Below are 57,671 nucleotides of genomic sequence, written 5' to 3' on the forward strand. Positions count from 1 at the left end.
GACAAATTCCGATTCACGATTATCAATATGGCGTTGGCACAACCCAGGCAGGCAAAACGATAGATGTGCGTTTCGATCCCACGACGCGCGAATTTATTTTCAGTGATGCACAGACTGCTCAAGAAGTGAAACGTCGTCCGGCGCGTGGACTCGATGTATCCACCATCACTGGACTAGACACACCGATTCGCATCGAGTATCAACCTATCCAACTTTCCTTCGCCTTTTAGGGGGTACGGTTATCGCTGGACTGTTGGGGGTTGAACCTTAATGGACTTTACAGTCGGTAATAAACCTTATCGATTTCTTCATCTTCACTGTCTTTTCTTATTCGTGAAATGTATAAAGCTACATATCTCGTGTCAGAGCGAAAGGCAGTGCTTGGGTTTGATTCCAAGTTCTGTATGGCAAGAGTAATCTCCTCGATTGGATCATCGGCTGTAAATCTTAATGATCTTGCAGTGTCGATCTCAAACTGGATTTTTACAAAAGACTCCAAACCAGGAAAACTTTTGTATCCCTTTTTAAAATACGAATATACTTTATTTGCTAACCCGTTATCCTCTGAGTGAAAAATGAATATGAACTTCACTGGTTGATCGGGCGCTTCGAGGGGACCATTTTCTTTCAAACCAACGTACGGGATGAAATTTTTTTGATTTTTGCCAAATAGCAGAAGATTGCTATCTTGTGAGGTGTGATTTACTTTTTTCTCGTATGGCTTATAAAAGCCCGAACCGAATATTCTGATGCAATCACCGATTACTACATCTTTTAAATAATCATCATAAAATTCGTGAACGAGATCATAATATTTCCTGTATTTGTTTTCAGAATAGTTTCTTTCAAACGGAATTTTCAAAGCGAACTTGATGTCTCTGTTAAGCAACGGATAAATGTTATTCGTGTCTGCACGTTCGTTATCACCAAGTAATTTGAATTTTGCAATCTTACCATGGTATCTTACCTTTCCCAATACGGAATTGTTTAATTGTGCCGCCCTAACACTTTTACCGAGGATAAAAGAATCGCCTTCATAAGTAACCAGCAAGCTTGTCCCTTCGATTAGACTGTTGTTGTCAAAGCGAAGTGAGAAACAGTGGTATTTTTTGTACTCGTTATTATGAAACGCCTGATCTTCCAAATACACTTCGGTATCATTAATGAAATTCCGGTTCGTGATAATATTTAGATTGTAAAAATGGCCGAACAAAATTTTATTGAAATAATACTTCGCGAATCGCTCATTCTCAGTTAGACTTACAGGTACAATCGTGTCGCCATTCTGCGAGGTTGTCGTCCACCAAGCAAACTTATCCAATGCCTCTCTTATTTCAGCAGGGAAATTCTTTGGCAAGTTATTTTTGTGGATACGAAAATATCCCTCTTTCTCGTTTTGAGAAAAAGATACTTCGACTTGCTCGTTCAGGATATTAAACGGAAGGATGTTTATTTCAAATTCACCCACATGTTCTCCATTCGTCCCCAATCGATCTATTGTGTCAAAGTTCGTAATAATATCTCAGCTAGGCATGGCATGGATCACACTCGTTACGCCATCCTAGGAGGAGTATAGGGCAAAACCTGTTTTAGGTCAATTATTTTCCCATCCCATTTTTCAAAAGTAGCGGACACAGCTGCGTCCCCGCAGACAGCTTCAATGTTTCCGCCGCGGTCACTTCCACAATCCGACCTTGGTGGATTCTGAAAATCACATCGCCATAGTTGAGCGCGTTAATCGTCGTGCGATTGATCTCGACAAGTCGAACAATCTCGTCGGCGAGTTTATTCGTGGGCTGACTCATAGCACGCGCTCCCGCAACTGGGTCAATTGATTCTCGAAATACCAGGAACCCAGGATCGCAATCGTTCCACCAATCATCAATAGTGCTTGACGCGAGATGGACGACGAATAAAAGTCCCACCAGAACGACGCGATCACGGCAAGTGCCATCACTGCTCCATTTGCCGCTTGCAGGAAACGAACCGTTCCGCTCACGAGCGCAAGCGCGACTCGCGAACGATCCTTCAAGCGTTTCCGTTGATCGAGGCGGTTGGACAATTCGCGCAACGTATTCAGGATTTCCTTTTGATTCGATTCTGACGTGTGTCGCAAAATGAATACAAACTGGGACAGATACGGATTCTGCACTTCGCGATCCAGTTGTTCCAAGACCTCTTCCCCTGTCTTGCCAGTCCCAAACGCATTGAGCGCACGTTGGACGGCATTCTGAAGAAATGGATGCGCTTGCGTCTTGACCGCTTCAGAGAGCGCACCGAAAACCGTCGGGATGACCAAATACGCCGAATAGTAGGCGGCAATGAGTTCGCCAACGGCATCTGTGATTTGTTCGCGGGCAAGCGACGACGAACGCGTCTCGACATACCAGTACAGCGCGATTCCAACGACACTGAGAAATATCGCCACAAGAATACCGCCAGTGATCGCAGCTTTGAAGGCGAGTCCCAGCGCAAAACCCAGGATGACCAGGCGACCCAGGTTATTCTGTTTCGCCGCGAATTTTGGGAGTGCGGACTGTTGCTTTTCAAGTTGGCGCACCCAATTTGGACGCCGTCGCCGATACAACCACTGCGCGAAGTTCACCATCGAAGATAACACGACGTAACCGCCGAGACCAGCGGTGACCGCACTCGCACCGATGAATAACCATTGCAACACGAGTTCAAACATAGGTTTACTCTGCTCCAATCGGCGTGAGAATGTAGCGTTCCGCATCACCGCTGACCGTAACGATTTCCGTCACCTTGCGCTTCCAGGTTTGGTCGCCGGCGGCTTGCACGAATTCCACATGCACGCCAATTCCAACCCCACGCGCGATGCGTTCGCGAATTGCACCCAGCGGCACATCTTTTTCGCGCGCCAAAGTTTCCAAGCGAAGCAGCGCATCGAGAACTGAGTTGCCATGAATCGTCGTATGCGCGACGACACCCAGGTTAATCGCCTGCAAATACTCGCGCGCTTCTTCGCTCACGACCTCGCCGATGATAAGAACGTCGGGGCGCATACGTGTATAGAGCACGTTAACCACATCCGCCATCGAAACGCGCCCCGCCTCGGTATCGTTTCGCACGACGGCGCGCGCCTCAAACGGATTCGTCGTCTCGATTTCCTCAAACGTTTCTGCGCCGCACAATTGAGAATACTGAGGCAATTGCGCCAATAATGAGTTGAGGAGCGTCGTCTTACCCGCCGCGGGGCGTCCTGAGATCAGAATGCTCTTGCGACGTTCCAGGACTGTCTGTTTCAAGAAATCGGCTTGCGATTGCGTGAGCGTGCCGGCTTCCACAATCGCGTCGAGCCGCAAAACGCGATGGGTGAAGACACGGATATTGATCGCCGTGCCGCGTTTGGAAAGTGGCGGTACCATAGCCGTAAAGCGCGAGCCGTCGGGCAGATCAACCAGCACGAATGGATTCGCCGCACGCAACGGTTTACCGCCCATCTCGGCGACACGCTGGGCTAGCGCGTAAAAGTACGTTTCTGGCGCGCGAATTTGAGTGTCGGCGATATGACCGTTTTGCCAAGCGAGTACTGCGCCCTGTCGCACAATTATTTCTTCGACGCCTGGCTCACGCAAAAACGGTTCGAGGATTCCCAGTCCCATCATGCGATTCGCGAGATCGCTTGCCACAGTGCGCGCATCGCCAGACGGCAACAGTCTTTCTTCGGCGAGCACACGTGCGACGGCGAACGCGAAATCGCTGCGCTCTTTAGCGGTGGCGCGCCAAGGTGGAATCGTAACGCCTTTGCGAATCAACGCATCTTGGAGTCGAGGAAGAATAGTGTCGTAGTTCATCATTCCATCGTCACATCTTCAGCAACAATATCGCTGCGCGCCTCAATGCTGATATGTACGGGACCCAGCGATTCAAGCGAACCAATTTGAAGCTCCGCCTCTTCGGCGATGATCTCGGCAACCTCCAGAGCATCCGAGAACGATTTCGCGACAATGTGATCCGCGCACTGAGCTTCAGGCGAACAACCCAGTTCGGCTCGCAGAGTCAGTCGGAATAGTTCGACGGTGGGTGCAAATGTGTCGTCAACGGTCAAGTGTAACATGTGTGTCTCCCCTTTATTTGATCTGGGCACGCTGCGCAGGGAATGCCCGTTGCTGTAATGGATTTTCGAGTATGCGCGCACTCGGACGCAGATCGCCGCCGCCCACGTGAATGATGCGCGACCGCAAGCTATCGCTAAAACGCGAGGCAATCGGATCGAGGTCGCCCTTGTCAGGATTGCGATTCGTCGCGACGAGCGTCAAACGTTCGTCCCAATGAATGTACCGTTCCTCGACGATTTGAAAGATTTTCTCTTCCGCCCAACTGTGCGATCCTTCGGATTTGTCTTCACCCTCCTGGGTGTGGCGTGCGTTGTTGTGCCAACGATGAAACTCGTCGAGCGCGAGCACCGGGATTTGTTTCAATTCGTTCATCAAGGTGTCGTAATCGCCATCCGCGTACGATGCACGCAAACGATCCAGCATCGCAGGCACGGATTGATAGAGGGCTGGGATGTTGGCTTGCCAACATGCTTGGATCATGGATACCAAGATGCCGGTCTTGCCGGTGCCAAACGCTTGCGACCAAAAGACCCAGATGCCATATTTTTGCGCGAGCGCTTCCTTCGCGGCTTTCAAGGTTTCGGGATCGCCGGGAAAATTCTCCAACGTCCAAACCTGGGTCGAATTGCCCAAACCCGACCAACGCTGGAGCGCGGGCAACGTCTCTTGCTTTTTGCAACTGCAGGGTACGGCTCGACCGAATTCTGGGTGGCTGACTGGCAGATCGCGCCGTAGAAAACCGGCTCCACCACAAATCGGACAACTCATCGTCTTACTCCTAGTTCTCTGTTTGATTGGAAATTTCTTGCGCGCGCGCAGCGAGGCGCAACCGTGCTTGGATCGTCTCCAACGTTTCGATAGGACGCTGTTGGGACATCCCATTGGTCGTCGGCGCAGGATTGCCATTCTTGGAAATCTCGCGACGCTTGAACCATTCGAGCGGACCCGTCACATTCATCGGGTTATACCCGCGTCCGACCCAGGCTTTCAGCGCATCTCGCCAGAACCCCAGCGCGGCTTCATCCGTGCCGACCGTTTGCGCAATCGTGTCCCACAATTCTTGCGCGGGATAACGCCGACGCACTTGCCGGTAGACCTGAACGGCAAGAGGAATCTCGCGTTTAGGCGGACAAACTTTCTGGCGCGCCGTTTTCGCGTTTTCCTTTGCCCAACGCGCGAGAATGATACGCGCCATCTTCGGCGCACAGAAACCTTGCTTTGCACTCCCGGCATCCAACGCCTCCTCGACCGCCTGACGAACGAGCGCCAAGGAAGTGACGCCGCGTTGGGTTGCGAATTCCCGAAACTCGTCAGCCAATGCTTTCCAGCGTTTCACGAGCGCTTTCGATTGAGGTTGCCCGGAGTGTTCTTCGATCAACGCGATCAGACCGACCATCTCTTCACGCGCGGACTCCGTCAAACCCAGTTCTTCGAATAACGCGATTCCCGAATCAGAAACGACAGGTACGATTTGGGCGGACGATTTACCGTTTTCGGTTACGATTTCGCCTGACGATTTACTGCGATCGGATTCAGACTCGCGATTCGATTCTTCCGGATGACGCACGAAACGCGCGCAAAAACTCAAATGGGCAGTCCGATTTTTCTCGCGCGCATACGCGACCGCACGCGTGATACCGTTTTCGATTTGCTCAATCGAAAAACCTTCTCTCAAAAGCGCGTCAAGTAGCCGCGTTTCCTTTTCTGTTGGAGCGTACTGCTTGATGCCAATGGCACGCGCGAAAAATTCGACAATCTGTGAAATATCAGTGCTCTCATTGAGAGTTGTGGTTGTAGTACAATCTTTATTCTTTAGGGTGCAGTTTTCGGAATGCCGTAAACTGCTCTCCGTGTCCTCGACGGGAAGCAGTTTTTGCTCTCCGTCAGTTGCCCCGAATTTGCCGATGAAACTTTCGGGGTAAATGATATAGAAATTCGACCCAAACAATCCACGTGTGATGCGCGGTTGGGCGGGCGTGATTCGTTTGACGAGTTTGCTGTCGGCGAGTTCGTCCAATGCCGCATCCACGGTATGAACACTCCCCATCCCCGTATCTTGCATCAATCGTTCGCGTGACGGAAAGCAGAAGAGATGCCCCTTGTCTTCTTTGGACACGATGCCCAAACGAACCAGTTCTGCGAACTCGTCTTCGGCGCCTAGACGTCTTGGATCGCCCAGGATGCGGGCGCGCAATGCGAGCGCATGGAGTATCTTGTATGCCGCGTTGCTCATGCGCGCCATCAAGCCCGACTCGATCATGCCGACGTACTCGCGGATGTAGGTTTCGTATCCTCGGACGGCAGTTCCATCGGCGGCAAGATCGATCCGCTGATCGTGCTCGATAGAAAGAACCAGTGCAGTCGTTTTGGTCGATCGGGCGCGCGAAGCGATTGTGTCTGTCATGACGAATTCTTTTCCAAATGTTATTTGCTCTTGACGATAGGCGCGAGCGAGAGCCACAAGAGATAGCGCGAAGCGACCTGGGATTCGCCTGCCAATCGCAAAACATCCTTCGCGACATCGGGTGCGACCGCGACGGTGATGATCGTCAGCGGACGATTCGTATTCGACGAACTGGTATCGGCGGTTTCGTACGTCGTCACTTCCGAAGTCTTGGACTGCACTTTCGGCGGCGATGCCATCGGCGAACCCTGGGTCGAGCGTACGTCTACGACCAGCACATCCGATTCCAAGAGTTCAATGCCAGCGCCTTGAGCCGCGAGCCACACTTTGGGATCGGGTGAAGTAACGACCGCTTGATTCGGCGTCGCTTGCAGAACAATGCGATAGAGATTGATTCGCTGTCCGACTTTGATCTGTCCGCCGACTGCCTGTTCAGGTTTGATCGGAAATGAGATAATCTCCAAGCGTTCGTCGTCGGTGTAGCGGAATTGTTTTAACGGAACCAGTTGATCGCGATAGACCAATTGATCGGGCTTGAGTGTGATCGTCGAAATCTTGCCGCTCAGTTCGGAGGCGTCACGATAAACAGATTCGCGCGCCATCGGCGCTGGGAACGAACGCACTTTGAACATGCTGGGTGAGACGACCGTGTACGGTGGAATCTCGACCGCGGGCACAACAAGTTCGGTCGTGGCGACGAGTTGTTGGTACTGGGTCTCGGCAAACCAACCCACACCCAGCGCGACGATCAATGAAACGAATGCGATTAAAAGGGCAAGACGATTCCGCATCAACTCCTCCAGTACGGGTAGATGGCTCTCAACAACTGTGTGCCGAGTCGTCCGTCGAATCGTTCAGGATTCTTGATGCGCGGCAAATCGAGCGCGCGTTCCAAACCGAGTTGCGTCAGACGATCTCCCCAACCGTCCACCATATTGAAGACAACCTGAGGTTGGGCATACGTCTCTGGGACGCGTTGCATCCATTGCTTGAGCACCGCCGCATTATTCCACGCATCGGCGCGCGGCGCGGCGACGATGAGGAAATGCCCGATTTGGCGCGCGACGGCTTCAAGCCAGGAGTGTGGAAATTCCGAGTCCACCAGCGTGAGAATGTGCGCGGCTTGAATACGCGCAAAAGCCTGCGCGATCTCTTCCGGTTTAAGCAATCCGCCCACGTCGTGATAATCCACGGTGACTAGCGTCACGCCTCGCCACGTGGGAAATCTGGGTTGCGAATTATGCACCGCATCGACAAATCCTGCGCCTTCGCCGACACCCGCAATGACGCGCAAAGGGCTGGGACCGTACGGCAATTCGACCACGGCCGTCGGTAATTTGGTGCGCGCGGCGAAAGCCACGGCGGTATCCAATGAGAGCGTGGTCTTGCCTACGCCGCCGCTGTAGGATGTGAGTGCAGCCGTCGCCGGCGGAAAACTCTGAAAGTTTCCCGAAGCCGCGAGCGCGTGAGCGCGCCACGTCGTCGGATCGGCGAGAAAGTCATCTGGAGTCGTCCAAGGCACGTGAGACCGATTCAAAATTTCGACGAGCGTTCCGCGCGGAACCTCTTCTTCGATCAAACTATCCAATTCGACAATCGCCAATTGCGCTTTGGGCAAGGCGTGATAGACGCCGCGCGTCGTCACCGCCTCAATCGCTTGATAGGGGGCAATAGTTTCGAGCGCAGTGTGGACTTGCACTTGGGATGTCGCGATCAGAACACGAACGGTAGGTTTGTTGATTGGCATAGATTCCTCTTTTTCAGTTCGATAGTGCGATAGTTGCCTCACCAGCGAGAGAACTATTTAACTATCGAACTATGCAACTATTGCACTAATCATGGATTTCCGATGACGCCCTGCACTTCGATCACGGGCACAGGAAGAACGTCCATTGTGCGACCGTCAGGCGTGCGAATCAGCGTGCTGTCCGCGTAGAAATGCGGCGCGCCATAATTTCTCAAATCTGCCGTGCCATCATCACTCTCGCCGCGCCACTCGACGTGCTGCACGGTTTCGTACCCTTGCTGCCCATCGCACCAGTCGTTGTTATCGCGCGTGCGACGGCAATCGCTCCAGCGAAACGCGTGTTCCCAGGTCATCCGCCAATCGATTACCCAGTACGAATGGGCTTGCACCTGATACGCCGGGAGATTACCCGTTCCATTTTCTGGTTTCTGCGCAGATGAGGTCACGTAAATGTGTTCGGTCACTTGCTGGCGCGACGCATCTTCTTGTGGTTGTCCCCACGCCCGCTCATCCCACACGTATCGAATCCACGCCGGCGCTGGGTCGGGCGATGGATTGGGCCACGCGATTTGACGCCATCGAATACAGAAATATAGGTTGCGATAATCTTCGTCGTAGCCCCAGGTTCGTGGATTCCAGTTGTCCACCTGGGGTGACGTGCATGCCCAATCTTGAATGATCAACCCAGGAGCAGTGAATTCCATTTTGTCATTCACGATCCCTCGCGGGTACGGTTTGTAGGTGATCGGCACCGGCGGGATACGCGCTTCAGCTCGGCGTGTCCATCCGATCAAGCACCACACGCCCGTTTGCGTAAAGCCAGCCGGACACGGCAGCGGATTGACCTTAATCGTCGTCGGCGTCGGTGTGCCACAGTTGTAGGCGGCGATCACCGAAATCGCGCTGGGATAACACTGCCCGGTCGTTTGGTCACACACGTACTTGACGTGCCAATATCCGGTTGGCGACACAGAATCTGGAACGCAATAACGCCAGCGATAAAAAGTACCAGGTGGCGGTGTTTCAGTTGGCGGTCGCGTCGGTCTGGGTTGCGTCGGTCGCGGCGTCCCCGGTGGAACGGTAATGATACGCGTCGGCACGGCTGTTGCGACTGCTGTTCCCTGACAAATGAGACTGCCGCTCGGATCGATCCGGCATCCTGGCGGTGGATCATCGGCGCGAATGAGTGATACGCCACCGAAGCACAACAGGCAGAGCAGCAACAACGAAGCGCACAGGATAAGCAAGACGCGACCGAACTTGATTGGCGTGATCATCGAATCGTCCGAAAAAGTTCATCCACGTAAATGGTCTTGTCGTCGTCCAAGTCGTACTTGATCGTCAAGCGGGCGATCTTCCAGCGTTTATCTTTTGGATCGTACTCAAGAGTATAGCCCCAGGTTCCCTTATGCGCCTTGACGTTGATCTGCTTGCGCGTTCGCGTGTCAAATAATTTCCAGTCGGTTCCGCTGAAATCGGAAAGATTCATCTGCATGCCATCTTCCGAGAAAGCGTTGAACAGGGGTTTGTCCATCGGCGATGGCAAACGCGATTGAAAGGCGAGTGGCGCGGAAATCACTTTGAGCGATCCGTCGAAACTATCCTGAATGTCGAGCCGTTCTTTCGTGAGCGCTTTGTCGGTAAAGTATTCGGACAGATGCGCCAACAAATAATCGCGCTCAAAGAGGTGATCCATTTTCCATTTTTGCGCGGCTTGATAATCGCGCATCACCCACACCTTGATCTCCTGTGGTCCATCGTAGATCGTTTGACCAAGCGGATTCTTCGTTTGCCAGACCGTCCACGTGATGACCTGGGACGTGCGGATCGTCGGCGTCACCGTCATTGAGCTAGCGACGACCGTGATGTTTCCGGCAATCTGCGTTGGACTCGTCACTGGCGCAGGTAACAGAGGCGACACATTGCGAGTGACGACGAGGTATGCGCCTATCAAACATGCCAGCGCGAACAGGATGGCGATGAAGATGATGATCCAAGCGAGCGGACCGAGTCGCTTGCGATTGCGCAACGTATCTTCTTGAATGAATTTGTCTTGGAGTGTCATTGTCCCTCACTGTTAATTCCGAATGCCGGATAAGCTCGTCCTTCGACGCGCATTGAAAGCGAAGAGATGCCGGCGAGTCGAAAGAAAATCGTTTGCACCTGTGCGTTCGCGTTCACGATCACTTGATTGTTGCCGATATGAATACCAGCCACTTGCATTTGTCCGCGTTGGTTGATGTTCACAAAGCCGCTGGCTGCGCTCCACGCTTCGCCAGAATCGAGCCGCACTTGGTTGGTCTCGCGAAAATACTCAACGTCAATCGCGTGGCTCGCGGCTTGCGCGGCGGCATTCACTGCAATTTCGGCGCGGCGATACTGCCAGTACATCCACCCGCCGTCGAGCACCAAGCCCACGACAATCATCATCATCGGAAGCAAGATGACGGCTTGGACGAGATATTGCCCAGATTGATTATTGAGAAAATGGCGTAACAACTTGATCATTGAAAAATTCCTCCTGTACGCGCGTGCATAGATTTGCTTGCGTTCACGATGCAGCTTGCGAGTTCCAGTCCTCACACGATCCGTCTCCCAAGTAACTGCCATTGCACGCGTGTACGGGAAGTGAAAGATATTTCCTATCTGGACTCGGGAATAGATTTGCTGGGTCAAAGGTCAAGTGGGTATTTGTTTGGCTAATCATGGCTCTACCCGAGAGCGCCTCGATCTTTGAGCATCGTTATCGACAAGTCTTCAGGGAACACGTTGGTTCCCGGCTTGCCAGACCTGATTTTTCGTCACCTCCAATCTGAACGCCACAGCTCCACGCGTGACCAGGTTGTGGATTGCAGCGGAACACCCGAACCATTTGCAAAATCGGACACACCTGGGATGTCGCCGACGAACAGGTCATACGTCGCGATACATTGCACGGGCGTCCCACGTGCCCATCCGCCCGCCGGCGCAATCGTGATGTTTGCCCCGGCTGGATTCAGGTAAAACCCTTTGAGAGTTTCTCGTCCCGCAACCAAGCCTTGAGCGATTCCGTCGCCGGGTTGCAAGGCTTCCACCGCTGCGCGACATCCATCGTAGCTCGCCATGTCGAGTGCGATTTTCACGTAGAGCACTCGCCCAAAGAAAATCAGCGCCGCAATGATGATCAGAAAGAGCGGCAGCACCATCACAAGCTCGATGTATGCCTGTCCTGGCGAAGGATGAAGGATGAAAGATGAAAGATGAAAAACTCTATTCGATTTTCTCAGCTCTTGCTTCTTATTCATCCTTCATCCTTCATCTTTCATCCTTTCCATTACCACCATCCCCGCGGCGGTCCACCATAGAACTGCTCCAACCGCTGGAAACTTTGGGCTTGGATGTTGAGCGGTAGCGCACCCAGGTACGGCAAACTGAAGAGACTGTTGTTGCGTACTGATCCACTCACACTCCGTCGGCTGGTATCTGCGCCGAGCGCGATTGAGTACGATCTTGCGAATCCCCCAACCGCCGACTGCAACATGCGCTGTGTTCGCGCATACCCAGCCCCAGTATCACCGCCACGCATCGCGGCAAGATACGTGCCATCATGCACCGCTGCGGCTGCCGCGACCTGGTTCCACCACATCCAGGCGTAGAAAACGATTCCTGCACAGAGGATTAGGAAGACCGGCAGACCCACTGTCCACTCAACTAGGTCTTGGCCGCGTTCATCACGGTGCCATTTATCAATTCTCGATTTCGAGTTTGCGATTCTTGATCGAAAATCAGAAATCGAAAATCGAAAATGTTTATCGGATGCCTTGCAGTTGTGAATTCGCATTGCGCAGAACATCCTTGATGGTGTTGTAGAGCAGGGCAAGCACGGCAATCACGGTCACAGCAAACGCCACAATAATGGCGTATTCCATGATATCTTGGCCGGATTCCGAGCGATGGAATTGTTGTAGCGTGTTCAAGAGCTTGGTCATTTATCCACTCCTTTGAATTGAGAGGCCTTGTGGTGGGGAGCCATAGTGCCTCTCCGTTCTCACAAAACGTTTCCCGATTTATGCCGGGAGAAGTGTCCCCGCCATTCCCCCTTTCGCCCAGTCGCCCGCCTACCTTCGGATAACCCGGTCAGTAATTGTTCTCCAGTGGCGGACCGACTGGCACATCTATCGCAAGAAAAAATATTGCGCGGCTAGATAAACCCCAGGTCCCATCACGACGATGCCAATCGCCGGCAAGATCAGACAACCCACGGGCAAGACCATTTGCACCGATGCCGCCATGCCTCGCGCTTCGATGTCTTGTTGCACGCGATCCTGCATGATCCGTCCCATGCTCGTCAGTGCCTCGGCAATCGGACTGCCTAACTGCTGAGCGCGTTCGAGCAAATCGACAAAGCGTCGCACTTCATCAATGCCAGCGGCTCGCTGCGCAAATCCATTCAGCGCTTCGGTGAGCGTGTGCCCGGTCGAGATGTCGGTCGAGACCTGGCGCAATTCCTGAACGAACGGGCCGCCTGGCTTGAGCGCGATTTGTTCGAGGGCTTGCGGTAAGGCCTGCCCTGCCGCGACTTGAATCGCGAGCCGATGGAGTACGAACGCCATCTCCGTACGAATTATCTCGCGTCTTTTCTGAACGAGTTGGCGCAGGTGAAAATCCGGCAGATACAATCCCAGGATTCCCAAGCCGAGCGCCACCGGCAGAAACCCAGGTCCAATCGCAATGGCATTGAAGAGTCCGACGAGGAAAAGCATCGTCGCGATAAAAACCTTCCAGGCGTAAAAGTTGTAAACCGTGCGATAACGGGATGGATAGCCCGCGGCGATGATGAGTTCGCGATCCTTGTCTTCGCGCCGTAATAGAACGGCAAGCGTGTGACTCGCGCTGTCGAGCAAGGGACCGAGCGCACGATCCAGCAGCGGCGACAACTGAATCCGTTCACCTTCTTCGGCGCGGAGTTGCACGCGATTGCGCGAGTTGCCGATGCGTGCGACGAATGGATGCGTGACTCCTGTCCAAATCAAGAGCACACCGAGTCCACCGATCAAGGCAAGTAGGATGGTCATGCGCTCACCCCCGCGCTTTCGAGCGGCTGCACGGCGCGCGAGCCAATGCGATTCATGATGTAGTAAGCGAGAGCTGACATGATGCCAACCAAGACAATCGCGATTTGTCCAAAGAGGCTGGCATAGAAAGGTCCTTGAAGGTCAGGCGCGGTCTGGCGCAAGATCACGATGAAGGTGAAGGGAGCAAGGCAGACAATGCGCGCTTCCCAGCGAATCCGTTCTTGTGCGGTGGCGACGCGTCGTCGTCCTGATGCAAGGGCTTGTACGCTTTCACGCAATGCGGCGAGCACCGGACCGAGTTGTTGTCCTCCCGTACGTCGATTTGCAATGAGTGCCTCGACCAATCGATCAAAAATCATATCGCGTCGTCGCTTGGCGACCTTCATCAATACCTCTTCGAGATTCGCCTGTAAGGACATCTGGGTTGCGATTTCTACAAAGTCCGACCGCGCAATTTCGGGTGCATGTTCGGCGACCGTTGCAATCGCCATCTCCAAACTTCGCATTGAGGCAAACCCTTCTTGCAGAATGTTGATCACTTCGAGCAATGCCTCTTGATAGGCACGCCGTTGTTTCTCGCGTCGATCTTCAAGGTATGTCCAATAGGCGAAGAATCCCAACAGCGCACCTAGGAGTGCAGCGGCAATCGCATTCGTCAACACGAAGGCAACCACTCCCAACACAACGCCAAGGAACATCGACGTTTTGAGAAACTCGGCGGCAGTGATATTGAGATCCGCTTGGTCGAGTTTTCTCTGCAAGCGTCCCAGGAAACTGGTGTCTTCCTCATCTCTAGAAATCTTGTAGTGCGGGATTGCCATGATCGAGAGTACAAGCACCAAGACGCCCGTCGCGCCGATGAAAGCAAACAAGACATTTGGACCGTAAAGCATGAACTCCCTTTCGTTAATCCTTGGTGTATGGTCGGCGAGTGGCCACCGCAAGGAACATGAACGCAATGCCAACCTGGGAACTAACCAACAATAAAATGAATCTCATATCCTGAAACATCTAGCGTCTCCGCGTCCAGGATTCAGGAGTGCCCATGGCTCTCGGCGCGGGCGCGAACGGCATTGGATCAACACCGCGATCTCGCAAGCGGTCTGCGCGTGCAAGTGGATAAGGTGTACGAACCAAGTCTCCGCGCTCTGGATCGCGCATAAAGATCGGTTGATTCAAAATGCGATTGCCTTGTTCGACGGAACCGCTGAGTTCGATGATCTCTTCGACGCGTCGTTTCCCCGAAAACGGATCGCGCCGGAGAAAGGCGACGATGTGAAATGCTTCGGTGATCCACTCGGCAACCGTCTTGTCGTCGATCATACTGCCTTCGGAGGCGAGCTTGGTGAGTTGTACGAGACGCGTAAGCGCTTGCCCTGCTGAGTTGGCATGCACCGTCGAGAGAAACCCTTCGTGCCCCGTATTCGCCGCGAGCAACATATCAAGCGTCTCTGCACCGCGCACTTCGCCGACGACGATGCGATCAGGACGCATACGAAGTGCGTTTTGGACTAATCGTCGCTGAGTGATTTCTCCAGTACCTTCGGCATTGGCGTAGCGAACGGTCTGATAGACGACATCTTGAATCGGCAATTGCAATTCGCGCGTATCCTCGATCACAATGACGCGCTCGCCTTCGGGAAACAAACCAGCAAGAACATTCAAGAAATTCGTCTTACCGCTCGACGTTCCACCGGCGACCAAGATTCCCAGTCGCGCTTGAATCGCGGCTTTCAAGAATTGTGCGGCGGCTTCCGTAAGCGATTCCAGTTGTACCAAGTCTTGCATCTGGCGCGCGACCAAACGATGACGCCGAATCGTCATCGCCGGGCTGGGTGTGGCAACGGGCGCAATCGTCGCATTGAGGCGACTGCCGTCAGGCAACTGTGCATCGAGAATCGGATTTGCCAGATTGACTTGACGACCCGTCGGCGCGACCAAGCGATTGATGAGTTCGACAAGACTATCCGCATCGCCAGCATTTGTCTGCGTGCGATGCTTGCCGGTTTCATCGATGACCCAGATGTCTGTGCCGTTGACGATGATTTCTTCGATCCGTTCATCTCGTAGCAACGGATCAAGCGGCCCGAAACCCAGCACATCACTAACAATCCGTCGTACGATCTCGTCATCCGGTAAGTCGAGGACAGGTAACCCCTGGACGGGTTGCGCCAGCCGATAGTCGGCAATGATTTGGCGAGTCAGCGTCTCGACCTTCTGACGGGTTGCTTCTGTTGGATGTGAAAGTTCGTATGGGTCAGATGTCGCCATTAACTTCTGGCGCACTTGGCGCAAGACGACGCGATACGGATTCTCGCCCGCTTCAGGTCGTCGCAATGCGGCACCAACGAGTTGAGATAGTTCACTTGCTTTCGCCGTGGATGAGTTGAGGTTCGGTGACGACATTGGCTATTCCTGGCTTGTCTCCGGCACCCATCGCGCGAGCCGACGCAGCGAATCCAGCACGGCGAGCGTGGCGCTCAAGTTCACGATGTTGTAGTAAATGACCAGGACTGTACCGAATGACCATTCCACGTTTAGAACAAGGAGCCAAGCAAAATTGAAAAGCCACAATAAGAGATTCGCGCTGGCGACGAAACGCCATCGCTCGATATGCTGCCGCAAGGTAGTTAGCTCAAAGCGAAACAACGCACCGATGAGCACCGCGTTGATTATTCCCACCACTGCATTGCCCAGCACCGGAATTCGCCAAGGCGTATTCCATTGATCCCAAGCAAACCCGCCATGGAACAGCGCATATCCTAGCGCGCCGCAGAGAAATAACCGCGCCACGAACTGCTGGAGTTCTGCCGCTGTTCTTGGTCTGGGTGCAAGCCATTGCTCGAACATCATGCTTATTCGCTTGAGCTGCGTCTTGATCATCCTGCACTCCTTGTTTTGTCTCTCTCACTCATTTCGCATCCTTCACCCATTTGACTTGCTTACGTGCCAAAGACAAGATTTGTTAGTTTCTTTCCCAGCCCTTCGCTCTTCTCACCACCCAACTTGCCACGATGCGTCCAAACCTGGGTCACAGGCGGATAAAGTGTTGAAGCAATCGAGACGATGGCACGCGCAATCTCGCCGCGCGAATCAATCACGAGCGGGTAACCACGATTGAGGGATGCCGTCACTTTGGGTCCACCATCGGGCACGACACCTACTTCGGGCATTTGCAGCGCATTCACGATGTCCTTGCGTGCGATGCCATGTTCGGGATGAAAACGATTCACGACGAGCCGGAATTTCTTTGCGTCGAGTTGCACGTGCTTGAACAAGGTTTCCATCACCTCGCCGGTTGCGCGTACGCTCGCGGCATCGGGGTTGATGACGACAAAGACATAGTTCGCATCGCGCAGGGCTTGCAAATGGAGTGCGGAATTCGTGTCCTGTCCTAAATCCATCACGACAAAGTCCGCCATGCTGCCGACGACACTCAAGAGTTCGTGCATGTATCCGCGTCCCAGTTCGCCTTGAAAGTATTCGTCGCCGCCCATGAACTGCTTGGGAATTCCGACGAGCACGCGGAGATTATTGCGAAACGGTGTCAGGTGTCCCTGCACTTCACTCGGCGACAAAACTGATTGTGCTGAGAGCATCCCAACATTCCCATTTCCACGATACCCTTGCGTCGCCAAATTCATCTGGTAACGCCGCGCGAGCGCAGCGATATTTTTCGCAATCACCGATTCAGGAAAACCCAGATGAATGTGAGTGTTGCCACCTGCCATATTGGTATCGATGAGGACTGTGTTACGATTGGCAATGACACCTAGCACAGCGGCAAGGTTTTCCGAAATCGTGCTCTTACCGACGCCGCCTTTCGCGCCCCACACGGCGACGGAACTTTTCTCCCAGCCATGCGTCGCAATGATCTGGGCAACCTGGGTTGAGACCTGGGGAATATAGGACGGCGACGAACGCTCGCGCAACGCATCCTGTACTGCTTGGTGTCCCATCGCGACGAGCGCACGGGCTTGCGCTTCGCCAATCGGCAGATCGACGTGTCCCTTGATGCCGAGCTGATAGAGTTTCGAGCCCCAATCGCCTTGGGGTGGAATCGCGCCGAGTGTGACAATCGGCTTGCTCTCGTGATGGTATAATCTCTGAATATCGTTTGGCTCGAACGCGGGCAAGGCTGGATCGATCAATACGATGTCCGCATCGAGCGAAGTTGCATCGCTAACGATGCGTGAACCATCCTGCGTCCACGTGACGATCTCGATCCCATTCTGATTCCCAGGACCGAACATGGCATTCAGTTGTTGGACATCGCCCCATTGTCGCAGGGCTAGCAATAACTTGAGATTAGACATAGTAAGGTTAGTTGTTCTAAACCAATCCGCTATCGCGCCGTCGCTTGCGAATGAATCTCACGACGGCGACAAAGAGCACCAGCAATACGACGCCACAGGTGAGAGGCAAGAGAAATGCACCGATGTCAAGTCCGGTCGGAATCGTCGCCGGCGGAACCGGCGTGGGTTTCGGGGGATTTGCATTCGCACGTGTTGGCTGTGCAGTCGGCTGTGCGCTGGAAGGCTGGGTCGACTGACCCATCCCAGGAACTGCGGTGGGTTGTGATTGAGCCGGTGCGACCTGGGTAGGTTGCGCCATAATGGGTTGACCTTGACCGCCTGCAACTTGTGATCGTTCGCGCATCATCCACGCGAGTACGTCGTTGAACGTGATGCCGAAGGTGGGCGATTGTGCGCCATTCGCGGATTCGGCTGTCTGTGCTGGGAGCAGGACGACGTGGACGCGCCCATTATCTTTGCCAAAGGTCAAAAGTTCGACGCTGGATCGCGGCACGAGCACGGTAATGGTTTGAATGTCGCCTTGAATGTAGGCGGGCTGCGATGTGCCTTCTGACGATTGCGATTGACCGAAACTTCCACCCGATCCGGTGAATGCTGGGTTTGGAACCTGTTGAAAACGAACGGCGAGCACGGGCACGTTTTGAATTACAACCTTGTCAGCAGGTAGATTCATATCGGTTGGGCTAACGCTACCATTGTTAGTCATCGGATTCAGCGGCGATTGATTCGGCGGCAAAGTTGGAACAGGGCGCACTCCACTTGGTGGCGTCGGACCAAAAGAAACGATAGGCGATGCCGGTGTAGGAGAAGTCAGCAAATTCGAGAACGTCGTGTTGCTGCTGGTCGAAATGTTCCCAGGTGCAAGACCGACGACGAGATCGACCCAATCCCCGGGTGCGATCTGGCTCGGCGCGGTCTTGGGATCAACCGGAATCACCATCGCGACCTTGTCGGGATCAGTCATCACGAGCGCGAGGCGACTCGTCGCTTGCGGATTGCCAGAGGCGACAATCGCGCTTTTTCGTAATGGCTCACCCGCATGAATGTTCTCTAGGACGAACCCGCCGACGTACTGATCGCTCTCTTCGCGTTGAATGAGAGTTTGCGCGACCTGGGAATTGATGCGTTGGGCATCTATTCCAAGTGCATTCGGATCGAGCGTCGAGTAGGCGGGGATGTCCTGTACAGCAATGACGACTGAGTACGGCGGCGGAGCCATCATGCCGCCGAGCATGAGGAAACCGACGAAGGCGAGACCGGCGAGTAGAATGCCGATGGTGAATGTGGCCGAACGAAGCATCCAACGTTCTCCGTATCAAGGGTTAGCGGATCTCGCCGTAGGGCAAAAGGCAGAAACCGCGAAAAAATCTGCCCCAATTTTAACAGGCAAAAGTGACTCGAAACTGAAACTAAACTGAAAGTAAGACCCAATTTTGAGGAAAATCGAAAAATTCCCGAAAGTTGATCGGCTGCCCGCGTCCAATCTGCCTTCATCGCGATCAAAACGACGCATTCAAAGTCGAAGGACGTAGACACGCTTGGTCTACGTCCTTCGGCTTCCTCATACTCAGGGAAGTTACTGGACGAATTCCGCTACAGGCGGATCGTTGGCAATCTCTGCGTATACCGCTTGAGTTTCTTGGCTGGGCGCGCCGAGATTCAATTCTTCACGCAATACGTGCACACAGCGTTGATACGTCCTCGCCGCGCCGGCGCGGTCGCCGGCTTTGAATTGAAGTCGCATCATGGCTTGATAGATGTCCTCGCGATCCCGATTGATGTCGATCAAAGTCTGGTAATAGCGCAGGGCTTGAGCGTAATCGCCGTGCCGTCCATAGATGCCTGCCAACGCTTGCAGCGTGTCCAAGTATTGCCGGCGCAATTGGGCGCGGATGCTTTGACACCAGTCGCCATACGATTCGGCAAAGAAATCACCGCGATAGAGCGCGATCGCCGCTTCGTACGCTTCGATGCGTTCGGAGATTCCTTTAGATGTGGCAGCGCGAGCAAGACAGTCGCTAAATTGCGCGACGTCATAACTCAAATTCAAATTGGGCTGCAGCGAATACACCGCGTCCTCATAGATTATGCCATTGGGAATGACACGCCGTAGGCGATAGGTGGTCGAATGAAAGACCTCGCTCGCCGCCGCGACGTTCTTGCCGGGCCAAAGTGCTTCCACGATTTCTTCTTTGCGTAATCCCTGGGGGTTTGCCAACAAGAGAAATAAAAGCTCCTTGGTCGCATGCGTTCCCCAATCGTCGAGCGTGATCTGACGATCTCCGAGCATGACGCGACTCATGCCAAAAGCTTGGACGCTGAGCCGTACTGGCGCAGATGAGGTATTGCGATCCAGGGCAACCAGCGCCGCGTACAAGCGGTTGAAATAGTGGGGCTGAATTTTCTTCGATTGCGCGTACTTGATCAGCGGCAACAATTGAACGCGCTCGGCGACGATGAAGGGTATAGCCGTGGGTTCCAAGCCATCGGCTTGGCGCGCGAGTTCTTTCAGTTCCTTTTGCGCTTGGGCAAACTTTCGTCGTGCGAAATACGTTTGGGCAAGGTAAAGGCGCGCGCGGAGATAATCGCGCCGCATCGTCTTGAGTAGTTCTTGCGCGCGGTTCAGATGAAGGATCGCGTCGCTCATCCGTTTCTGCTCGCACGCCCAAATCCCCAACGCGGATTCCACAAGACCCATCTCGTAATTGGATTGGTGCTTTTCGGCAGATTCCTTCGCCTCTTGCAAATAACTGGTGACCTTATCAGCATCACCGATCATGCGGCACGTCTCGCCGAGCGCGACCAATCCATACGTCAAGATGAATCCCTCCATGCAGCGACCCCGCTCAATCGCGTCGTGATAATATTCCATGGCGCGCGCCAGTTGATCCAGGTCGCGGTACACATCTCCCAGACTCGCGAGCGCAAACGCTTCACCGCGGCGCACGCCGTGTTGATGAGACCAAGCCCGCGCCTCTTCCAGCGTCGCCAGGGCACGCGAATAATCACCCGCGATGTGCTGACCCACGCCAATGCTATTGAGCGTCATTGCTAGACCAGGAATGTTGTCCATTTGCTGCCACAGTTTAAGCGCTTGTTGATAGTAATCATCCGCCGTTGGATCGCCATGAATCCGCAAACACGTTCCAATCTCGTGATTGAGCCACGCGACACGCGTGGTATCGTCGAGGGCTTGATAAAGTTCCAAAGCTTGCTCCAGTTCGCGAATGCATTGAGGATAAGCGCCCAAATGCACATGCGCCGTTCCCAGGATCCGATACGCGCGCGCTTCATCGGGCTGGGCTTGATGACGTTGTAAAACCTTGACGACCTTCAGGCACTCACCCACGGCGTCGCGATAGCGACCGCTGAGATTCCACAGCATCGCCCGCCACACGATCACTTTCGCGACGGAGAGATCATCACCTTTCTGCTCGTAGAGTTCAATCGCGCGCGTATAGGCATTTTCCGCTTCCTGATTTTTTCCTGTCTCGGCGAAAACCTTGCCGCGCGTCACGACCAAGTCGGGATGCGCGGTTAAAATCTCAGAGGGTAAAGCATCGATCCATTCCGCCAGAACCGACCAGCGTCCGGCGTCGAACGTCGATTGAGCGATGCGTTCCGCCAAACGCGCCGCCGCGTCAAACATTTCGGCGGCGAGATAGTGAGAGATGGCTTGTCCCAGCGAAGAATCCTGGGATTCGAAAAACTCTGCCGCGCGGCGATTCAGCGTGCGCCAGCGCGCAGCATCTGTTTCGATCAAGCGCCGTCGCAGGAATTCGTGAAAGAGGTTGTGATAGCGATAGAGTACGCTGCCCGTCTGATCGCCCAGTCGGATCACAAACAAATTCCGTTCCTCGATGGTGCGCAACAACTGGACGGTGTTTTGGATTTCAAATACCTGATCGCAAACGACGGCATCCAAGCGACTGAAGATGGACGAGTCCAAGAGAAAGCGTTGAAGTGGCTCGGGCAGATGCGCCAGCGTTTCACTCGCCAGAAAACGGAAGACATTTTCCTTGGCGTCTTGCCCGTGAATCCGCTGTTGAAAAATACTGGGCCAGAGTTCCGGGGTGGTCAACAAAATGCCAGCGATCCAACCTTCCGACCGCTCGGTGAGATCGGCGGCTTGGTCGGGCGATAGTTCCATCTGGAAATTTTGTTTTACAAGCGCGCTGACCTCCTCGGCGGTGAAATGTAGTTCGTCGTCGCCCAGCGCGGCGACGTGCTGATCGAGTTGCAGGCGCGTCAAATCCAGGCGCGTCGGCAAAGTGCGCGAGCAAATGATGAAATGAACTTTGCCCGGCAGCAGGAAAAGCAGCGTGTTGAACAGATGATTGACCGGCTCTGAGTCGGCGACGCGGTGATAATCGTCGAAGATCAAGACAAAATGCTCCGAGCCGGTTCCTTGTAGTTCGGCGGCAAGCGCGCTGATCACCGTATCGAAATCCCGGTCGGTCGCGCTGGTGGACAGAGTCTTTTGAGCGCGTTCGCCCACTTTCGGAAATCGTCCGTTGATCGAGGCGATGAGATTCTCCAAAAAGACTTGGGGATCGCGGTCCGATTCTTCCAGACTGTACCAACAAACCGGCAACATCGTCTCGTGAGCAAAATCGATCAAGAGCGAAGTTTTGCCGGAACCGGCGGATGCGGACACAATCACCAGACGGCGATCCATGTGTTCGTGGAGAAAGCGCACCAGGCGCGTTCGATGTAACAGTCGCTGGTTGCGACTGGGCAGTACGATCTTGCTAGTGGTAGGAAAGGTAGTCACGTTTATTCATCCTTGATTTGATTTGATTCGAGCAAAGATTCCGAGGTCACATTGACCTGGAGTACGAACACACCATTGGCCGAAGATTCTTCGATAATGTTGCTGCGTTCAAGCGTCTGGCGGGTTCCATAATTCGCGGATAGCCTCTTGTAGTTGAGCGACCCGCTGGTTCATCTGGATCAATACGGCAAGAATGGTTCTGGCTTCACTGCCGGCAAGCTCTTCAACGCGGATGATTTCAAGTTTGCCCAGTCCTTCGTCCAACTGTTTCAGTACGTTTCCGACTGTGCCGCGCATGGCATTGCGCGCCATCGCTTCGGCGATTGGACGCGGAAGCGTCGCATCAAATTGCAGGAGCGCCGTCATCCAGCGTTGCACATACGATTCTTGCTTGGAAGTCTTGCTTGGGTCATTCATTGTGTCGTGTCCTCAAATTGAAGAGTGTATCAAGAGAAATCGGAGAAGGTCTATTCTTCGATTCATTGCGATTTAGATTCGGCAGTGATCTTTGTCACTCGTGTCCGACAAAGATCACTGCCGAGGCACACTCGACTCACGCCAGGCAAAGTCTTAACCTGGGTGGAAGACATCCGCCAGCCTCAAAAACAATGGGTTACTGCGCGATCATTTTTTCGTTTTCGTTTTGGAACTTGTCGTGCCAAAGCCGTCAGGACAATTTCTCCTGATCAACTCGTCGCATTGCCTTTTAAGAGTCAATGCGAAAAAGCGTTCGTTCCGGATGGTAGAGCGTCGTGCGGGCACTGCGTTGTGCATGTTCGGTCAAGCCTCCTTGAGATAAAGTGTGGATCATGGGCGAGGCTTGCGGCGCTTCCAAGCATCGGCGTCGAGTATCTTGGTTGCGATTATACGAGCCGCGACTGACAGAAAACTGAAACTTGACTGAAAGAACGGCTCGATTTGGCTTGAATAGGGCGCTTCGTCGCGCAAAACTCGACGACTGCCTATATGGGTGATGATTTTCGATCTTCGGGAGATTGCGTGAGAGAAAAGAGGAAAATTGGAGGAGGCGCAGGGGAGTACGTCCGCACGTGGATTCCTTCCGTGCGGCATGTCGAGCGTGAGGAATTATCTCGACCGCTCTTCGCGTTCAAACTACAAACGCGAATAATATCGACGTACTTTAGATCAACTCAGAGCATCACCTCCGTATGCCAGGTCGATCTGTCAATGCGTACTGACAGATCGCCACCATTCGCTGTCAGCCATTCCTCTCATCCAATCTACTTTAGCGCATCGAGACCTCCATAATTTTGAAACTGGATCGCACATCTCACCGGAAGGGTGACCATGACGACATCTAACGCGTCAAGATCACGACCATTTTCCGATGGCGCATCTTGACGAGTTCCATACATTCAACGCGTTACGCGCGTTTTTCCAAAATCCATCGTGCGATGGCTTGCACGAAAGAATCGAAATCGGCGGCGTGAATTTGGGAAAGCATTTCTTTTTCTTCTTCCGTCAAATCGAACCGCTCTGTGTAATATCCTGCGGCGGCGGCACGTAATGGGTCGCGCACCAACAGTTTTCTAAACTGCTGATCCACTATCCCGGCGCACACGAGACGATTTAGATCTCGCTGGCTCATTTGAAACTCCCGCAGCCGACGAGAATCGCAGGATCGAAGCGACGATTTTCATCAGCCCAACCCGTTCGCCCCGGCAATTCGCCGCTTGCAGCGGAAAACCGGACCACCAATAATTGCGCGCTTGACTAACAGCGAATCTGACCACAAGACGCGATTTCTGTTGCGACGACAGCCAGCGTCCGAGTTGCAAAAAGGATCATGGTGATCAGCCAGACCGTACGCGGCGAGTTCAACCATGTATAGGCACACTTGAAGTAATTCATTTGGATGTCCTCCGAATTCATTTTTCGGAGGCATCCTACAAAAACCTTGTTTCCAAATTGTTGACAAGATAGGCACAAAAAAAGAGTGGACTGTCTTCACAGTCCACTCCACACACGTTCGTCGAATTTACTTGGCGCGTTTACAAATCAACCTCACTCAGCGATTCATTTTGAGGATGTCCTCGTAGAGCGATTGGATGTCGCGCCCAGGTTGCATGTTCATTTCCTCATGAAGGAGTTGTTTCAGCTTTTCGTAAAGGGCAATTGCCGCCGCGCGGTCACCCATCGAGACGTACGTCTCCATCGCACGTTTCCACGCGGTTTCCAAGAATGGCTCCACTTCGGTTGTTTTCAAAAACGTAGAGAGCGCAGAACCCAGGTCGCCGACTTCCAAATATGCCTCACCTAATGGCATCAGCGCCTCGTTATACACAAGCTTCAATCGTTCGCGTTCGTTGAGTGCCCAATGCGCGTCCAGGCGTTCCAGATATGGGCCGCGATACAATTCCAAGATCGGCTGCAAGCGCGCGATACGAGCTTGGGCGCTGAGCGCCAGATGCGCATGCGCCAAACCGCGTTCCAACTCTTGGACATCGTACCATTGATTCTCCGGTGCCAGCACGTATTGACCATTGACGAGTTGCACCGGACAAATCGCTTTACGAATCCGCGACACCGCAATGCGCAGCGCACCGTCGGCGCGTTCGGCGGACCAATCAGGCCAAATGAGATCGGCAATTTCCTCTCGCCGCGCGCCTTGCGGTAAACGGCTGAGGAGAAAGAAGAACACGTCTCTGACTTGAGTACGGATTTGCACAACTTCCGAACCGTCGACGACGATCTCTTCCTGTCCCAGAGTCCGAATGGTAAGCGAAGGAACATTTGTCGTGGTCGAGTCCGGCTCGGCGATCAGAATCGGCTGCATTTGTCCAAAAATCCGTTTGAAGCGTCGCCCGATGGGTTTCAGTCCGCTGGCAAATCGCAACGTGTCGATCGTCTGCCGACCTTCCACTGCTAAAAAGTGATCGTACCCCAAGGTTTCGACCAGGGCATCCACTTGGATCAGATGACGTTTAGCTTCATCCTCACGCTTTTGAATGCGACAGAGATGCGCGAAATGATATTCCGCCACAGCTTCCAAATGCTTGTTCCCAGCGCGCCGAAAGGACTGGGCGGCAGCGTCAACCAATTTGTAAGCCGATTTGAATGCTCTTCGGTCACTTGCCAATAATCCCTGGGACAACTTCAACTGCCCGCGTGCTACAAGCGATTTGAGATCGATTCCTTCGGCTGCCAATTGAAACCACTCGCGCGCGCGTTCGGGCGAACCCAGCAGACGTTGCATGTGTCCGAGAGCCACGCGATTGTAAAAGATGAGCTGTGCTTCTTGCCCCATTTCAGCGGCTCGCAAACTTTCTGTATAGAACTCCATGGCGCGAGCATATTGACCCTGGTCGCGCCACAGATCGCCCAACGACGAAAGAACCGCAGCTTCAATTCTCGCCCAGCCGCCCTGCCTTGCCTTGACCAGCGCGTCTTGGAGAACGTGTTCCGCCGCCTCGATTTCGCCTCTGAAGAGATAAGCCATCCCGAGGTTGTTGAGTGTGTTTGCCGCGGCATTGGAATCGTCCAGGCGTTCCCATAAAGCCAATGCTTCTTTATAGCGGTCGATGGCTTCGGCGATGCGACCGCTTGCCCGCGCTACAATCCCCAAATCGGAATTCACGTTCGCTTGACTGACTAAATCATCGCCGACCTGGAAAAGTATGCGCGCTTGTTTCAAGTCGGCGTACGCTTCCTTTAGTTTTCCAAGATGATATTTCGCTAGACCGCGCAAATGCAGACTCGCCGCATGCAAATGCTCGCGTGCCGGGCGATTCCTGACCTTGCCGAGTAACGCCACAAGCTTTCGACTTTCGGCGATGCACTCGCGATAGCGACCCAGGAATCGCAAAACGGTGGCTTTGAACACGAGCTTGTCGCCGGCGGAAGCATAGTCGCCGGCCCGGCGAAAACCCCGGATGGCTTGATCGAAGAGCAGCACGGCTTGTTCCTGCTCGCCCTGAGCCATACAAATTTTCCCTTTGAGGCTCAACAAATGCGGATTCGCCAATACCTTGCTTTCCGGCAAGATTTGAACCCAATGCGTCGACCTGGCAATGTCCGAGCGTTTGCGTAGCGACGCTTCGACGGATTGCAAAATCACAATCGCTTCTTCGGTACGTCCGAGAGCAAGATAGATTTCGACAGCGCGATCCCATTGTCCCTGCTGTTCGTTCAGCCGGGCACACGCCAATTCAAGTTGTTCAAACCAAGCCGGGTGTTCGCTCTTCAAACGCGTACGCAAAAAATCGCGGAGGAGCGGATGATAGACAAACAGATCATTTGCTCCCTCCAAGCGCGTAAGGAAGAGTTGTTGCTCCCACACGATTTCCAAATAGGTTTTCGAGTCAGCTAACCCAGGGAGCTGGTCGAGAAGGTCCGGCGAGAGTGGCTCGAGCACCGCGGAGCCAAGCATGAAACGACGCACCTCCTCCGGTTGGCGCGCCAAGATTTGTTCGGCGAAATAGTCAAATAAGGAGCCGGTGATTTCCGGCGCGGTCAACACATCTTCCACGAGGGAACGCCAACCGGCGCGTTGTCCCATCAACAACAACGCCGTGATCCATCCAGCCGTGATTTGCGCTAGCTCTTGAGCGCGGGACGTAGGAACCGTCAGTCCATAGTTTTGTTGAACGAACGCTTGTATCTCCGGCGCGGTGAAGCACAACTCGTTGATTCCGATTCCATCTATCTGCCCGCGCGCACGCATCAAGATTTCGTCGGGCAAGTCGACGAGCACCCGCGAGTTGATGAAGAAATGACAATCCTCGGCAGCGTATCGAATGAGCCACGCGATCAGTTGACCGATCATTTCATTTTCGATCACGTGACAATCGTCCAAGACCATAACGACATGATCGGGCAAACGAGCCAGCTCATTTGCCAGCAGAACGACGATGGATTGCAGAGATTCTTTAGTCTCTCTGGATTGCTCCAACGCCGCCAGCGCCTGAGCGCCGAACTTGGGAAAATGAACTCGAATCGCTTCGACGAGGTACGCCAGAAAGACATGCGGGGTGTTGTCGAACTCATCGAGGGTGAGCCACGCAACGGGGAAATCAACTTCATGCGCCCAGTCCACGAGCAGACTGGTCTTACCATAACCTGCCGGCGCAGAAATCAGGAAAACCTGTTTGTCGACTTGAGCGTGGAGGTGATCGATCAAACGCGGACGGCGCAATAGTTCGCGTCGGCGTTGAGGAAGACGAGTCTTGGCAATGGCTAAAGATGACGTGCGTCGAGTCATTCCGCTCTCATTATCTAGGCATGGTTGCGCGGCCATGAATAGGGAGAAGAACCAATCCAGGCAGCGGATGATCGTCGTGAGGGCATTGTGTCAATTCGCTCTTCTGGTTGAGAAGCCGCGCAATTATTTTCGTCAGAGCGCGATGAACAAAGAAAGAGGGTGATGCAGGGGTAGTCCGAATAGCAACAGCAGGAAAGCACACGTAAAAAACATTATAGCCCGGATAGTCATTTCGTCAACGTTCCAACGCGTTCCAACGCGGAAATTTTACCAGTCGAGTAACCGCAGCCCCATCTAGTTAAGGCAATGGAGCACGAAATCAAAGGATTTTTCCAAAACAGGTCTTCCTTTCAGTCATTCTTCAGTTTTCTGTCAGAATCGCCTGCTATAATATCTGCAAGAATTTCGCCTCATTCTGCCGTTGAGAGACTCGAAATTCTCTCCATCTCGCGTGGCAACAAGCTAATCGCGAGTTATCCAACTATACGCCAATCTATCGAACTGAGAGAAGAAGACATGTCGGAAAAATTTCTAGTTGCCTGGGATTTCTCGAAAAAGGCAAATGCAACATTTTACAGAATCGTCAGGGACGAGTTCGGTACATCTCACCCCGGTGGCGCGTACGAAATGATTCAACGCAGCGTCGCCATGTGCTGCGATGATTTTACGGCGAGTCGCATGGTCGCGTTAGCTGAATACTTTGGCGCGCAAGTGAGATACTTTGCGATTCGGCGAACTGACCTCAATGGCGAAATGCTCGACAACGCGCGTGCGTTCGTGGATCGCATTCTACATCAGCGTCTCAGTCATCGCGGACGACGTCCTTCGGCGAAAGCCAGGAAACGAATTTAACGATGCAATTACATCTTTTTAAGTATGACCAATATTGATTGACCCAGGTGAGTGACTCGTGAAGAAAAAGAAAATCTTTCCCATTCTCGATCCCGTCGTCGACGATCTCTGCGCTCTGCTCGCGCGTATCTACGCGAGCGACGCTGAATCAAAAAACGACGCAAATAGCAAAGATACGCCAGCATCAGGCACATCTGTGTCTGATGAACCACCTACATCAAATCCACCTCAGTCGTAAATCATTATCCAAGGGGAAGAATATCGAATGGTTACTCAAGTCGCGCTTTATGCGCGCGTCAGCAGCGAACAACAAGTCGAAGGGTTTAGTATCGAGGCGCAGCTCCGCGCCATGCGCGAATTTGCCGCCGCGCAACATTGGACGATCTTTCGGGAGTACGTCGACGAAGGTTATTCGGCGAGCACCGCCGAGCGTCCTCAATTCCAAATCCTGTTACGCGATGCGAGCGTGCGCCTTTTCGACGGTCTGCTCATTCACAAACTGGATCGCCTTTATCGCAATGTGAGCCAGCTCCTCGAAATGGTCGATACGCTGGAGAAACAAGGCATCGCCTTGATTTCCGTACTCGAGCGCATCGATTTCAGCACGCCCTCCGGCAAAATGCTGCTCACCAACATCGGCATGATCAGCGAGTTTTACTTGAACAATTTGCGCGAAGAGACCGTCAAAGGCAAATACCAACGCGCGCTCTCGGGTCTATGGAATGGCGATATTCCTTACGGTTATTGCAAGGGCTTGTGCAGTCGCTGCGACGATCCCAATGGAAAAGGCTATTGTCCGGATTATGGACAGTCAGACAAGACCGTGGATCGTCGCTTGATCGCGCATCCCAAGGATAGCGTTGGGTTGAGTCTCGCATTCACCTGGCACTGCGCGGGCAAATTATCAGACCAAGACGTGACCGATCAACTCAATCGGTGTGGCTATCGCACGCGTTGTAAATTGACGAAGAAACCCGATCCCATCCACCCCGGCGGCTCTAAACCGTTTTCGAAAGACACGGTTCGCGCGATGCTCAAGAATCAGTCCTATCTGGGTTTGGTGAAATACAAGGGGCAATTACTGCAAGGCACGCATCCGCCACTCATCACGCGCGAAATATTCGAACAGAGCCAGGAGGTACGCAAACGCTGGCATCGGAATGCATCGCAGCGACGAGCCGCGCCCAGGGTGTTCATGCTGACCGGCGTTTTGCGCTGCGCGTATTGCCATTTCCCGATGCGCGGTACGACCAATCCCGATGGCACACGCTACTATCGGGATACGGCAAGGGAATACAGCAAGTTGTGTCCGCGTCACGGCATGTTGACAGCGGAAGAACTGGAGTTGGAGCTGCTGGATCAATTGCATCGCGTCCGCTTGCCGGACGTGTGGCGAGAGCGCATCATGCAATTGGCGACGGCTACACCGGAGCAATCCCAGCGCGAGGAAAAGCGACGTCTGCTCAATTCACAACTGGAGCGCCTGCAAAAGCTATTTGTGCAGGGCGATATGGCGGAAGAAGATTACGATAGGCGGCGCGAAAAGATTCGAAATGAGTTAGAAGAAATCCTCGCCCAGGAGCCTGCGATCATCAAGCAAGCGACGCGTGTGCCCAAACGATTGAGTAAATACATGGATAGCGCGAGCCCGCTTGATCGGAAACGGATTGTCGGTATGTTGTTGCGCTCGGTCCATGTGGGGAAGAATATTGAACGCATCGAACCGCGCAAGCCGTTCATGGAATTGTTTCCAGGAGATCGACGTACCTAGCGAATAATTCCAAATCAACTTCAAGTGAGTGGAAGCGCACCTTTACAAACGAGAGAATCACACAAACTTTGCGCTGGCAGGACAAATGTTGTAGAATCGATTCAAACCTGGGAGATTACAGATCGATGGCTGAGGATTGGATCACAACACGCGAAGCGGTGAAATTGAGCCAGTATCATCCAGACCACATTCGTATACTAGTGAGAAGCCGCCGCATCAAAGCGCAAAAATTTGGCGAGGTTTGGCAGATTAGTCGGAAGAGTCTGCTGGCTTACTTGCAAGAACAAGAGAAGCGCGGCGAAAGGCGCGGGCGTAAGCCATTTGACCTGAGACGGAAAAGTTAGTATAATCGTGGCATAAGATAATTTAATCCCAAAACATGCCGCGCAAATGTTACCAGCACTTGCACGGCACTAACCCAACCCACCGAACGAGACGGCGGGCGGGCTGACCCTATTTTACCACAAACCAGGGCAACCTGCTAGAACGGCGGGCTGCCCTTTTCGTTTTCTCGTGGGGAGGTAAATCGGCAAGAGAAAATCTTGAAACGTTCCATATATTCAAGCAAGCCAGAACGCGAGTTTGCACAACAACCATGAGCAAAAGGAGCCAATCACATGAAAGCTGTCATTTACGCGCGAACCGCCACGACAAAGCAGGTTCAACCTGATCACAACGTCAAAGCACAGATTTCCAAGTGCCGCAAGTATGCGAAAGAAAATGGTTTGGAGGTGGTAAAAGAGTTTGCCGATCCAGGACGTTCAGGCGCGACCTTGAATCGACCGGGATTGAACAAGATGCGCGAACTCGTCGCACGCGATTCCATCCGCGCAGTCGTGATCGCCGACCTCGCTCGCCTATCGCGCTCCTCGGCTGACCTGTCCGTTCTCGAAAGAGAGTTTGGTCAGCGGGGCGTAAGCATCGACTGCGTTACGCGCGGCATGTTCGATTCAATTTCAAAATCTATGCAAGCGCGGGGAACAAAGAAGACCAAGCGAACGTCGCGCTGAGACATCCGCTCGACTCATTCGCCGTTGTCGTCCCCGTTTCTCGAATCTCAACTGACAAGCTCGCACCCGTGTGAAATGCACATGGGTGCGAGCTTTTGCAACCTATGCTGTTTGAGCTTTGTTAGGGGAAGAGGAACTGGGTATGGACCTTCACCGATCTGATAGAAAATCGGTTGTGGGCACGAGTCATTTCCGTTTAATGGATGAGCTCAGGCACGCCGCGGCTTGTCCATCGAGACCTGCTTGAATAACCGCTGCACATAACCATTTCACGTCCCGATTCAAGGCCGCGAAGCGGCGTCGCCTGCAGTGCGTGTTGAGTGCGTGCGGGATTTTGGCTTACTTTGGTTTTCCAAAGCGAAACCTCTGGATTTCACGAAGTAGCATTGACCAAAATGTGATCTCGCCACTTGCGAGCGCTTGAAGATCATCACTATCCAAGACAATGCAGGTATTTCCGTCTTCGTGAAAGGCTCTCCTTATGAGGCTTCGCGCCGCTGTCTCACCCTTTATCTTTCCAGTAACGTCACTTGCAGCAACGATAACGCCAAAGCTACAGTGTGTGAGTCGCATTCGATGAAGGAAATAACCGACGTCTCTCACCTGCATTGGCCTTTCCCAATTCTTGCATTCTACAAGAAAGTGCCGACCCAGAAGTTCGGCTGTCAGATTGCTGGTAGGATTTAGGTTGCTGACAAGCACATCTGTCTCGAATCCTTCGTTTTCATCGAGAATATTTCGGCTGGGGAACCAGCCAGGGATAAGTAGAAAAAGATACGAGGCCAGGTACTCCAACGTATCGCCTTTTTCCTTTGTAGAAGTTGCGGGGGCGTGTACGCGGTCGAGCAATGTGCGAAAGTATGAGAGCGAGATAGGAAACTCACGGACTGATGATGGTAATGAGTAAAAATGCTCATACGCTGTGTCTTTCAGCGCAAAACGAACAACGACATCCTCGGCATACCAATCGGCCTTGGAAGCCTGTGCAGACCCAGATTTAACAACCTTCAAGTTTTCGTCTGAGACTTCCTTCAATGCGCTGAGTTCTGCTTCACTTGACCCAAAAACAGTCCGTAGCCACTGTCTGCCTGCACCACCCCCTTCGCCATGCTCGCTGAGTAAATCTTCTGCCTGAGTCAGTAATGCCCATCGAAGCGCCGCACCCATATCACCTTGTCTAAGATACAACTGAGTAAGCTTATAGGCATTGCCAGCCCGATATATGTGCCGCTGTTCGTTTAGTTGGCGTGTGCCTACATTGTGCCACCAACTAAATAGAAGCTGTTCAGCGGCAGATACAAATCCATTCTGGGCAAGGAAATCTGTTGCGACGAAGTAGCCGCCCTGTGCATCAAGGTGATTCGGGCCAAGCGAATCGCATTCGCCACCAAGGTCACAGGCCTTTTTCAGCCGCTCTTTGACGGTCTCAAGAAAGCCAACCGGATCAAAATTGGCTTGATTTGCGGCTGCGACCTGTATGAGTGCTTGTATTTCTTGTGGAACTGTCATGGCAGTCCTCCTGCTTGAATATGCAAGAGCGTTTGGAGACAATCGCCCAACGGGGCGGCGCGAAGCGTCCGCTCGAACTATGTCTTATGCGGACGAAGTTCCACATAAGCTTTCGCTAGGGTTGTTATGCAGAATTTTTTCTGTATAACTGCCGTAACTGCTCACAACTTTTTTGACGATGAGGTGTTCTAACCGACGAAATGACTTTGCCCTCACCGGATTCGCTCAACAATCTTACCCGCGAAGAACTGCTGGCACTCGTTGTGCAGCTGATCGCCGAGGTACAACGATTGCAAGCGGAAGTGGACCGGCTCAGCAAGCCCCCGACCACTTCGCAGAATTCGTCGCAACCACCCTCACGCGATCACAAACGCAACGTGGCGGTCAAGTCTGCACCCCGTCCCCATGGCGCAAAACCTGGTCACGCAAAAGCAGTCCGTCCACTGGTCGAACACCCGGACACCGTGATCGAGAGTCCCGTGACGACCTGCCGGAACTGTGGCACGGACTTGCACGCCGTCACGCCTCAGCGAATTCTGCGTCGCCAACTCACGGAGTTGCCCGAGATCACACCGGTCGTCATCGAAACACGCCAGCACGAAGTGGTGTGTCCGGGATGCCGACAACTCCAACGCGGCACGTTGCCTGAGGGTTTGGAAGCCACCCGCCAGTTTGGGCCACGCTTGGAAGCCCTGGTGACCTATTTCCATCACGAACACCACATGGGCTTTGAACGGCTCCAAACTGTCCTAGCCGATGTCTTGGATATTCCGCTGAGTGAAGGCGGTGCGGTCGCAATGGTGGAACGTGCGGGTACCGCCGCCCAACCCGAAGCCGAAGCGATTGGCGAACGCGTGCGGCACAGTCCAGTGATCGGCAGCGATGAAACCAGTGCGCGGGTCAACGGGCGCAACTGGTGGGAATGGGTCTTCCTGAGTTCCGTTGGCGAATATCATGTGATCAAACCCAGTCGCGGTCAAGATGTGATTGATGAATTCATGGGTGACCACTGCGCCGACGTGTGGCAAAGCGATTGTTGGAGACCGCAATTGAACGCCCCGAGCCAACAGCATCAACTATGTATCCCCCACCAGATCCGCAATCTGCAAGGGTTGATCGATCAACGTCCGCACTTGACCTGGGCGCGTGAGGTGCAAGACCTATTCCGTGCGGCGGTTCATCTGCGACATCGGCGGGATGACCTAACCCCAGTGGGTTTCCGCCGTCAAGTCACCGTCATGGAAAAACGCTTGGATCGCTTGTTGCAACGACGGGTGACCGGACGGTTAGCGCAGAACTTGCGTGAACGCTATCGGACACATCGGAACAGTTTGTTCGTCTTCTTGCATCGCACCGATGTTTCGCCCGACAATAATGCGTGTGAACGCGCATTACGCCCTTCGGTCGTTCATCGCAAAGTGCTGGGAAGCTTTCGATCCGAGTGGGGACCGAAAGCCTACGCCGCGTTGGCATCGGTTTTGAATACCGCCAAGCGGTCGGGCGCAAATGTCTTTCAAACATTGGTCGCGTTGATGGGCAAACCTGTTTTGTCTTACCTGGCTTCGCCAATCTCGTGAGCAGTTACTAACTGCCTATGTGCCGATTATATGCCGGCTCCCAGGAAGTTCATGTGCAATGAATCGACCCAGTTTGTTCGATTCCGTCGCATCGTTCCCCCACTTGATCAGTCCCAGTCGAATCGCCTTCGCCCCGCCTGCGTGCGATCATTCGTTCCCAGTTTTTGCAAAATCGTGTGCGCGTATCCTTTCACCATGCCGGGACTGAGCACGAGTACTACGGCATTCGCTTGGTTCCTCAAGCGCAGAATTTCTTTTTCGCGCGCGGTCAGTGACTTGGGCATCCGACAGGACAAAGTCCTATGATAAGATGCTTTAGGCATTTAGCCAATGAATACCCCAGAGTTATTCTCCATCCGAATCCGCCATGGTTTTTGGATTAGGAGTTTTTGTTGGTTCTTTAGCGATGAGTTCTTCAATGTGTTTGATTACATCCGGTCGCGTTTTCCCAAACCGCTTGAAGTAAATCCTTTCGATAAAGTCAGGCAGGGGCGCTTTCCACGGTTCCTGCTTGGTATTCGCCAACGCGCCCAATTTTTTGGGATTCATGCCCAACTCGCGCGCCATTTGGACGTGAGCATCGGAGAGGTGATATTTCTTGCGCGCGTCGATCCACGCTTGATCTTTGGCGGCATTCTTCTTTTTCGACATCGGTCCCTTTCATTCGATCTGGAAAACGTCCGCGTTCCTCGCCGGCGATGCTTTGTCCGTGATCACGTCGCTTTATTTCGTGGTACTCTTTTGCTCCGGGCAGGTCAATTGCCGAGCGCTATCAAGGTGGAGCACCAACTCATCGGCGAGTGCATCGGGATCATCCGGGTCAGCCTCGGGATCACGCGCGAAAGCAAGCGCCAATCCCTCTGGTTCCTCACCGGCTTCGACGTAAGCTACACCCACCAGGTAACAACCAGAGATTTCGCTCAAGACCTCGTCTTCGTCTTGAGGAGCAACGTGCAGCGCACCGCCACAATCGGGGCAGAAGAGCGGTATGGTATGCCCATCTTCAAATACCAACGTCAAGGGCGTTTTTGCGCTTGGGGGCACAATATCTTTGACGCGCTTGCCGCCCAGATGTCCATCCACGCGTTCGATCACGCACTCGTAATTATCTCCAACACGAATCATGGGGCACTCGTGATCGTGACAAAAAAGCATTCCGTCGAGTAATCCTTGATCAGTCATTGCATTCTCTTTCGCGGCAGCACCATCAAGATTGTGTTCGTCCATAACCTGGGTTCATCGCTGCCTTCGATTCATTCTGAATGCTTGTTATTATAACTGTAATCTCTCTGGCACACAATTGTTAGCGCGCTGTAACATTGAGCATTCTGAAATGTCTGTCCAACGATCTGTATGCGATGGATTACAATTGCGGTTGCCAAGATTTCTTCCAACCTTTGACGTGCGGATTGCTCGATGATAGAATCAAGCCAGGAGAATAACCATGCCGAAAAAGAAAAAAACCACACCGAAACATCCCAGTTCGCGCTCGCGCTCAGCCCGCGCCCAGCAGTGGACTGCCGCGCAGGTTCGCGATTTGTTGACGAATCCCAGCTACGGTTATGGGATCGTCCTGGAACCTGCCGACCGTGTCCCCGCCGAGATTCAGAAATTCGAAGTGCAACTCGCGGACGAACAAAACAAGCGCGGGTTTGGATTCACCTTGCAAGAGTTGGACGAACGCTTTCAATCGTTCATCACGTCCCTCGTCGAAAGCGGATCGTTCACGCGTGGGAATGATGCCCCACCCATCATCGACAAAGAAACCTGGCTTCAAGCCCAGCAGGTTGCCATCGGACGCTTGGCGCGCGGCGGGCCGACGTAGTAGCGATAGGTAAAACAAAGCTTAGCCAATTGGCATACTCCGCACACTGTTGGAAACCATTAGTTCTGCGTCATGCCGTTCAAGTTCAAACGGGTCAGCGCAATAGCATCTACAAACACTCCATTTGAAAGGAAACTTGATGACACAGTTTCACCAGCGGAAACTTCCTGACTTTTCAACTTTACTTTGCGGACGTACGCCACCCGATGACATAGGTTTTGAATCAGAAAAACTCTGGGTTTGGTATAACAACACAGACAAGGACTGGTGGAGTGTTGGCGAGACGCCGCACATGCACACGATTGCTGATGAATGTTTTATCGTACTCCGAGGTACGTTGATTGTCGAAGTCAGTGGAGAACGCTTCGAGGTAGGAAAACGAGAGTTTTGTTGTTTTCCTGCAGGAACGTATCATGCTATCGTACTCTATCTGTGGGTTTTTAGCGTGCCCATTAACATAGGCGTTTCAATGAGCGATTATGGCAAGTATGCACATGCACGGCCAAAATCGCTAGGTTTTCAGGAGAAACCCACAGATAGAGTATCGTAGATATTCACCCACCCGTAGAAATGTTCGCGATAAAATCCCCCTCTGTGAAAGACAAGGTCTATCAAGAACCACATACGGAAGACCGCGCGTAATGAATAATCTGTCCCATGCGAAATAGTTTTGGAGAGCAAGCGGAGAATAATGACCGAAGACGCACGCCGCAGACACATGCACACCGACCGCACCATGTACGCGCCTTTTAGCGAACTTGGTTGGCGCGGTTGAACGTTGGTTTGGTTTCGCGGGTCACTTTGGGCGCGGTCGGTGCGCGATGGCGTTCTCCGACATTCCGCCGAGAGAGCGAGGCGGCGAAACACCAGTCGCTCATTGCACCAGAGAATGGAAAGGATGTAAATGATAAATCAGGTTACCAAAACCGAAACCGCTGACTCCGACTGGAAAGGTCTGTACAGAGTTGGTGCAGTGGCAGCCTTGCTCATGTTTGCGTTAACGCTGATCCAGAGTTTCATCTTCATCACAAATCCGCCACCCAGCACCGTCATTGACTATTTCACACTTTTCCAGAAAAACCAGATTCTAGGGCTCTTAGATCTCGATCTTCTATTGATCGTGATCAATGTTCTTTTGATTCTGATCTACCTTGCCCTCTACATTGCTCTTGCACGATTCAACAAATCGTACATGACCATCGCGCTCGCCAATGGCATTGTAGGAACAACTCTCTTCTTTGCATCACGCGAAGCGACCTTCGGTATGCTTTCGCTCAGCAACCAATACGCTGCGGCGAGTACGGACGCTGAGAGAGCCCTGCTCCTTACGGCAGGGCAGACCCTACTGACCATCTACAATGGTACCGCATTCGACCTGAGTTACATCTTTGGCGGGATAGTCATTTTGATATTTTCCATTGTCATGGTACAGAGTAATGTATTCGGCAAGGCAACGGCTTATGTTGGTGTTGTGATGGGAATACTGATGCTCGTGCCGCCGACCGTCGGGACAATCGGACTGGTTCTCTCGCTCCTTTCTCTCGTGCCGACATTGATTTGGTTGATCCCAATTGCCCGAAGACTTTACCAGTTAGGTGAGCGATAGATTGAACGTCCGGGAGCACATGTCGAATGACTCAACTGACCATTCTCCACACGAATGACTTGCACGGTCGCCTGCAACAACTTGAACGCATTGCAACGCTCGCCAAACGAATTCGCTCTGAAGTTCAAGCACAGGGCGGATTCTCTGTGCTGTGGGATGCAGGAGACGCGGAAGATACGACACTCTTGGAAAGCAGTATGACCAAAGGGAGTGCGGTTTCTGCACTCATGCGCGCAGCGGGTTATGAGCTTGCCACGCTCGGCAATACCACGCCGATGCGCTATGGTCCTCAAGTCATCCCAGGATTGGCAAAACGATTTGGACAGCCATTGCTCACTGCCAACATGTTCGATGCCGCAACGGGACAATTACTTGATGGGCTAGCTCCCTTCGTCATAGGGGAATTCGGCGATACGCAGGTTGGCATCATTGGGCTGACTACACCTGGTTCGGTCTATTCGGTCTTTAAAGATTTACGCTTGGGCGAACCGATTGCAATCTTACCCGATCTCATTGCGAAAGTCCGCGGTCAAGGCGCACAGATGGTCGTGCTCTTATCCCATCTGGGATTTTCCGACGATCAAAAAGTGGCAGAGCAAATAGCGGGACTGGATGTAATTATCGGCGCGCACAGTCATACCGAGGTCAACCCACCGTTTGTCGTGAACGGAACGCTCATCACGCAAGCCGGCGACTATGGTCGTTTCCTGGGACGTCTCGATTTGGACATTGATGCAAGCGGCAAGATCATTCAACATCATGGCGAACTGATTCCCGTCGGAGAAGACATCCCGTTGGATGCAACTGTTCAAGCGGCGTACGAAGTCGAAAGAGAAAGCGTGCGCGCCATGACCCTCCGTGTGATTGGCGAATTGCGCGATCCGATTGATACGGCGGATGATCGTGAATGCGTGGCAGGTAATTTGCTGGCAGATGCGATACTCCTTCGCACCCCAGGCGCTGAAATTGCGCTGGTGCTGGCAGGGCATTGGAGAAGTGGGCTGCCTGCTGGTCCCGTGACGCTTGGCGCGCTAAATACGGCTGTTCGCTCCACCGCCAATCCCGCTCGCGTTGAGTTGACGGGCGAACAAATTCTGCATTTCTTGCGTGAATCACTCAAGCCCGAGAATGTAGCGCGTAAACCCAGTAACTTGCGCGGGGTTGCGCTCGGCTGGCCGCACGTGGCTGGCATCACCGTTCGGTATGATCCCAATGCTCCCGATTCGCTCGAGGTACGCTTGGGCGATCGACTTCTCAATCCATATGGAAAATATATTGTGGCAGGAACGGATTTGGAATTCTGGGATGCGCCAGGATACCCAGGATATTTGGCATTACCCGAACATCAAATAGACCTCGACGTGCCCACGATCATTCCTGAAATTATGCAAGACTATCTCGCCAAACATTCGCCTTTGAATGCGCCCACCCTGGGTCGAATCCAAAAACGCTGAACACTCGACCTGACTGCAAACGACGTAAGAACCGTCAAGGAATGAAACTCCTTATCTTCACCGAAGGCACCATTCTCATGCACGCCGAAGCAGTCGGACTGGCTAGAGTCGAGATCGTTCGTCAAATCCGGGAACGAAAAATCGCCATCATCGATTACGCCGCGCATGTCCCGATTGGCCATGCCGTCGAGAAATTGCGAACGTGGCAACATCAAGGCGCGCAGATTGTTTATCTCACCTCGCGCACAAAACCTGACCAAGTCGCTGCCATTCAAAATGTCCTGAAGCGTCATGGTTTTCCAGAGGGCGAATTATTTTATCGGCGCTCCGGCGAAGCGTACGCCGATGTTGCCGAGCGCGTGATGCCCGACGTTTTGATCGAAGATGATTGCGCCAGTATCGGCGGAGAAAGTGAGATGACGTATCCTCACCTCAAACCCACCGTGCAGGCGCGCATCCAATCGATCACCGTGCCAGAATTTGGCGGAATCGACCATTTGACGAATCATCTGGCTGAACTTTTCCAACTTGGACAGAAAGGAAACCGCTATGCAAGCCATTAGTCATTCCGAATATGGAGGACTTGAAGTATTGCAATTCGTCACCGTGCCAACGCCGACTCTGCAGCCGCGCGACCTGCTTGTGCGCGTCAAGGCATTCGCCGTGAATCCAGTCGATGCCAAGCGACGACGCGCGGGGAACGCACCGCTAACTTTTCCAAAAATCCTGGGTTTCGATAGCGCAGGGATTGTCGAACAAGTTGGACCCGAGGTCTCTCTTTTCCATGTTGGCGAGGAAGTCTTCTTCGCTGGAGATGCAACCCGTCAAGGATGTTACGCGGAATTCGTCGCGATTGATGAGCGCATCGTTGGACACAAACCCAAGACGTTGAGTTTCGCCGAAGCTGCGGCGATTCCGCTCACGGGACTCACCGCCTGGGAAGCTTTCTTCGAGCAGATGCACTTGGAACCTAAGCCCAATGTCAATCGGGGTACGCCGCTCATCTTCGGTGGTGCCGGTGGAGTGGGTTCCATCGCGATTCAAATTGCCAAGCGCGTGGCGAATATGCATGTGATTGCGACCGCGAGTCGTCCTGCATCCATTGAATATTGCCGTCGGATGGGAACCGACGAGGTGGTTGATCATTCACAAGAACTTGGACCGCAACTTCGTGCTCTCGGATTGGATGGCGTTGATTACATTCTGAACTGTAATGAGGTCACGAACATTTCACTGCTCGCCGTCGTGCTAAATCCGATGGGAACGATTTGCAATATCGTCGGCGGCGACGCGGCAAAGTCAATTGACGCCAGTCTCGTGTTTGCCAAGCGCGGCACGCTCACGTTCGAATTGATGTTCGCGCGCTCGCGTCTCAAAATCGAAATGGAACGGCAAGGGCAAATCCTGAATCGCTTGGCGGAATTGCTCGATCAAAAAATATTGGTCAGCACAATGACGCAACGGATGGATTGGAAGAAGATTCAAGAGGCGCATCGTCAGATTGAAAGTGGTCACACGCTCGGCAAGATTGTCCTGGACGTATCGAGCTAAATTCGCAAGTGAGCAATGGAAGGCAACGATGGCGATTCAAGTCTATCCTCTGACCAAAGAACGCTGGAATGATTTAGTTGACCTCTTCAATCGTCCCGGCGGATCGATTGTGCGCGGCTGCTGGTGCATGTATTATCGCAAAACCGGGGCGCATGTTGGCGCGACTGCCGAAGGAAACAAGCGCGCCTTGTTCTCCCTGGTGACGCGCGATCATGCACCTGGCTTGCTTGCGTACCATGATGGTAAAGCGGTCGGCTGGGTGTCCATTTCGCCACGCGAAGAATACTTGCGGCTGGAGCGGTCTCCCGTGATGAAACCCGTGGATGATAAACCGGTTTGGTCTATTGTCTGTTTCTATGTCGATCCGCGCGAACGCGGCAAAGGCATCACCGAAGCCTTGCTCGAAGGCGCGATTAAATATGCACGCTCCCAAGGTGCGCGCCTCGTTGAGGCATATCCTGTCGACAAGGCGGAAAAGAGCCATCCCGACTTTATGTGGTTTGGCGCAAAGACTTGTCCTGAGCGAAGTCGAAGGAAGATTTTTGACCGTGCGGGATTCAAGGAAGTGGCACGTCGAAAACCAACTCGCCCTGTCATGCGCAGGGCGCTCCGAAAGAAGAACACTCAACGGAAATAAGCGAGTGTCGAACACGCCAACTAATTATAACGGCGCAGGAGTGCGGTGTGATATAATGCTTGTCGAAAATGAGTGAACAATTCTCCGAGCGTTCGGAGAAAATCTTTGCGACGGAATGTGAGCTGGTTGGAGATGGTGCGAGTATTACGCTATCACAACACAAATTGCTTCTTTGTGGAGAGCACGCTGGATCACAAATTGCTGGCGATTGATGCCGGCTGGCCCAGCACTCTGCATGAATACCAACGGGAAATGAAAAAGATTGCGTTGAAATATCAAGACATTGCCTGGGCAATCGTAACCCATTTTCATATGGATCACGCCGGACTGATCACCGACTTTATCACCGTTGGAATTACTTGCATTGTCTTTGAAAACCAAATGAGAGCCATTGATGCGATGGAAAAAACCATCTGGAAGAATAACAAAGACTATCGCGCCATCGACAAATCCAAATTGATCACGTGGCAAATCTCCGATTCAAGGGAGGGCTTGGGAAAAATCGGCATCGCGGGCGAAGTTCTGCGCACTGAGGGTCACTCGCCGGACAGCATTAGTTTTCTGTCTGATCAAAAAGAAGTGATCATTGGAGATCTACATCCCATCGAATTCGTCATGCCTGATGATGAGAAAAGCAATCAAAGCTGGGAATTGATTTTAGCAAAAGGCGGCGAAAATATATTTCCAAGTCATGCCAACGCGTTTCGTTTGTGATGTGGCAAGGCGTGCTAATCGTGGAGAACGAGGGTGGCTCATCCGAATATCGCGAGAGAACGACTCCATAATCAACTCATCGCCAACCCGACTTTCGACAAATCCAGCGATGTGGTGAATTGGTTCGGCGCGCTCCAAGCCCAGGATTATCTCGGCGCGTTGTGGGCAGTCGGACTACGCACGCAGGATGCCAACGAAAAGGAAATTGAACAAGCGCTGGCGAACCGAACCATCGTCCGCACGTGGCCCATGCGCGGCACGTTGCATTTTGTGGCAGCCGACGATGTTCGCTGGATGCTCGCACTCTTGACGCCGCGCGTCATCGCCGGCAGCGCGTCACGCTGGAAACAACTCGAACTGGACGAGGCAACTTTCTCGCGCAGTCGAAAAACCATCGAACGTGCGTTGCAAGGCGGCAAGCAACTTGAACGCGAGGAAATGTATCAAGTGCTTGAATCGACGCATATCTCTACCACGGGACAGCGGGGTATTCACATCCTGGGACGGCTCGCGCAAGAGGGCGTGATTTGCTTTGGGGCGCGTGCCGGCAAACAACATACTTTTGTCTTGCTCGACGAATGGGTACCCAAATCCAAGCGAATGGAACGCGATGCTGCGTTAACAGAACTTGCCAAGCGATACTTTACGAGTCATGGTCCCGCAACGTTGCAAGATTTCGTATGGTGGTCGGGACTTGCGACGAACGATGCGCGCGAGGGACTTGAGTTGGCAAAGGCGCGTCTCACGCAAGAAGTTGTTGCAGGGCAGACGTATTGGTTTTCTGCGGCTACTCCAATCACAAAAACGAAACCGCAAACTGCGTCCGCGTATCTGTTACCAGGTTTTGACGAGTACCTCGTGGGCTACAAAGATCGCAGTGCTGTCCTCGACCCCTTGTATGTGATGCAAACCAATGCTGGCGGTGGAATGTTGAATCCGACGATCGTCGTCAACGGGCAGGTCATAGGAACATGGAAACGCACACTGCAAAAAGATACTGTCGTCATCACACCAAGTTGGTTTGCCGCGCCAAAGAAATCCGACCAGCGTATGCTTAAAGCCGCCAGACAGTATGGCGCGTTTCTTGGATTGTCCGCTATGCTCGTTTAGCGTCGGTTCTTCTTATCGCTCGCGCTCTTTTTGCGTGTTCAACTTCACGGCATCGCGAATGAGTCGCTTTAGCGCCGGCTCATCTATCGTCTCATCTTCGTAAAAGTCGATGGCACGAACTGTCTTGCTATCCAGGCGCGTGTTGAAGAGCTTCTTCGGGTCTTTCATCTGAGCACCTTTTGGGAATGTCAGCCTCACCGCGTTCTTGAGCGTATCTGCTACGCATAGGATTCCATCATGAGACCAAACAGGAACTCCCGAAGGTTTGGAGGGTTTTTTCCACTTCACTTCTTCGACCACGGCTGGGTCGGCTTTCTTGATCACAGCGCGCAGTTGTGATAATTTCTTGCCCCGCCAGTCGACTGGCTCCTTGATGATGGCATCGATCTGTTGCGATGCGGACTTGTCTTTCGCTGAAGGATTCGTCCTTGTTTTCATACTCAGCTCACCGCTTTCTTCACGAGTGCGGCAATCCTTGCCTCCTGACTTGGATTGGCGCGAGCATTCCAGATGGTGTGCGTAACTTGAGCGATGTTGAGCCATGCTCCGGGGCGATCCCTCAGTCGCGTCCCTTTGTAGTGGCGATGTCGGCTTCGTTCCCCGCCGCATCGGCGAGCGTCCACCAGGAAGGCGCGAACTCATCACGCACCATTCGTCCTCCGGCGGCGAGCGCCGCCGCGATGCGCGGCTCCGCCTGTTCATACGGCACCCAAATCGCGATATGAATCGCGCCACCGCCATCGCGGCGTGGCTCGTTCATCTGTTCGAGCCAGAACGCTGGTCCACGATCACGTGGATCAACGAGGTCCTCGGCGGGACTGTCGCGCCGTGGTTCATATCCGAGCACCGCTTGCCAGAAGGGTCTTACTTGGGCGATGTTGGTCGCGCCAGGAATGATTAGCAGACTCTGGACGGCGGACGGGTCAGCGGTTAGTCCTTGGCTCAACGCAACTGCCGAGACCTGCCTAGCCAGCTCAACGTCACGTTGACTCATACCAAAGTAGTTATCGGTATATGTGATCATGTGAACGGTCACGCCATCCTGTCGTACGTCGACGCCGGGGCGGTGAGCCTCAACACCCGGCAACTCGCTGATCGCTTGTACAAAGCGAGCACTCTCGGCGAACGACCGGGTGCGGAAGAATGCAGTTGCGCCTTCGCTGGTCAAGCGCCAATCTGTGACGCCCTCGGCTTCGTAGAACTGCTTTGGGCTGATAGAGTCAGTCATCCGAACCTCCTTGTCACCGAACATCGTTCCGCTGTGTCAGGAGATGCCATCCGACAGCAGAAATGATAATCGTTTTTGCCATACATCCTTGGCAGAATTACCAATCCAAATCAGATGAGTATCCGATGGCACTTCATACAGTTCACTGGTGGAAATTTCGCTTGCAACCCGTCGAGCATTCTTGGGGGATACTGTTGCATCATTGGGTGAATACATAACCAACACAGGCTTGGTAATTGTTTCCAGATGATCCACCTTATGTTCGATGTCGTTCACGAACCCTGTGCTGGCTTGAGAAGTTTCAAGCATACGTTTGACAAAGGCGAGGTCGTCTGGACTCAACCGTTTAATTACCAGGTTGACATCGAGAACGGTCAAGTCATGCAGGAGGGTTTTTATGATGATCCTTGGAAATAGTTTCAACATAACGTGCATGACTGCCCAAGTGACCTTTGCCGCACGTCCAAACCCAATACGTGAACGTCTTTTTATTTGTTCATCCCAGTCAGTGGTCACGGCGGACTCTAAAATCAGTTTGCGGACACGACTAGGATATTGCTGCACGAATGCCAAGGCGGTTGGTCCCGCGGCGGAAATGCCAATCACATCGACCGTTGCAATTTGCAATGTATCAAGGAGGGCAGCGAGCGCATCGGCGGCGGCTTGAGCGCTTTTGCCGACATCCGAGGGGGTGCTATCGTAGCCAGGACGAGAGGGAGTGAGAACGGAGAAACCATGCTCAGTCAACTTCTCATGCGAAAGACGAGTCTCGCGACTGCAATGCCCGCCGTTCAAAACCATCACGGTCGGGCCACTGCCTTCAAGACGGTATTCTATTGGCCCCTTCTTGGTTTTGACAATATTCTGCACCGATAATACTCCTGATCTGTGGCGTGCATGGTCAATGTCCAGGATTCGATTCGATGCTTTTCTTCATCGCATTCAAAGTATCCTGGGTTTCTCGTGCAATTTTTCTTTTGATGAAGAAATTGAGCAACCTCACGATCCATTTTGAATTGGAATAGAAATGAGACATTTCAATTTAGGTAGCGTTCTCCCCGACCTTGGAAAGGTTAGACTCAACGACCTAGTCAGGCAGTAATTTCGTGAGCCCCATGGTGTCTTGGGGAAAAACGGTTGTGCGGATTATATGCGACCCTTTACAGAAGGCAAATTCAAGTTGCGTGTGTTGCTCCATCGTTCCAGCACTATTGGAAAAAACCCAGGTTTCCTGATTCAGAGAAACCTGGGTTTCATTTATTCAACCTAGCTCGTTTTTGGGTGTTGGAATCAGACCCAGCCGACGCCTTTCAGGAAATCTTTTTCCGCCTGTGTTGCTGGAGATACGATTTGCGTCCATTCAGTTACCAATCACCTGCGTATTCGAGATTGTATGGCTTGGTGATATTTTCTAACCTCAAGCGCCGGAGTTCCACCAATTGGCGGATGGCGAGATTGTCGTGCGCGACCCAACAGGCGAACATCTCTCCCGCGCTGATGGTGCGGTACTTCGTTGTATACGTTTTCTCCCAATCTGGGTTCTGTAATCCCTTGAGCCAGGTCAATGATTTTTCACGTTCGACAAAGAATTTTTCTTGCATCGAAGTAAAGTCCTGCTCGTTATAGTTTCGTTGGGTGACCCAACCTTCGGTGTCAATCGCATGCCATGCTTCATTTTGGCGGTGCAGAATGAAATCGAGATGTTCTCGAAAATCTTCGCGCTCTTCATCGTACAAGTGACACACCACTTCGAGAATCGACCACGATTCCGCGCTCGGTTTGAAGCGCGCTGCCTCGGGTTCGATTCCTGACAATAAAGCCCGGATCATCTCAGTGCTATGTTCAAGTTCCTGATAAAGAATGCCAAATTTCATATTGCCTCTTTCTTTAGCACAATCCCCTTAGCTTGGTGGTTAAGAATTGCATTTGTTCAACAACCTCTTAGAGCGTCTTTTGTTAATCGCGGAGATGACCTCCCAGTGAAACACTGATCCAAGGGGCAATGATTCGGTTGCTCCTCGCTCATTTGGCGCGCACACTTGCCCTCCCACTCCGCTTCTCTTCGGGGACTATAGTGGCGGGCAGTGCCAGGGAGAACGAACCAGTTCCCAAACACCGCATTAGGGCGTAAACAGTTTCCAATTGCCCTCGGAGACAACTTGGACAGTGCCATCGACCACTTTAATGGCGGTCTGATCGTCAATCGCGTACAGCGGCACGGGTACCTCGGCAGCCATTCTTTCCACTTTGGCCATGGAACTTTCCGGGTGGTCCGCGTGATCCAGGTGCGGAAGCAACGCAAACTCAACCAGCCCCAACCCCTTATCGATGACGAAGGGTTTATTCGGGTCGTCGTACGTCTCTCCGAAAATAGGGGCTGTCACCATACTGCCAGCGCTCACCCCCACATAGACGGTCTCGCGCAACGACGGCAAGAGGTCTGCTAGTCCCGACTCCTTCATCCAGCGGCACAAATAAAAGACATCACCGCCCTGCACCAGCAAGGCATCAGTCTCCTGGACCGCCGCGATCCAATACTCTTTTTTGATGCTGGGTAGAGCCGTGAGCTCCAGCACACCCAACGACTTCCAACCTAGTTCGCACATGGGGTTGGCGGTTGATCCGCTGATAAACCGGTAAGCCATTGAAGGCCCGCCGGGGAAAGGATAGATCGCCGTGGGAATGCAGAGTGCGCTGGACTCGGCAATCGGTTTGCCCAGGAGGTCAACCAGCGCGTTGTGGATGCTCGGGTTCTTGATGCCAGCGGAAGTGAGCAGAAATTTCATGCTGGTTTCCTTTCCAATCCATTCAGACCCGCAAATCTTTTCCGTTCATGCCGATCCTTTCGGACGAACATAGTCGACCATCCACTGCACGCCGAACTTGTCCGTGAAACTGCCATAGTAATCGCCCCAGGGCGCATCGGCGATGGGTTGCTCGATCACGCCGCCCGCGGAAAGAGCGTTAAATAACCAGTCGGCTTCGGCTTTGCTCTCTGGGTGGAGGGAAAGGCGAACATTGTTTCCCAGGTTCAATTTTTGTCCAAATGATTCAAGTGTATCGGACGCCATCAAGACATCTGATTTGCCAATGGGCAAGCCGATGTGCATGATTTTATTCTCGTCCGCTTTGGGGATTTGCATCCCTTCCATTGGCATATCCTTGAAACGGACCAGCGAGGTAAACTCGCCGCCAAAAACAGATTTGTAAAAGTTGAAGGCTTCCTCGGTGTTGCCCGCAAAATTGAGATACGTGTTTAATTTTGTCATACCTTTTGTCTCCCTTCGCCCTGGAATGCTTGCTCTAATTTCGCTATATCAAGTTTCTTCATCGGCAAGAATGCCTGGGTCACTCGATCAATTTGCTCGCGAGTGCCACGACGCATCATCTCGTCCATTGCGGTGGGAACGATCTGCCACGAGACGCCATAACGACTCACGTCTGCTTTCGGTAGTGGAGGGCAACGACGCCAGATTGAAACGTTTCCGAACCGAGCAAGTCTAGCCGAAGCGTGTCCTGCGGCGTCACGGTTTCGAATAATCGCGGTCCTTTTCCGGCAACCACCGGATGAACCACGAAACGATATTCGTCAATCAAACCGCGCTCCGAAAGCTGGGACGCAAGGCTCAAACTGCCTACGCAAATGTCTTTCCCGGGCTGCTGCTTCAGCGCGAGCACCTCTTCCGCAACGTTTGCCCGTACGATTCTCGTGTTGTTTCCCTGAACTTGTTTCAATGTGGTGGAGAATACGACCTTGTCCAGCGAGTCGAATACGCGAGCGAACTCATTGACTGCTTCTGTCTCCGATGAGTTTTTGGCGACATCGGGCCAATAGGGCACCATGAGTTGATACGTGGTCCGGCCGTAGAGGAGGAGACTCGCATTGCGCAGTACCCGGGTGAAGTACTCGTGCAGCTCGTCGTCGGCAATCCCGTCCGTGTGGCTGCAATACCCGTCCGTGGTGATATTGATCGCAAAAACAACCTTTCTCATAGCCCTCCTGATATGAGGTTAAATGAAAAGTTCGAGCACCGCTTTATAGAATTTCCAATTACCGAGTATGGCGGAGCGGGGCATGGCGCCTAACGCCGACATCAGCGGCGGCGTGAAGCGCCGTCCGCTGCATGCCGTTGTTAGGCGATAAAGCCACTACGTTGGCGTGCAAAACCAACGCTTCGAGTGAGTCAGCTTGCGGGTATCGTGCTTATCGGTCGACAGTTGCCAGCATATCGTCTGCTATGCAGCATCATAGGCTTTCTCCAGTGCCGCCACGTCGAGCTTCACCATTGTCATCATCGCTTCCATTACAGCCTGTACCTTTCTCGGGTTCTTGTCGGCTATGAGTTCCATGAAACGCCTCGGCACGATTTGCCAAGTGATGCCAAATTGATCGGTAATCCATCCGCATTGCGATGGGGTTGCGCCAGCGCTGACGAGTCTGTTCCAGTATTCGTCAACCTCCCTCTGATCCTTGCAGTTAACAAAGAGCGAAAAGCCCTGAGAGAATTTGAAGTATGGGCCCCCGTTATACCCCATGAAGAACTGACCACCAACGACAAACTCGGCAGAAGTGATTGGGCCGTCCTTACCAGTACGGGCAACAGTCTTGATCTCAGAGTCTGGGAACGTAGCGGTATAGAACGCGATTGCAGCTTCGAGTTGGTCATCGAACATCAGGAAAGGTGTCACTTTGTTCATCTGTTTGTCTCCTCTTTTCAGGTTGTCGCCTAACAGCATTTGTCCGCAGTGCATTGAGTAAGATATAGAACATTTGTCCACAACACTATACAACGATAAATGTGCGCGCGTGCATCAAGTTTTCGTTGGAAATTTGTCTCTCGTATGATTGAGAAAGGATCAAGCCAAATTTCAAAGATTTGCTAGAGATGCTCTGCTAACCCCACATGAACTAGGTGAAAGAGCAAAGAGGCACACCGATTTTCCTCGCACCCTCTCAAGAGTTTGTCTGGTGGTCACATTACGGGAACTTGGAAGCGAACTTTGCAAAAGGATACTGTGGTCATCGCTCCAATTTGGTTCACCACGCTCAAGAAATCCGATCAGCGTGTGTATGAAACTCCCGCCCAACAGTATGGAGCGTTTCTCGGATTGTCCGCCATGCTCGTTTAGATGTACGCGCGTGCAGAAGTTGTGTGCGGGTTCGATGTCGCACCCGCACACATACTATTCCGACTTGCGATTGTTCTTTGCACGCGCGTGCAAAGAACCTGGGTATTGCATACCCTCTTGCAGAGCGACGGCGAAAATCCGGAATTTCGCAAAAAAGTTTGCAAAAACTATTGACGTAGAACGTGTGTTCATAGTATAATATCCCCAGGATTTGTTCGCGAACAAAAAGATCGCGGCTAGGCAATGTTGGAAGCATTACCTAACCGCTGACCCACCACCGTGACGCAACACGGAGAGGGCTGGGCTTATTCTATCACGCTCGGGTTGATAGAACAAGTTGCCGCTGGACAGAGCGCCAGCAAGGGCTGATTACTTCGTTTTTCAACGAAGCGAATCGCCTTCTCTCTTCGCACGGGAGAAGGCGATTCTTTTTTGCAGGAGGTGTCTCGCACTTGATTATTCCCTACCCTAAACGGCGATGAACCTGGCTTGTTCATTGCATCTCATTCATTCGGCTTGGGCGATCATTTGCCAGCCACTATTGGGAGGAAACCCCTCCGCGTTCTTTTGCTCCACTCGTCGATGGAGAATCTACATGCATCAAGGCGCACGACCAAACAACATCATTCGTCCGCACCAATACACGACTATCGAGTACATGACAGGACCGAATCGCAAAGGTCCCAAGCGTTGCTTGCATTGTCGCAAGCCGTTCAAGCAAGGCGAGACCTGGCAACGCCACACCTCGCCCAAAGAGTCAAGGCGGCGATCCTATGTCGTCGGTATTCACTCCGCTTGTTTAAGTCAATAGACAACCTGCATGATCCGTCCAGGGGCTGGGGATTGCACCTAGCCCCTGACACCGAGGAGATTTGAATGGAACAATCACTATCTGATCAACCCACATCCCGGCCGAAAAAACGTCGGATGACTTTTGCAGAATGGCAGAAGGCAAATCCAAATCACACAATCTTGCCAGGGAATGAAAAAGAAGTTGCAGAGATTACAGAAGGTATCATGAAATTTGTCGCCCAATGGTATCGCGACAGCGAAGCAGCGGCACGTCGTAAAACTCGCCAGTTTAAACAGGCGCAAGAAAAGAAAGCCACGCCCAAGTCATCGGCATCGCGTCGCAAAAGCAAGCATCGTTAAATCAACCAATCCATCTCACAAAATCGATTCCACTTCGAGGAGGCAATCATGCGGTACGTCGGTTATGTTCGCATCAGTTCAGAAGATCAACGTGGCAACTATTCACTCGACGCGCAAAAGCACGCGATCCGTTTATGGGTTGCCCAACAAAAAGGCGATCTCAGCGGCGCGCTCGTCCGTTTCTACGAAGACGAAGCGTTTACCGGCACTAATGATGATCGTCCGGCTTTTCAAGACATGGTGCGCGATGCACGGCTCAAACAGTTCGATGCCATCGTCGTCCACAAGTTTGATCGCATGGCACGCAGTCGTCGCGATGCCAGCGTTTACAAATCCCTCTTTCGCGCCGACCTGGGCATCAAAGTCTTTTCCGTCACCGAACTCTCCGAAGACGAAGACAGTCTCGCCGGCATGTTGACCGAAGGTGTGCTCGAACTCGTCGCCGAATGGTACAGCCGCAACCTCAGTTCCGAAACGAAAAAAGGCAAACGCGAAAAAGCATCCCAGGGCAAACACAATAACCTTGCGCCCTTCGGCTACGACAAAACCAAAGAGGGCATTCTCATTCGCAATGAGAAAGAGGCGGAAGGATTGCTTTTGGCGTTCACCGAATACGGCACGGGCAAATACACCGACCGCGAAATTGCAAATCTATTGAATGCGGCAGGCTACCGGTCCAAGACCGGCCTGCCCTTCAATCGCGAGATGGTGCGCTCGATGCTCCAGAATCAAACCTACCTGGGACTCATCCGCTACCACTCGTACAAGAAACAACCCAACGGTCGCCGCGACAAATCCGTCCCGACGCAATGGTTCACGGGACAACACGAGGCGATCATCCCGCAAGATATTTTCGACCGCTGTCAAGAGGTTCGCAAGTTATCTCACGGTCGTCGCACTCCCGTTCGCAGCATTCTCACGTATCCACTTTCGGGCTTGCTGTATTGTGGTCATTGCAATTCCAAAATGCGCGCGCAAAAGAATCCACTTGGTCAGCGCTATTATCGCTGCGCGGGCGTCGTCGATTGGAGCAACGGCTGCCCACAATGTATGGTCAACGCCGATCTCATCGAAAACCAGTTGGGTGGATTCTTGAGTTGCATGGAATTGCCGGACGAGTGGGAACAATCCGCCGTTAACGCCGTCGGCGATTTGTTGGGCAAAGAACGGCTTGACGAACGTATCAAAGAAATCCAAGCGATCATCGAGCGACTCGATTTTCGCTGGGACATGGGGTACTTGAAACAGGAGGAATACGTCGAAAAGCGCGAGCAACTCAAAACTGAGCTCGCGCAACTGCAACCGATCCCGCAAGACGAATTGATCGAGGCACATCGATTGCTCAAAAACTTTTCCAAGGAGTGGAACGAAGCGGACGCTGAGGGGAAACAACGTCTCTTCAATTTGATTTTGGAACGCGTGTGGGTGTGCGACGATCATCTGTGCGCGCTCATGCTGCGCCCCAGCTACTATGTGTCGGTGCATCAAGCGATTAAAGACGGAATGATCAAGGACATTTCGCAGGATCAATTACCGCCCTTCCTGCAAAAAGAAAACGGCAACTTTCGTGTTATGGAAAGTTGCCGCTGCGGGAGCGACGGGATTCGAACCCGCGATCTCGGCCTTGACAGGGCCGCGTGTTGGGCCAGCTACACCACGCCCCCACGAACGGCACGGAATATAGCATACCTCTCCTACCGTGTCAAATCGCTTCCAACTGTGCCTGCAATTCTGCGTACGGAATCTCCATCAGCTCTGCTTCGAACACCTCCGCAAATCGCGTAGCGATGCGCTCGCGTACCGCGCGCGGCTCAATCGCGCGGTGCAACTCGCGCGTCATCGTCGTCACTGCTTTGTCGGCAATGCCACACGGTACGATCAAATCAAAGTGCGCGAGGTTCGGGTCCACATTCAACGCGAAACCATGATACGTGATCCACTCTTCGATCCGCGCGCCAATCTGCGCGATTTTCGCTTCACGCGAATCCTGTTCAACCCAGACTCCAACCAGTTTCTCGCTGCGCCGGCTCGCGATACCGAAATCACCGAGCGCGCGGATCATCAACTCTTCGAGCGAGCGAACGTACCAGCCCACATCCATCCGGAAATTTCGCAGATTCAGAATCGGATACCCGACGAGTTGTCCGGGTCCGTGATACGTTACATCGCCGCCGCGCTCGACGCGAAACACCTCCACGCCCATCGCGCGTAACGCCTCCGGCGACGCGAGAATATTTTCGTCTTTCGCGTTTCGTCCCAGGGTCAATACCGGCGGATGTTCCAACAACAGCAACGTATCCTGCAACGCACCGCGCTTGCGCGCCGCGACGAGGCGATGTTGCAACGCGAGCGCGACCGCGTATGGCATCCTTTCGATGTTGACGAGCCAAACTTGATTCATATCCTTTTGCATCCTAACCGCGTTTGCAGTAAAATCGAAAACATGATCGAACTCACGCACGTCACCAAACGTTATCGCGATTTCATTGCGGTGAACGATTTGACTTTGACCGTGAACACCGGCGAAATCGTCGGCATCATCGGGCATAACGGCGCGGGAAAAAGTACGACGCTCAAAATGATCGCCGGACTCGTCGCGCCGACTGAAGGTGCGATTCGCGTCCTGGGACGGGATATTCAAAAAGAGAGCGTCGCGGTCAAGCGGCACATTGGCTTTTTGCCGGAAGAAAGTCCACTCTACGAAAACATGACCGCGCACCAATACCTCGTGTTCTTCTCTGAACTTTACGGAATGCCGCGCCGCGCGACGCTCGCGCGTATTGATGCGCTCCTCGATTCGCTCAAACTCCCCGAGCGCGACAAGATGACGGGCGAATTCTCCAAAGGCATGAAACGCAAAGTCGCGATTGCGCGCACGCTGTTGCACGATCCGGATTTGCTCGTCCTCGACGAGCCGAACTCGGGACTCGATCCGCTCACGTCGTTCTTCATCATCAACTATTTGAAAACGCTCAAGCGCGCGGGCAAGACGATCTTATTGAGCGCGCACAATCTCTTTCACGTCGAGTACATCTGCGATCGCGTCGCCATCATCAAGAACGGACAACTCGTCGTGTTCGACACGATGGACGCAATTCGCGCGAGTCTGGGGCGGCGCGAGTATCAGGTCGTCTTCAAAGCAGACGAGCCGCTCGATTTTGAACACAAGGACGACAATTACGTTTTTCGCACGACCGACGTCGGCGCGATCGCGGACATGCTCGAAACGATCGCGGAGAACGAGTGGGCGCTCGTGGATTTGTCGGTGCAGGAATCCGCGCTCGAAGAAATCTATGTGAAATTGATGACCGCGTAAAAGGAGCCCCAATGCTGAAACGTGATTGCCGCGTTATTTTAACGTTACTCGTGCTGCTCGTCAACGCGTGCGCGCCGATGCCAATTCCGACGGTCGCCCCGGCATCGGCTATTACCACCACGCCCGTGGCTGAAATCGCGCCGTTGGTCATTCCCGTTTCCGGTACGATTGCCAACGCGCGCGCGGAAATTTCCGGCATGGCGTGGTACGGCGACTATTTGATTCTGTTGCCCCAGTATCCCGATTTCGAAAAGCGACGCAACATCGCGCCCCAAGCCGCGCCGGCGCTTTTCGCGTTTGCCAGAGCCGACCTCCTCGCGTTCGTGGACGGCGCGAAAAAAGATGCGCTCGTCCCCAAGCGCATCCAGCTTGACGATGGCGATTTAATCAAACGGATTGACGCGGACGGATTCAACTATCAAGGGTACGAATCCATCGTGTTCGTTGGCAATCGAGTGTTCGTCACCATCGAAACCGAAAATAAATTAAACCGCAACACGATGCAAGCGTACTTGATGGCAGGCGACATCGCGCCGGATTTGAGCAAGGTGAAATTCGATCCAACGAAACTCACGCCGATCAAATCACCCGCGCCGATCAACAATCTCAGCCAAGAGGCACTGCTCGCCGTCGGCGACAAACTGCTGACCTTTTACGAAGCAAACGGTGCGGGCGTGAACCAGTCGCCCATCGCATCCGTGTTCGATCAAAAAACACTCGCGCCCGTGGGCACGCTGACGTTTCCGAACCTGGACTATCGCCTGACCGATGTGACGCCGCCCGATAGCGCGTTCAAGTTCTGGGGCATCAGCTATCAATTTCCCGGCGACGATGCTTCACTCAAAGCGCCGCGCGTGGATACGCTGGCGGCAAAATACGGGCAAGGTCCCACACACGCGAAATTTCCTCAAGTCGAGCGTTTGGTCGAATTTCAGTATAACGAGTCCGGCGTCGCATTCACCGATCGCGCGCCGATTCAACTGGTGTTGCTGAACGCGGATACCGCGCGTAACTGGGAAGCCATCGCGCGACTGGACTATCGCGGCTTGCTCATCGCAACGGATTCGTTTCCGGAAACGATTCTCGCGTTCGTGCCGTTCAAATAATGCGCGCAATATCTTGCGAAGGTTGATCGGAAACGCGTTCCGCAATGACGCGCCTGCCGCCTGCCAAGCTCGCTGTTTTATCGGCTAAACCTTCGCACGGCTGACCGCGGCAAGCTCTAACATGTTTTTGATGGACAAGAGTCGCAACTGATTATACAATGTCAAGTAGGATGTAAGCGATGCTTTTGTCGAATGCAATTACCCCAACCGTCTGTTGCTTGTGTTGTTGCGCGATGTTGGATCGCGCGTTTTTTGCATTGGGGTGATGATTTCAAATCGAATCCGATTCGATTCAACTCATCGCTGGCAATGCGGCGATGAGTTTTTTATTTTATCTCAGGAGAAATAACCATGAGTGATCTAATCACACGCGTAGACCATTCCGCGTTGCGCGTCAACCAAGCGACGATCATTGCTTTACTGATCATCGCGTTCATCATCAACGCGCCGTGGCTCGTCGCGAGTGTTGGCTTGGTGATGCTGATCGGCACGGCATTACGCCAACCCGGTTTCAAATTCATCTACGCGGGGTTTCTCAAGCCGCGCGGCATCGTCAAACCGGATGTCATTGCCGATCACCCGCAACCGCACGTTTTCGCGCAGGGCATGGGCGGCGCAGTGCTCGCGATCGCGTTCGTTGCGTTCCTGCTGAACAGCGCCATCGTCGGCTGGGCGTTGACGTGGCTGGTCGTTGCGCTCGCCGCACTCAATCTGTTCGTCGGTTTTTGCGCCGGCTGTTTTGTGTACTATTGGCTCGGTCGCTTGCGCTTGCCGGGCTTTACCGCGCAACCCCTTCCCGGCACATTCCCCGGGATGCGTCCATCGCAAAAGGCGGGTTGATGGACATTGCAATTCGTTTTGGCATCACCATTCTCATTATTTTCGCCGGCGTTGGCTTGTATCTCGCGGTGACAAAATTACGTCTTGCCTCTCTGCGTCACGTGCAGCGCGATCAGGCGAACCTGGGTCTGGACGATTTTCGCGTCGGCGCGCCGACGATTCTCTACTTTACCACGCCGGATTGCGCGCCGTGTCAAACGCTCCAGAGTCCAGCCATCGAGGAATTGCGCGCGCAGTTTGGCGATGCTTTGCAAATCATCAAGGTGGACGCGTCTGAACGGATAGACCTTGCCAATCAGTGGGGCGTGCTCAGTGTTCCGACGACGTTCATCATTGACGCGCAAGGACAACCGCGTCACGTCAACAATGGCGTCGCCTCCGCCGCGAAACTGGTTCAGCAACTGCACGCGTTTGCCGGGTTGAGTCAACCATCAGGCGCAGCGCGCCAAGTTGCCGCAAACAAACTCGCGACGCACGCGTGAATAGAAAACGTCCCACCTCGCAGAGATAGTTTCTGCGGGGTGGTTTTTTATTTGCCTTTCACGGTTAAACGGAATCCAACGCCCGCGGCGAATCAATGACAAGATTCGCCGCTTGTTGTATACTGTCGAGTGTGTTGATGGCGGCGGGCGTTAACGTGGGGCAAGTCTTTATCGAATCGGGAGGTGTGCGTCAAGTTTTTGGGTGGTGAAAAAACCTTGCGAAGGTTGAACGGCAATCCTATTTGATTTGTCGTCAAAACCTTCGCAAGGTTGAGTGTTCCAAAATTTTGACGGACACCCCGAATCGGGAGGTAGAATTTGTTCGTGATTAGCAAACGCTACGATACAAACTATCGCTGGTACATCCTGGGTTTAGCCGCGCTGACCAACGCCTTCGTTGCGGCAATGCCAACGATATGTCTGACCGTCTTGTTCAAAGAAATCGCGTCCGAGTTAAATTTGGATTTGGTGCAGGTTGGTTTGATTTGGGGCATTGGCGCGTTGCCAAGCGTCTTGGCGCTCTTGGCGTGGGGCGCTCTAGGCGACCGGCTCGGACCCAAGCGCATTCTCACGATCGGTTGCGTCCTGATCGGCGCGCTCGGCGCACTGCGCGGCGCGGCGTTCGATTTTAACTCGTTGCTCGCCGCGGTGCTTGCCTTTGGTTTTGTCGCGCCGCTCGTCGCGATGAACTCGATCAAGGCATGCGGCATTTGGTTTCCCAGCCGGCAACTGGGTCTGGCGAATGGCGTCCTGTCCATGGGTATGGCGCTTGGATTCATGTTGGCTTCGATGATCAGCGCGACCATCCTGTCGCCCTGGTTAGGCGGTTGGCGGAATGTTTTGTTTTTGTACGGCGCACTGGCGTTTGCGTTCAGCGTGCCCTGGTTTTTCACCCGGTCTGTGCCTGCTAGCTCCCCCGTATCCGTCGGTAAACCTGGGACGATCCCGATTTGGCAAGCGTTGCAGCATGTTGCGCGCATCCGAAAAGTGTGGTTGCTTGGTTTGATCATGCTGGGCATCGGCGGTTGTATTCAAGGTACCCTCGGTTATCTGCCGTTGTATTTGCGCGAATTGGGTTGGCTCGCGAATAGCGCCGATAGCGCGGCATCCACGTTTCACGCGGCGAGTATGCTCTTTGTCGTTCCGATTGCGTTATGGTCGGATCGCATGGGTTCGCGTCGCAAGGTCTTGCTTGCCGCCGCG

59 protein-coding genes, 1 tRNA gene and 2 pseudogenes (1 of these 62 running past the window's edge) are annotated in these 57,671 nt (G+C 53.1%); 22 read left to right on the forward strand and 40 right to left on the reverse strand.

All coding sequences use genetic code 11. The features are described 5' to 3' along the window. The coding region (locus HY868_18375; GenBank protein MBI5304107.1) for a hypothetical protein at positions 1-230 on the forward strand (230 nt) is incomplete at its 5' end. A 47-nt stretch (positions 231-277) separates the two neighbouring features. On the opposite strand, the gene HY868_18380 is transcribed toward HY868_18375, so the two are convergent. The 25 genes from HY868_18380 to HY868_18500 form a co-directional block, all read right to left on the reverse strand. Next, a complete protein-coding gene (locus tag HY868_18380; protein MBI5304108.1) occupies positions 278-1,468 on the reverse strand; it encodes a hypothetical protein in 1,191 nt (396 codons plus the stop codon). A 130-nt stretch (positions 1,469-1,598) separates the two neighbouring features. Continuing rightward, positions 1,599-1,805, reverse strand: coding sequence for a hypothetical protein (locus tag HY868_18385; protein MBI5304109.1), 207 nt, complete (start codon positions 1,803-1,805; stop codon positions 1,599-1,601). Continuing rightward, entirely contained in the window at positions 1,802-2,692 is an 891-nt protein-coding gene (locus tag HY868_18390) for a hypothetical protein (protein ID MBI5304110.1), read from the reverse strand. Before HY868_18390 ends, HY868_18385 begins: the two co-directional genes overlap by 4 nt. Before the next feature lie 4 nt (positions 2,693-2,696). Then, a complete protein-coding gene (locus tag HY868_18395; protein ID MBI5304111.1) occupies positions 2,697-3,818 on the reverse strand; it encodes a CpaF family protein in 1,122 nt (373 codons plus the stop codon). Next, positions 3,818-4,081: a hypothetical protein gene (locus HY868_18400; GenBank protein MBI5304112.1), complete on the reverse strand. Its 264-nt coding sequence runs from the start codon at positions 4,079-4,081 to the stop codon at positions 3,818-3,820. Before HY868_18400 ends, HY868_18395 begins: the two co-directional genes overlap by 1 nt. 13 nt (positions 4,082-4,094) lie before the next feature. Further along, a complete protein-coding gene (locus HY868_18405; protein ID MBI5304113.1) occupies positions 4,095-4,850 on the reverse strand; it encodes an ATP-binding protein in 756 nt (251 codons plus the stop codon). Positions 4,851-4,860: 10 nt separating this feature from the next. Next, positions 4,861-6,486, reverse strand: a complete 1,626-nt coding sequence (locus tag HY868_18410) for a hypothetical protein (protein MBI5304114.1) — start codon at positions 6,484-6,486, stop codon at positions 4,861-4,863. A gap of 20 nt (positions 6,487-6,506) precedes the next feature. Beyond that, positions 6,507-7,277 (reverse strand): SAF domain-containing protein, encoded by a 771-nt coding sequence (locus tag HY868_18415; protein ID MBI5304115.1) that lies wholly within the window; start codon positions 7,275-7,277, stop codon positions 6,507-6,509. After that, the gene (locus HY868_18420; protein ID MBI5304116.1) at positions 7,277-8,233 is read right to left on the reverse strand and encodes a hypothetical protein; all 957 of its coding nucleotides are present in this window, start codon (positions 8,231-8,233) and stop codon (positions 7,277-7,279) included. Before HY868_18420 ends, HY868_18415 begins: the two co-directional genes overlap by 1 nt. Positions 8,234-8,322: 89 nt before the next feature. Further along, positions 8,323-9,510, reverse strand: a complete 1,188-nt coding sequence (locus tag HY868_18425) for a hypothetical protein (GenBank protein MBI5304117.1) — start codon at positions 9,508-9,510, stop codon at positions 8,323-8,325. Then, the gene (locus HY868_18430; GenBank protein MBI5304118.1) at positions 9,507-10,298 is read right to left on the reverse strand and encodes a hypothetical protein; all 792 of its coding nucleotides are present in this window, start codon (positions 10,296-10,298) and stop codon (positions 9,507-9,509) included. Before HY868_18430 ends, HY868_18425 begins: the two co-directional genes overlap by 4 nt. After that, the gene (locus HY868_18435) at positions 10,295-10,741 is read right to left on the reverse strand and encodes a pilus assembly protein (GenBank protein MBI5304119.1); all 447 of its coding nucleotides are present in this window, start codon (positions 10,739-10,741) and stop codon (positions 10,295-10,297) included. The genes HY868_18430 and HY868_18435 overlap by 4 nt, the downstream gene beginning before the upstream one ends. Before the next feature lie 293 nt (positions 10,742-11,034). Further along, positions 11,035-11,517: a pilus assembly protein gene (locus HY868_18440; GenBank protein MBI5304120.1), complete on the reverse strand. Its 483-nt coding sequence runs from the start codon at positions 11,515-11,517 to the stop codon at positions 11,035-11,037. Positions 11,518-11,546: 29 nt separating this feature from the next. Further along, entirely contained in the window at positions 11,547-11,912 is a 366-nt protein-coding gene (locus HY868_18445) for a hypothetical protein (GenBank protein ID MBI5304121.1), read from the reverse strand. A 109-nt stretch (positions 11,913-12,021) separates the two neighbouring features. Continuing rightward, positions 12,022-12,201, reverse strand: coding sequence for a hypothetical protein (locus HY868_18450; protein MBI5304122.1), 180 nt, complete (start codon positions 12,199-12,201; stop codon positions 12,022-12,024). A 186-nt stretch (positions 12,202-12,387) separates the two neighbouring features. Further along, positions 12,388-13,287 carry a type II secretion system F family protein gene (locus HY868_18455; GenBank protein ID MBI5304123.1) on the reverse strand — a complete coding sequence of 300 codons (900 nt, stop codon included), beginning with the start codon at positions 13,285-13,287 and terminating at the stop codon, positions 12,388-12,390. Further along, a complete protein-coding gene (locus HY868_18460) occupies positions 13,284-14,231 on the reverse strand; it encodes a hypothetical protein (protein ID MBI5304124.1) in 948 nt (315 codons plus the stop codon). The genes HY868_18455 and HY868_18460 overlap by 4 nt, the downstream gene beginning before the upstream one ends. A gap of 67 nt (positions 14,232-14,298) precedes the next feature. Continuing rightward, positions 14,299-15,693, reverse strand: a complete 1,395-nt coding sequence (locus HY868_18465) for a CpaF family protein (protein ID MBI5304125.1) — start codon at positions 15,691-15,693, stop codon at positions 14,299-14,301. Between the two features lie 3 nt (positions 15,694-15,696). Then, positions 15,697-16,170, reverse strand: coding sequence for a hypothetical protein (locus HY868_18470; GenBank protein MBI5304126.1), 474 nt, complete (start codon positions 16,168-16,170; stop codon positions 15,697-15,699). A gap of 59 nt (positions 16,171-16,229) precedes the next feature. Next, the gene (locus HY868_18475; protein MBI5304127.1) at positions 16,230-17,603 is read right to left on the reverse strand and encodes an AAA family ATPase; all 1,374 of its coding nucleotides are present in this window, start codon (positions 17,601-17,603) and stop codon (positions 16,230-16,232) included. A gap of 16 nt (positions 17,604-17,619) precedes the next feature. Further along, on the reverse strand, positions 17,620-18,903 hold the full coding sequence (locus tag HY868_18480; GenBank protein MBI5304128.1) for a hypothetical protein: 1,284 nt from the start codon (positions 18,901-18,903) through the stop codon (positions 17,620-17,622). A 276-nt stretch (positions 18,904-19,179) separates the two neighbouring features. Further along, positions 19,180-22,377, reverse strand: coding sequence for a tetratricopeptide repeat protein (locus HY868_18485; protein MBI5304129.1), 3,198 nt, complete (start codon positions 22,375-22,377; stop codon positions 19,180-19,182). 108 nt (positions 22,378-22,485) lie between these two features. Further along, positions 22,486-22,794: a hypothetical protein gene (locus HY868_18490; GenBank protein ID MBI5304130.1), complete on the reverse strand. Its 309-nt coding sequence runs from the start codon at positions 22,792-22,794 to the stop codon at positions 22,486-22,488. A 967-nt stretch (positions 22,795-23,761) separates the two neighbouring features. Next, complete coding sequence (locus HY868_18495) at positions 23,762-23,986, reverse strand: hypothetical protein (GenBank protein MBI5304131.1); 225 nt, start codon at positions 23,984-23,986, stop codon at positions 23,762-23,764. A gap of 420 nt (positions 23,987-24,406) precedes the next feature. Further along, positions 24,407-27,598, reverse strand: a complete 3,192-nt coding sequence (locus tag HY868_18500) for a tetratricopeptide repeat protein (GenBank protein MBI5304132.1) — start codon at positions 27,596-27,598, stop codon at positions 24,407-24,409. Between the two features lie 627 nt (positions 27,599-28,225). Between HY868_18500 and HY868_18505 the strand changes: the two genes are divergently transcribed. The 3 genes from HY868_18505 (at position 28,226) to HY868_18515 (ending at position 31,231) form a co-directional block, all read left to right on the forward strand. Continuing rightward, entirely contained in the window at positions 28,226-28,450 is a 225-nt protein-coding gene (locus HY868_18505; GenBank protein ID MBI5304133.1) for a hypothetical protein, read from the forward strand. A 265-nt stretch (positions 28,451-28,715) separates the two neighbouring features. Beyond that, complete coding sequence (locus HY868_18510; GenBank protein ID MBI5304134.1) at positions 28,716-30,221, forward strand: recombinase family protein; 1,506 nt, start codon at positions 28,716-28,718, stop codon at positions 30,219-30,221. 617 nt (positions 30,222-30,838) lie between these two features. Then, on the forward strand, positions 30,839-31,231 hold the full coding sequence (locus tag HY868_18515; GenBank protein MBI5304135.1) for a recombinase family protein: 393 nt from the start codon (positions 30,839-30,841) through the stop codon (positions 31,229-31,231). Between the two features lie 339 nt (positions 31,232-31,570). On the opposite strand, the gene HY868_18520 is transcribed toward HY868_18515, so the two are convergent. Then, on the reverse strand, positions 31,571-32,740 hold the full coding sequence (locus HY868_18520) for a restriction endonuclease (GenBank protein MBI5304136.1): 1,170 nt from the start codon (positions 32,738-32,740) through the stop codon (positions 31,571-31,573). 200 nt (positions 32,741-32,940) lie between these two features. On the opposite strand from HY868_18520, the gene HY868_18525 reads away from it, so the two are divergent. Further along, positions 32,941-34,317: an IS66 family transposase gene (locus HY868_18525; protein MBI5304137.1), complete on the forward strand. Its 1,377-nt coding sequence runs from the start codon at positions 32,941-32,943 to the stop codon at positions 34,315-34,317. Positions 34,318-34,424: 107 nt separating this feature from the next. Here HY868_18525 and HY868_18530 read toward each other — a convergent pair whose 3' ends face one another. The 3 genes from HY868_18530 to HY868_18540 form a co-directional block, all read right to left on the reverse strand. Beyond that, positions 34,425-34,601, reverse strand: a complete 177-nt coding sequence (locus tag HY868_18530) for a response regulator transcription factor (protein MBI5304138.1) — start codon at positions 34,599-34,601, stop codon at positions 34,425-34,427. A 61-nt stretch (positions 34,602-34,662) separates the two neighbouring features. Continuing rightward, positions 34,663-34,968, reverse strand: coding sequence for a hypothetical protein (locus HY868_18535; GenBank protein MBI5304139.1), 306 nt, complete (start codon positions 34,966-34,968; stop codon positions 34,663-34,665). Between the two features lie 72 nt (positions 34,969-35,040). Beyond that, complete coding sequence (locus tag HY868_18540; protein ID MBI5304140.1) at positions 35,041-35,544, reverse strand: hypothetical protein; 504 nt, start codon at positions 35,542-35,544, stop codon at positions 35,041-35,043. Positions 35,545-35,761: 217 nt separating this feature from the next. Here HY868_18540 and HY868_18545 point away from each other — a divergent pair, with 217 nt between their 5' ends. The 9 genes from HY868_18545 to HY868_18585 all read left to right on the forward strand — a co-directional run bounded on the left by HY868_18545 (position 35,762) and on the right by HY868_18585 (position 43,214). Next, positions 35,762-36,142, forward strand: a complete 381-nt coding sequence (locus HY868_18545) for a recombinase family protein (protein MBI5304141.1) — start codon at positions 35,762-35,764, stop codon at positions 36,140-36,142. 139 nt (positions 36,143-36,281) lie between these two features. Further along, positions 36,282-36,692 carry a cupin domain-containing protein gene (locus HY868_18550; protein MBI5304142.1) on the forward strand — a complete coding sequence of 137 codons (411 nt, stop codon included), beginning with the start codon at positions 36,282-36,284 and terminating at the stop codon, positions 36,690-36,692. Between the two features lie 354 nt (positions 36,693-37,046). Beyond that, entirely contained in the window at positions 37,047-37,748 is a 702-nt protein-coding gene (locus tag HY868_18555) for a DUF4386 family protein (protein MBI5304143.1), read from the forward strand. A 26-nt stretch (positions 37,749-37,774) separates the two neighbouring features. Further along, a complete protein-coding gene (locus HY868_18560; protein MBI5304144.1) occupies positions 37,775-39,202 on the forward strand; it encodes a bifunctional metallophosphatase/5'-nucleotidase in 1,428 nt (475 codons plus the stop codon). A 41-nt stretch (positions 39,203-39,243) separates the two neighbouring features. After that, a complete protein-coding gene (locus HY868_18565) occupies positions 39,244-39,765 on the forward strand; it encodes a hypothetical protein (GenBank protein MBI5304145.1) in 522 nt (173 codons plus the stop codon). Next, a complete protein-coding gene (locus HY868_18570; GenBank protein ID MBI5304146.1) occupies positions 39,752-40,753 on the forward strand; it encodes a zinc-binding alcohol dehydrogenase family protein in 1,002 nt (333 codons plus the stop codon). The genes HY868_18565 and HY868_18570 overlap by 14 nt, the downstream gene beginning before the upstream one ends. 28 nt (positions 40,754-40,781) lie before the next feature. Further along, on the forward strand, positions 40,782-41,390 hold the full coding sequence (locus HY868_18575) for a GNAT family N-acetyltransferase (GenBank protein ID MBI5304147.1): 609 nt from the start codon (positions 40,782-40,784) through the stop codon (positions 41,388-41,390). A gap of 105 nt (positions 41,391-41,495) precedes the next feature. Next, complete coding sequence (locus HY868_18580; protein ID MBI5304148.1) at positions 41,496-42,104, forward strand: MBL fold metallo-hydrolase; 609 nt, start codon at positions 41,496-41,498, stop codon at positions 42,102-42,104. A gap of 33 nt (positions 42,105-42,137) precedes the next feature. Beyond that, entirely contained in the window at positions 42,138-43,214 is a 1,077-nt protein-coding gene (locus tag HY868_18585) for an AlkZ family DNA glycosylase (GenBank protein ID MBI5304149.1), read from the forward strand. 12 nt (positions 43,215-43,226) lie between these two features. Here HY868_18585 and HY868_18590 read toward each other — a convergent pair whose 3' ends face one another. From HY868_18590 to HY868_18625, 8 genes are all read right to left on the reverse strand, one after another. Further along, on the reverse strand, positions 43,227-43,652 hold the full coding sequence (locus HY868_18590) for a DUF1801 domain-containing protein (GenBank protein MBI5304150.1): 426 nt from the start codon (positions 43,650-43,652) through the stop codon (positions 43,227-43,229). Positions 43,653-43,773: 121 nt separating this feature from the next. Further along, the gene (locus HY868_18595; protein MBI5304151.1) at positions 43,774-44,442 is read right to left on the reverse strand and encodes a 4a-hydroxytetrahydrobiopterin dehydratase; all 669 of its coding nucleotides are present in this window, start codon (positions 44,440-44,442) and stop codon (positions 43,774-43,776) included. A 36-nt stretch (positions 44,443-44,478) separates the two neighbouring features. Beyond that, entirely contained in the window at positions 44,479-45,312 is an 834-nt protein-coding gene (locus tag HY868_18600) for an alpha/beta hydrolase (protein ID MBI5304152.1), read from the reverse strand. Between the two features lie 494 nt (positions 45,313-45,806). Further along, on the reverse strand, positions 45,807-46,316 hold the full coding sequence (locus HY868_18605; protein ID MBI5304153.1) for a DinB family protein: 510 nt from the start codon (positions 46,314-46,316) through the stop codon (positions 45,807-45,809). Positions 46,317-46,562: 246 nt separating this feature from the next. Next, positions 46,563-47,228, reverse strand: a complete 666-nt coding sequence (locus HY868_18610) for a Type 1 glutamine amidotransferase-like domain-containing protein (GenBank protein MBI5304154.1) — start codon at positions 47,226-47,228, stop codon at positions 46,563-46,565. Positions 47,229-47,273: 45 nt separating this feature from the next. Continuing rightward, positions 47,274-47,711: a VOC family protein gene (locus HY868_18615; GenBank protein MBI5304155.1), complete on the reverse strand. Its 438-nt coding sequence runs from the start codon at positions 47,709-47,711 to the stop codon at positions 47,274-47,276. 166 nt (positions 47,712-47,877) lie between these two features. Then, entirely contained in the window at positions 47,878-48,435 is a 558-nt protein-coding gene (locus HY868_18620) for a dihydrofolate reductase family protein (protein MBI5304156.1), read from the reverse strand. A gap of 243 nt (positions 48,436-48,678) precedes the next feature. Continuing rightward, a complete protein-coding gene (locus tag HY868_18625; GenBank protein ID MBI5304157.1) occupies positions 48,679-49,140 on the reverse strand; it encodes a VOC family protein in 462 nt (153 codons plus the stop codon). 1,308 nt (positions 49,141-50,448) lie between these two features. Here HY868_18625 and HY868_18630 point away from each other — a divergent pair. Continuing rightward, positions 50,449-50,724 carry a hypothetical protein gene (locus HY868_18630; protein MBI5304158.1) on the forward strand — a complete coding sequence of 92 codons (276 nt, stop codon included), beginning with the start codon at positions 50,449-50,451 and terminating at the stop codon, positions 50,722-50,724. Between the two features lie 132 nt (positions 50,725-50,856). Here the strand turns inward: HY868_18630 and HY868_18635 are convergent, their stop codons facing one another. Beyond that, positions 50,857-51,240: a hypothetical protein gene (locus HY868_18635; protein ID MBI5304159.1), complete on the reverse strand. Its 384-nt coding sequence runs from the start codon at positions 51,238-51,240 to the stop codon at positions 50,857-50,859. On the opposite strand from HY868_18635, the pseudogene HY868_18640 reads away from it, so the two are divergent. Both HY868_18640 and HY868_18645 read left to right on the forward strand, forming a co-directional pair. Beyond that, positions 51,136-51,603 (forward strand): annotated as a pseudogene (locus HY868_18640) (recombinase family protein). The gene HY868_18635 and the pseudogene HY868_18640 overlap by 105 nt on opposite strands. Positions 51,604-51,690: 87 nt before the next feature. Next, positions 51,691-51,801 (forward strand): annotated as a pseudogene (locus tag HY868_18645) (hypothetical protein). A gap of 512 nt (positions 51,802-52,313) precedes the next feature. Here HY868_18645 and HY868_18650 read toward each other — a convergent pair. Together HY868_18650 and lipB are read right to left on the reverse strand one after the other, a co-directional pair. Beyond that, positions 52,314-52,388, reverse strand: a tRNA-Asp gene (locus tag HY868_18650). A 38-nt stretch (positions 52,389-52,426) separates the two neighbouring features. Then, positions 52,427-53,125, reverse strand: coding sequence for a lipoyl(octanoyl) transferase LipB (lipB, locus tag HY868_18655; GenBank protein MBI5304160.1), 699 nt, complete (start codon positions 53,123-53,125; stop codon positions 52,427-52,429). A 42-nt stretch (positions 53,126-53,167) separates the two neighbouring features. Here lipB and HY868_18660 point away from each other — a divergent pair, with 42 nt between their 5' ends. From HY868_18660 to HY868_18680, 5 genes are all read left to right on the forward strand, one after another. Next, complete coding sequence (locus tag HY868_18660; GenBank protein MBI5304161.1) at positions 53,168-54,040, forward strand: ABC transporter ATP-binding protein; 873 nt, start codon at positions 53,168-53,170, stop codon at positions 54,038-54,040. An 11-nt stretch (positions 54,041-54,051) separates the two neighbouring features. Then, positions 54,052-55,146: a hypothetical protein gene (locus tag HY868_18665; protein ID MBI5304162.1), complete on the forward strand. Its 1,095-nt coding sequence runs from the start codon at positions 54,052-54,054 to the stop codon at positions 55,144-55,146. Positions 55,147-55,497: 351 nt separating this feature from the next. Further along, on the forward strand, positions 55,498-55,986 hold the full coding sequence (locus HY868_18670) for a DUF4395 domain-containing protein (protein MBI5304163.1): 489 nt from the start codon (positions 55,498-55,500) through the stop codon (positions 55,984-55,986). Then, on the forward strand, positions 55,986-56,468 hold the full coding sequence (locus HY868_18675; GenBank protein ID MBI5304164.1) for a thioredoxin family protein: 483 nt from the start codon (positions 55,986-55,988) through the stop codon (positions 56,466-56,468). The genes HY868_18670 and HY868_18675 overlap by 1 nt, the downstream gene beginning before the upstream one ends. A 324-nt stretch (positions 56,469-56,792) precedes the next feature. Next, positions 56,793-57,671: the 5' portion of an MFS transporter gene (locus HY868_18680; protein ID MBI5304165.1), read on the forward strand. The gene runs 372 nt beyond the window's last position; only the first 879 of its 1,251 coding nucleotides appear in the window; its start codon is at positions 56,793-56,795; the stop codon falls past the right edge of the window.

It is taken from the genome of Chloroflexota bacterium (assembly GCA_016219275.1).
Lineage (GTDB): Bacteria > Chloroflexota > Anaerolineae > UBA4142 > UBA4142 > JACRBM01.

Excerpts from the sequence above, each read along its gene's own strand:
- HY868_18385 (MBI5304109.1), bottom strand. The coding sequence starts at position 1,805 with ATGAGTCAGCCCACGAATAAACTCGCCGACGAGATTGTTCGACTTGTC.
- HY868_18390 (MBI5304110.1), bottom strand. The coding sequence starts at position 2,692 with ATGTTTGAACTCGTGTTGCAATGGTTATTCATCGGTGCGAGTGCGGTC.
- HY868_18395 (MBI5304111.1), bottom strand. The coding sequence starts at position 3,818 with ATGAACTACGACACTATTCTTCCTCGACTCCAAGATGCGTTGATTCGC.
- HY868_18400 (MBI5304112.1), bottom strand. The coding sequence starts at position 4,081 with ATGTTACACTTGACCGTTGACGACACATTTGCACCCACCGTCGAACTA.
- HY868_18405 (MBI5304113.1), bottom strand. The coding sequence starts at position 4,850 with ATGAGTTGTCCGATTTGTGGTGGAGCCGGTTTTCTACGGCGCGATCTG.
- HY868_18410 (MBI5304114.1), bottom strand. The coding sequence starts at position 6,486 with ATGACAGACACAATCGCTTCGCGCGCCCGATCGACCAAAACGACTGCA.
- HY868_18415 (MBI5304115.1), bottom strand. The coding sequence starts at position 7,277 with ATGCGGAATCGTCTTGCCCTTTTAATCGCATTCGTTTCATTGATCGTC.
- HY868_18420 (MBI5304116.1), bottom strand. The coding sequence starts at position 8,233 with ATGCCAATCAACAAACCTACCGTTCGTGTTCTGATCGCGACATCCCAA.
- HY868_18425 (MBI5304117.1), bottom strand. The coding sequence starts at position 9,510 with ATGATCACGCCAATCAAGTTCGGTCGCGTCTTGCTTATCCTGTGCGCT.
- HY868_18430 (MBI5304118.1), bottom strand. The coding sequence starts at position 10,298 with ATGACACTCCAAGACAAATTCATTCAAGAAGATACGTTGCGCAATCGC.
- HY868_18435 (MBI5304119.1), bottom strand. The coding sequence starts at position 10,741 with ATGATCAAGTTGTTACGCCATTTTCTCAATAATCAATCTGGGCAATAT.
- HY868_18440 (MBI5304120.1), bottom strand. The coding sequence starts at position 11,517 with ATGAATAAGAAGCAAGAGCTGAGAAAATCGAATAGAGTTTTTCATCTT.
- HY868_18450 (MBI5304122.1), bottom strand. The coding sequence starts at position 12,201 with ATGACCAAGCTCTTGAACACGCTACAACAATTCCATCGCTCGGAATCC.
- HY868_18455 (MBI5304123.1), bottom strand. The coding sequence starts at position 13,287 with ATGACCATCCTACTTGCCTTGATCGGTGGACTCGGTGTGCTCTTGATT.
- HY868_18465 (MBI5304125.1), bottom strand. The coding sequence starts at position 15,693 with ATGTCGTCACCGAACCTCAACTCATCCACGGCGAAAGCAAGTGAACTA.
- HY868_18470 (MBI5304126.1), bottom strand. The coding sequence starts at position 16,170 with ATGATCAAGACGCAGCTCAAGCGAATAAGCATGATGTTCGAGCAATGG.
- HY868_18475 (MBI5304127.1), bottom strand. The coding sequence starts at position 17,603 with ATGTCTAATCTCAAGTTATTGCTAGCCCTGCGACAATGGGGCGATGTC.
- HY868_18480 (MBI5304128.1), bottom strand. The coding sequence starts at position 18,903 with ATGCTTCGTTCGGCCACATTCACCATCGGCATTCTACTCGCCGGTCTC.
- HY868_18490 (MBI5304130.1), bottom strand. The coding sequence starts at position 22,794 with ATGAATGACCCAAGCAAGACTTCCAAGCAAGAATCGTATGTGCAACGC.
- HY868_18495 (MBI5304131.1), bottom strand. The coding sequence starts at position 23,986 with ATGAGCCAGCGAGATCTAAATCGTCTCGTGTGCGCCGGGATAGTGGAT.
- HY868_18500 (MBI5304132.1), bottom strand. The coding sequence starts at position 27,598 with ATGACTCGACGCACGTCATCTTTAGCCATTGCCAAGACTCGTCTTCCT.
- HY868_18505 (MBI5304133.1), top strand. The coding sequence starts at position 28,226 with ATGATTCAACGCAGCGTCGCCATGTGCTGCGATGATTTTACGGCGAGT.
- HY868_18510 (MBI5304134.1), top strand. The coding sequence starts at position 28,716 with ATGGTTACTCAAGTCGCGCTTTATGCGCGCGTCAGCAGCGAACAACAA.
- HY868_18515 (MBI5304135.1), top strand. The coding sequence starts at position 30,839 with ATGAAAGCTGTCATTTACGCGCGAACCGCCACGACAAAGCAGGTTCAA.
- HY868_18520 (MBI5304136.1), bottom strand. The coding sequence starts at position 32,740 with ATGACAGTTCCACAAGAAATACAAGCACTCATACAGGTCGCAGCCGCA.
- HY868_18525 (MBI5304137.1), top strand. The coding sequence starts at position 32,941 with ATGACTTTGCCCTCACCGGATTCGCTCAACAATCTTACCCGCGAAGAA.
- HY868_18530 (MBI5304138.1), bottom strand. The coding sequence starts at position 34,601 with ATGCCCAAGTCACTGACCGCGCGCGAAAAAGAAATTCTGCGCTTGAGG.
- HY868_18535 (MBI5304139.1), bottom strand. The coding sequence starts at position 34,968 with ATGTCGAAAAAGAAGAATGCCGCCAAAGATCAAGCGTGGATCGACGCG.
- HY868_18540 (MBI5304140.1), bottom strand. The coding sequence starts at position 35,544 with ATGGACGAACACAATCTTGATGGTGCTGCCGCGAAAGAGAATGCAATG.
- HY868_18545 (MBI5304141.1), top strand. The coding sequence starts at position 35,762 with ATGCCGAAAAAGAAAAAAACCACACCGAAACATCCCAGTTCGCGCTCG.
- HY868_18550 (MBI5304142.1), top strand. The coding sequence starts at position 36,282 with ATGACACAGTTTCACCAGCGGAAACTTCCTGACTTTTCAACTTTACTT.
- HY868_18555 (MBI5304143.1), top strand. The coding sequence starts at position 37,047 with ATGATAAATCAGGTTACCAAAACCGAAACCGCTGACTCCGACTGGAAA.
- HY868_18560 (MBI5304144.1), top strand. The coding sequence starts at position 37,775 with ATGACTCAACTGACCATTCTCCACACGAATGACTTGCACGGTCGCCTG.
- HY868_18565 (MBI5304145.1), top strand. The coding sequence starts at position 39,244 with ATGAAACTCCTTATCTTCACCGAAGGCACCATTCTCATGCACGCCGAA.
- HY868_18570 (MBI5304146.1), top strand. The coding sequence starts at position 39,752 with ATGCAAGCCATTAGTCATTCCGAATATGGAGGACTTGAAGTATTGCAA.
- HY868_18575 (MBI5304147.1), top strand. The coding sequence starts at position 40,782 with ATGGCGATTCAAGTCTATCCTCTGACCAAAGAACGCTGGAATGATTTA.
- HY868_18590 (MBI5304150.1), bottom strand. The coding sequence starts at position 43,652 with ATGAAAACAAGGACGAATCCTTCAGCGAAAGACAAGTCCGCATCGCAA.
- HY868_18595 (MBI5304151.1), bottom strand. The coding sequence starts at position 44,442 with ATGACTGACTCTATCAGCCCAAAGCAGTTCTACGAAGCCGAGGGCGTC.
- HY868_18605 (MBI5304153.1), bottom strand. The coding sequence starts at position 46,316 with ATGAAATTTGGCATTCTTTATCAGGAACTTGAACATAGCACTGAGATG.
- HY868_18610 (MBI5304154.1), bottom strand. The coding sequence starts at position 47,228 with ATGAAATTTCTGCTCACTTCCGCTGGCATCAAGAACCCGAGCATCCAC.
- HY868_18615 (MBI5304155.1), bottom strand. The coding sequence starts at position 47,711 with ATGACAAAATTAAACACGTATCTCAATTTTGCGGGCAACACCGAGGAA.
- HY868_18620 (MBI5304156.1), bottom strand. The coding sequence starts at position 48,435 with ATGAGAAAGGTTGTTTTTGCGATCAATATCACCACGGACGGGTATTGC.
- HY868_18625 (MBI5304157.1), bottom strand. The coding sequence starts at position 49,140 with ATGAACAAAGTGACACCTTTCCTGATGTTCGATGACCAACTCGAAGCT.
- HY868_18630 (MBI5304158.1), top strand. The coding sequence starts at position 50,449 with ATGGAACAATCACTATCTGATCAACCCACATCCCGGCCGAAAAAACGT.
- lipB (MBI5304160.1), bottom strand. The coding sequence starts at position 53,125 with ATGAATCAAGTTTGGCTCGTCAACATCGAAAGGATGCCATACGCGGTC.
- HY868_18660 (MBI5304161.1), top strand. The coding sequence starts at position 53,168 with ATGATCGAACTCACGCACGTCACCAAACGTTATCGCGATTTCATTGCG.
- HY868_18665 (MBI5304162.1), top strand. The coding sequence starts at position 54,052 with ATGCTGAAACGTGATTGCCGCGTTATTTTAACGTTACTCGTGCTGCTC.
- HY868_18670 (MBI5304163.1), top strand. The coding sequence starts at position 55,498 with ATGAGTGATCTAATCACACGCGTAGACCATTCCGCGTTGCGCGTCAAC.
- HY868_18675 (MBI5304164.1), top strand. The coding sequence starts at position 55,986 with ATGGACATTGCAATTCGTTTTGGCATCACCATTCTCATTATTTTCGCC.